Origin of the sequence: Streptomyces sp. NPDC007346, assembly GCF_040703535.1 — a bacterium.
Classification (GTDB): domain Bacteria; phylum Actinomycetota; class Actinomycetes; order Streptomycetales; family Streptomycetaceae; genus Streptomyces.
On the sequence record NZ_JBEYKR010000051.1, the window covers coordinates 1 to 43,953 of the forward strand.

At 72.0% G+C, this 43,953-nt stretch carries 42 protein-coding genes, 1 pseudogene and 2 riboswitches; of the genes and pseudogenes, 28 read left to right on the forward strand and 15 right to left on the reverse strand.

Features of this window, described 5'->3' with window-relative positions; all coding sequences use genetic code 11:
• Positions 1–181: 181 nt before the first annotated feature.
• Positions 182–1,435 carry an Ig-like domain-containing protein gene (locus AB0917_RS15850; RefSeq protein WP_366820111.1) on the forward strand — a complete coding sequence of 418 codons (1,254 nt, stop codon included), beginning with the start codon at positions 182–184 and terminating at the stop codon, positions 1,433–1,435.
• A 60-nt stretch (positions 1,436–1,495) separates the two neighbouring features.
• Here the strand turns inward: AB0917_RS15850 and AB0917_RS15855 are convergent, their stop codons facing one another.
• Positions 1,496–1,897 carry a hypothetical protein gene (locus AB0917_RS15855; RefSeq protein ID WP_366820112.1) on the reverse strand — a complete coding sequence of 134 codons (402 nt, stop codon included), beginning with the start codon at positions 1,895–1,897 and terminating at the stop codon, positions 1,496–1,498.
• Positions 1,898–2,084: 187 nt separating this feature from the next.
• Here AB0917_RS15855 and AB0917_RS15860 point away from each other — a divergent pair, with 187 nt between their 5' ends.
• From AB0917_RS15860 to AB0917_RS15885, 6 genes are all read left to right on the forward strand, one after another.
• On the forward strand, positions 2,085–2,705 hold the full coding sequence (locus tag AB0917_RS15860; RefSeq protein ID WP_084745487.1) for a heme-copper oxidase subunit III: 621 nt from the start codon (positions 2,085–2,087) through the stop codon (positions 2,703–2,705).
• 55 nt (positions 2,706–2,760) lie between these two features.
• Positions 2,761–3,570: a c-type cytochrome gene (locus tag AB0917_RS15865; RefSeq protein WP_366820113.1), complete on the forward strand. Its 810-nt coding sequence runs from the start codon at positions 2,761–2,763 to the stop codon at positions 3,568–3,570.
• A complete protein-coding gene (locus tag AB0917_RS15870) occupies positions 3,567–4,619 on the forward strand; it encodes a Rieske 2Fe-2S domain-containing protein (protein WP_366820114.1) in 1,053 nt (350 codons plus the stop codon). Before AB0917_RS15865 ends, AB0917_RS15870 begins: the two co-directional genes overlap by 4 nt.
• Complete coding sequence (locus AB0917_RS15875; RefSeq protein WP_366820115.1) at positions 4,616–6,262, forward strand: cytochrome bc complex cytochrome b subunit; 1,647 nt, start codon at positions 4,616–4,618, stop codon at positions 6,260–6,262. Before AB0917_RS15870 ends, AB0917_RS15875 begins: the two co-directional genes overlap by 4 nt.
• Before the next feature lie 123 nt (positions 6,263–6,385).
• Positions 6,386–7,450 carry an anthranilate phosphoribosyltransferase gene (gene trpD / locus AB0917_RS15880; RefSeq protein WP_366820116.1) on the forward strand — a complete coding sequence of 355 codons (1,065 nt, stop codon included), beginning with the start codon at positions 6,386–6,388 and terminating at the stop codon, positions 7,448–7,450.
• A gap of 86 nt (positions 7,451–7,536) precedes the next feature.
• Positions 7,537–7,654: riboswitch (SAM riboswitch) on the forward strand.
• Between the two features lie 208 nt (positions 7,655–7,862).
• The gene (locus tag AB0917_RS15885) at positions 7,863–9,242 is read left to right on the forward strand and encodes an aminotransferase class V-fold PLP-dependent enzyme (protein ID WP_366820117.1); all 1,380 of its coding nucleotides are present in this window, start codon (positions 7,863–7,865) and stop codon (positions 9,240–9,242) included.
• Between the two features lie 63 nt (positions 9,243–9,305).
• On the opposite strand, the gene AB0917_RS15890 is transcribed toward AB0917_RS15885, so the two are convergent.
• On the reverse strand, positions 9,306–9,587 hold the full coding sequence (locus AB0917_RS15890) for an Lrp/AsnC ligand binding domain-containing protein (RefSeq protein WP_073218007.1): 282 nt from the start codon (positions 9,585–9,587) through the stop codon (positions 9,306–9,308).
• Positions 9,584–10,367 (reverse strand): annotated as a pseudogene (locus AB0917_RS15895) (rhomboid family intramembrane serine protease). The gene AB0917_RS15890 and the pseudogene AB0917_RS15895 overlap by 4 nt, the downstream one beginning before the upstream one ends.
• A 193-nt stretch (positions 10,368–10,560) precedes the next feature.
• Here AB0917_RS15895 and AB0917_RS15900 point away from each other — a divergent pair.
• The 5 genes from AB0917_RS15900 (at position 10,561) to AB0917_RS15920 (ending at position 16,229) form a co-directional block, all read left to right on the forward strand.
• Complete coding sequence (locus AB0917_RS15900; protein WP_015608051.1) at positions 10,561–10,803, forward strand: hypothetical protein; 243 nt, start codon at positions 10,561–10,563, stop codon at positions 10,801–10,803.
• A 39-nt stretch (positions 10,804–10,842) separates the two neighbouring features.
• Positions 10,843–12,204, forward strand: a complete 1,362-nt coding sequence (locus AB0917_RS15905; protein ID WP_366820118.1) for an NYN domain-containing protein — start codon at positions 10,843–10,845, stop codon at positions 12,202–12,204.
• Between the two features lie 303 nt (positions 12,205–12,507).
• Positions 12,508–13,569, forward strand: a complete 1,062-nt coding sequence (locus tag AB0917_RS15910; RefSeq protein WP_366820119.1) for an NlpC/P60 family protein — start codon at positions 12,508–12,510, stop codon at positions 13,567–13,569.
• Positions 13,570–13,832: 263 nt separating this feature from the next.
• Entirely contained in the window at positions 13,833–14,879 is a 1,047-nt protein-coding gene (locus AB0917_RS15915; protein WP_366820121.1) for a C40 family peptidase, read from the forward strand.
• Between the two features lie 105 nt (positions 14,880–14,984).
• A complete protein-coding gene (locus tag AB0917_RS15920) occupies positions 14,985–16,229 on the forward strand; it encodes a hypothetical protein (RefSeq protein WP_366820122.1) in 1,245 nt (414 codons plus the stop codon).
• Here AB0917_RS15920 and AB0917_RS15925 read toward each other — a convergent pair.
• Positions 16,205–17,476, reverse strand: a complete 1,272-nt coding sequence (locus tag AB0917_RS15925; RefSeq protein ID WP_366820123.1) for a glycosyltransferase family 87 protein — start codon at positions 17,474–17,476, stop codon at positions 16,205–16,207. The two genes, AB0917_RS15920 and AB0917_RS15925, sit on opposite strands and share 25 nt — an antisense overlap.
• 99 nt (positions 17,477–17,575) lie before the next feature.
• On the opposite strand from AB0917_RS15925, the gene AB0917_RS15930 reads away from it, so the two are divergent.
• Positions 17,576–18,718 (forward strand): glycosyltransferase family 4 protein, encoded by a 1,143-nt coding sequence (locus AB0917_RS15930; RefSeq protein WP_366820124.1) that lies wholly within the window; start codon positions 17,576–17,578, stop codon positions 18,716–18,718.
• Positions 18,719–18,776: 58 nt separating this feature from the next.
• On the opposite strand, the gene AB0917_RS15935 is transcribed toward AB0917_RS15930, so the two are convergent.
• Entirely contained in the window at positions 18,777–20,573 is a 1,797-nt protein-coding gene (locus AB0917_RS15935) for an AMP-binding protein (protein WP_366820125.1), read from the reverse strand.
• Positions 20,574–20,854: 281 nt separating this feature from the next.
• On the opposite strand from AB0917_RS15935, the gene AB0917_RS15940 reads away from it, so the two are divergent.
• The 6 genes from AB0917_RS15940 to AB0917_RS15965 all read left to right on the forward strand — a co-directional run bounded on the left by AB0917_RS15940 (position 20,855) and on the right by AB0917_RS15965 (position 25,965).
• Positions 20,855–21,664 (forward strand): metallophosphoesterase, encoded by an 810-nt coding sequence (locus AB0917_RS15940; protein WP_366820126.1) that lies wholly within the window; start codon positions 20,855–20,857, stop codon positions 21,662–21,664.
• 109 nt (positions 21,665–21,773) lie between these two features.
• A complete protein-coding gene (locus tag AB0917_RS15945) occupies positions 21,774–22,223 on the forward strand; it encodes an SRPBCC family protein (RefSeq protein WP_366820127.1) in 450 nt (149 codons plus the stop codon).
• A gap of 5 nt (positions 22,224–22,228) precedes the next feature.
• Positions 22,229–23,422 carry an ArsA-related P-loop ATPase gene (locus AB0917_RS15950; protein WP_366820128.1) on the forward strand — a complete coding sequence of 398 codons (1,194 nt, stop codon included), beginning with the start codon at positions 22,229–22,231 and terminating at the stop codon, positions 23,420–23,422.
• A 135-nt stretch (positions 23,423–23,557) separates the two neighbouring features.
• The gene (locus tag AB0917_RS15955; RefSeq protein ID WP_366820129.1) at positions 23,558–24,070 is read left to right on the forward strand and encodes a DUF5304 domain-containing protein; all 513 of its coding nucleotides are present in this window, start codon (positions 23,558–23,560) and stop codon (positions 24,068–24,070) included.
• Positions 24,071–24,189: 119 nt separating this feature from the next.
• On the forward strand, positions 24,190–25,131 hold the full coding sequence (locus tag AB0917_RS15960; protein ID WP_366820130.1) for an ROK family glucokinase: 942 nt from the start codon (positions 24,190–24,192) through the stop codon (positions 25,129–25,131).
• Between the two features lie 81 nt (positions 25,132–25,212).
• A complete protein-coding gene (locus AB0917_RS15965; RefSeq protein ID WP_366820131.1) occupies positions 25,213–25,965 on the forward strand; it encodes an endonuclease/exonuclease/phosphatase family protein in 753 nt (250 codons plus the stop codon).
• Positions 25,966–25,968: 3 nt separating this feature from the next.
• On the opposite strand, the gene AB0917_RS15970 is transcribed toward AB0917_RS15965, so the two are convergent.
• Positions 25,969–26,694, reverse strand: coding sequence for a hypothetical protein (locus AB0917_RS15970; RefSeq protein ID WP_366820132.1), 726 nt, complete (start codon positions 26,692–26,694; stop codon positions 25,969–25,971).
• Positions 26,687–27,466 (reverse strand): alpha/beta fold hydrolase, encoded by a 780-nt coding sequence (locus AB0917_RS15975; RefSeq protein ID WP_366820133.1) that lies wholly within the window; start codon positions 27,464–27,466, stop codon positions 26,687–26,689. Before AB0917_RS15975 ends, AB0917_RS15970 begins: the two co-directional genes overlap by 8 nt.
• A 166-nt stretch (positions 27,467–27,632) precedes the next feature.
• Between AB0917_RS15975 and AB0917_RS15980 the strand changes: the two genes are divergently transcribed.
• From AB0917_RS15980 to AB0917_RS15995, 4 genes are all read left to right on the forward strand, one after another.
• Positions 27,633–28,403, forward strand: coding sequence for a lysophospholipid acyltransferase family protein (locus AB0917_RS15980; protein WP_366820134.1), 771 nt, complete (start codon positions 27,633–27,635; stop codon positions 28,401–28,403).
• 30 nt (positions 28,404–28,433) lie between these two features.
• Complete coding sequence (locus AB0917_RS15985) at positions 28,434–29,687, forward strand: DUF5931 domain-containing protein (protein WP_366820135.1); 1,254 nt, start codon at positions 28,434–28,436, stop codon at positions 29,685–29,687.
• Positions 29,684–30,406, forward strand: a complete 723-nt coding sequence (locus AB0917_RS15990; RefSeq protein ID WP_366820136.1) for a response regulator transcription factor — start codon at positions 29,684–29,686, stop codon at positions 30,404–30,406. The genes AB0917_RS15985 and AB0917_RS15990 overlap by 4 nt, the downstream gene beginning before the upstream one ends.
• Positions 30,407–30,498: 92 nt before the next feature.
• Positions 30,499–31,494 (forward strand): 2-hydroxyacid dehydrogenase, encoded by a 996-nt coding sequence (locus AB0917_RS15995; RefSeq protein ID WP_366820137.1) that lies wholly within the window; start codon positions 30,499–30,501, stop codon positions 31,492–31,494.
• Between the two features lie 10 nt (positions 31,495–31,504).
• On the opposite strand, the gene AB0917_RS16000 is transcribed toward AB0917_RS15995, so the two are convergent.
• Both AB0917_RS16000 and AB0917_RS16005 read right to left on the reverse strand, forming a co-directional pair.
• A complete protein-coding gene (locus AB0917_RS16000) occupies positions 31,505–33,403 on the reverse strand; it encodes an anthranilate synthase family protein (RefSeq protein ID WP_366820138.1) in 1,899 nt (632 codons plus the stop codon).
• A 127-nt stretch (positions 33,404–33,530) separates the two neighbouring features.
• Entirely contained in the window at positions 33,531–33,599 is a 69-nt protein-coding gene (locus AB0917_RS16005) for a trp operon leader peptide (RefSeq protein WP_366820150.1), read from the reverse strand.
• 102 nt (positions 33,600–33,701) lie between these two features.
• On the opposite strand from AB0917_RS16005, the gene AB0917_RS16010 reads away from it, so the two are divergent.
• Together AB0917_RS16010 and AB0917_RS16015 are read left to right on the forward strand one after the other, a co-directional pair.
• Positions 33,702–35,048 (forward strand): class II 3-deoxy-7-phosphoheptulonate synthase, encoded by a 1,347-nt coding sequence (locus AB0917_RS16010; protein ID WP_366820151.1) that lies wholly within the window; start codon positions 33,702–33,704, stop codon positions 35,046–35,048.
• 170 nt (positions 35,049–35,218) lie between these two features.
• Entirely contained in the window at positions 35,219–35,521 is a 303-nt protein-coding gene (locus tag AB0917_RS16015) for a (2Fe-2S)-binding protein (protein ID WP_366820139.1), read from the forward strand.
• Positions 35,522–35,542: 21 nt separating this feature from the next.
• Here the strand turns inward: AB0917_RS16015 and bfr are convergent, their stop codons facing one another.
• Entirely contained in the window at positions 35,543–36,022 is a 480-nt protein-coding gene (gene bfr, locus AB0917_RS16020; RefSeq protein WP_030117819.1) for a bacterioferritin, read from the reverse strand.
• A gap of 151 nt (positions 36,023–36,173) precedes the next feature.
• Between bfr and AB0917_RS16025 the strand changes: the two genes are divergently transcribed.
• Positions 36,174–36,806, forward strand: a complete 633-nt coding sequence (locus tag AB0917_RS16025) for a sulfite oxidase-like oxidoreductase (protein WP_366820140.1) — start codon at positions 36,174–36,176, stop codon at positions 36,804–36,806.
• A gap of 28 nt (positions 36,807–36,834) precedes the next feature.
• Here the strand turns inward: AB0917_RS16025 and AB0917_RS16030 are convergent, their stop codons facing one another.
• The 5 genes from AB0917_RS16030 to thiO form a co-directional block, all read right to left on the reverse strand.
• Complete coding sequence (locus AB0917_RS16030) at positions 36,835–37,749, reverse strand: deoxyribonuclease IV (protein ID WP_366820141.1); 915 nt, start codon at positions 37,747–37,749, stop codon at positions 36,835–36,837.
• Positions 37,750–37,775: 26 nt separating this feature from the next.
• On the reverse strand, positions 37,776–39,710 hold the full coding sequence (gene pknB, locus AB0917_RS16035) for a Stk1 family PASTA domain-containing Ser/Thr kinase (RefSeq protein ID WP_366820142.1): 1,935 nt from the start codon (positions 39,708–39,710) through the stop codon (positions 37,776–37,778).
• Between the two features lie 152 nt (positions 39,711–39,862).
• Positions 39,863–40,657 (reverse strand): thiazole synthase, encoded by a 795-nt coding sequence (locus tag AB0917_RS16040; protein ID WP_366820143.1) that lies wholly within the window; start codon positions 40,655–40,657, stop codon positions 39,863–39,865.
• A gap of 2 nt (positions 40,658–40,659) precedes the next feature.
• A complete protein-coding gene (gene thiS / locus AB0917_RS16045) occupies positions 40,660–40,881 on the reverse strand; it encodes a sulfur carrier protein ThiS (RefSeq protein ID WP_366820145.1) in 222 nt (73 codons plus the stop codon).
• Positions 40,878–42,059, reverse strand: coding sequence for a glycine oxidase ThiO (gene thiO, locus AB0917_RS16050; RefSeq protein WP_366820147.1), 1,182 nt, complete (start codon positions 42,057–42,059; stop codon positions 40,878–40,880). Before thiO ends, thiS begins: the two co-directional genes overlap by 4 nt.
• Positions 42,057–42,169, reverse strand: a riboswitch (TPP riboswitch). It overlaps the preceding gene by 3 nt.
• A 53-nt stretch (positions 42,170–42,222) precedes the next feature.
• Here thiO and AB0917_RS16055 point away from each other — a divergent pair.
• Together AB0917_RS16055 and AB0917_RS16060 are read left to right on the forward strand one after the other, a co-directional pair.
• Positions 42,223–42,564 (forward strand): hypothetical protein, encoded by a 342-nt coding sequence (locus AB0917_RS16055; protein WP_366820148.1) that lies wholly within the window; start codon positions 42,223–42,225, stop codon positions 42,562–42,564.
• 29 nt (positions 42,565–42,593) lie between these two features.
• Complete coding sequence (locus AB0917_RS16060) at positions 42,594–43,838, forward strand: FAD-dependent oxidoreductase (RefSeq protein WP_366820149.1); 1,245 nt, start codon at positions 42,594–42,596, stop codon at positions 43,836–43,838.
• The last annotated feature ends 115 nt before the right edge of the window (positions 43,839–43,953 follow it).

Sequence of the window (43,953 nt, forward strand, 5' to 3'; positions counted from 1 at the left end):
AACTGACCCGGCGCCCCCCCATTTCTACCCCTACCATCTCACACTCTTTCCCACCACGACGCTCTTCCGATCTCCCGCACCACCCCCCGTGGGGCCCGCGTCGCCCGGAGCGACGCGGGCCCCTCGCTCGTTTGCAGTCACACAACGCGCTGGATCGGATGAATCTTCTTACGTTGAGTTCATGAACCACACGCCGCGCATCCGCACCGTAGTGAGCTGCACTCTGCTGGTCGTGACCCTCGGCGCGGGTGCGACCGCCTGTGGCGAGCCTGACGGGCACCCGCTGTCGACGAAGCCGTACGACGCCGGGGACCAGGTCGCCTTCAACGGCCCCTCCAAGAACCGGAAGGCCGACCCCGACAAACCCCTGGAAGTCACGGTCAAGGGGGACGACAGCCGCATCACGGACGTCAGCGCCGTGGACACGGGCGGCCGCCACCTGGCGGGCGAGCTCTCCGCCGACGGCAGGCGGTGGCGCTCCACCGCCCCACTGGCGGCCGGCACCGGATACACCGTCAGGGTCTCCACCGAGAGCGCGGACGGCGCTCCCGGCGTCCGTACGCTCTCCTTCGACACCTCCTCGCCCAAGAGGCTGCTGAAGGTCGCCTTCGGCCCGCAGGCGGGCACCTACGGCGTCGGACAGCCCATCACGGCGGAACTCAGCGCTCCGGTCACCGACAAGGCGTCCAGGGCCACCGTCGAGCGCGCCCTGAAGGTCCGCTCCACCCCGGCCGTCACCGGCTCCTGGTACTGGGTCGACGACAAGAAGCTGCACTACCGGCCCCAGGAGTTCTGGCCCGCCAACGCCACCATCGAGGTCCGCTCCAACCTGACGGGCATCAAGGTGGCCGACGCCCTCTACGGGGCCGAGGCCAAGCCCCTGAAGATCACCACCGGCGACCGGATCGAGGCCATCACCGACGCCGGGGACCACACCATGACGGTCCTGCGCAACGGAGAAGTGATCAACACCATTCCGGTCACCACCGGCAAGCCCGGCTTCTCCACCCGCAACGGCGTCAAGGTGATCCTCGCCAAGGAGCAGTTCGTACGGATGCGCGGGGAGAGCATCGGCATCGCCGCCGGCTCCTCGGAGTCGTACGACCTGCCGGTCTACTGGGCCACCCGGGTGACCTGGAGTGGCGAGTACGTCCACGCCGCGCCCTGGTCCACCGGCTCCCAGGGCAACGCCAACGTCAGCCACGGCTGCACCGGGATGAGCACGAGCAACGCCCAGTGGTTCTTCGACACCGTGCGCCAGGGCGACATCGTCAAGGTCGTCGGCAGCGCGGGGGAGACCATGACCCCGTTCGGCAACGGGTTCGGCGACTGGAACCTCTCCTGGGAGAAGTGGCAGAAGGGCAGCGCCCTCGGCGAAGGGGTGCCGGACAGCCCGCAGACGCTCCGGGCCGCCCGGCTGCGCCCCCATGTCTGACACCACGCACAAGGGGCGCCCCGCCACGCGGGACGCCCCTCAGAGGGCCGCAGGGGCCTCTCAGGCCTCCACGGCGAGCCGGGCGCGCAGCAGTGCGGCCAGTGCGTCCGCGAACTCCACCGGGTCGACCGGCAGCGTCACGGCGGCCTCCGCGCGGCTCCAGGTGGCCAGCCACGCGTCCTGCGGGCGGCCGATCAGCAGGAGGACCGGGGGGCAGCGGAAGATCTCGTCCTTGATCTGCCGGCAGACGCCCATGCCGCCGATGGGAGCCGTCTCGCCGTCCAGGACGCAGACGTCGACCCCACCGCCCTCCAGCGCCGCCAGGACGGCCGGAAGGGTCGCGCACTCCAGGAACCGCACCGGTGGCACGTCGGCGGCGGGCCTGCGACCGGCTGCCAGCTTCACCTGCTCGCGGATGTTGGCGTCGTCGCTGTAGACCAGGACCGTGGCGGTCGCCTGCATTGTTCCTCCGTGACATCTGTGTCTTCGGGGCTCTCGGGGCATGAACCGATGGGCGGATCGTACTCCGACCGACCGGCCGTCAGCACCGGTAAGGACACCGATTCGATGGGCCGTTCGGGCAGGACACACGGGACTGACACACCGAACGGCACCCCCCGGAGTGAGGGCGGGATAAGCGACCGACATAATGTCGGTCGTGGCGACAGCAACGACAGTAGAAACCGGGCACGCGCACCCGTCGGTCAATCGACCGAACCTCACCAGCGTCGGAACCATCATCTGGTTGGCGTCCGAGCTGATGTTCTTCGCGGCCCTCTTCGCGATGTACTTCACCCTTCGATCGGTGATGGGACCCGAATACTGGAAGGAGATGGCCGGTCATCTGAACTTCCCGTTCGCGGCCTCGAACACCACGATCCTGGTGCTCTCCTCACTCACCTGCCAGCTCGGCGTCTTCGCCGCCGAGCGGGGCGATGTGAAGAAGCTCCGTACCTGGTTCATCGTGACGTTCGTGATGGGATCGATCTTCATCGGTGGCCAGGTCCTGGAGTACGTCGAGCTGGTCAAGGAGGCGGGGCTCTCCCTGTCGTCCGACCCGTACGGCTCGGTGTTCTACCTGACCACCGGCTTCCATGGTCTGCACGTGGTGGGCGGTCTCATCGCCTTCCTGCTGGTTCTCGGCAGGACGTACGCAGCCAAGAGGTTCACCCATGACCAGGCCACCGCAGCCATCGTCGTGTCCTACTACTGGCACTTCGTGGATGTGGTGTGGATCGGCCTGTTCGCAACGATCTACATGATCAAGTAACCGGGCTCGCACCCACCCACCATCGACGCAGAAGATCCTGACACCGGGGTAATCCGTGAAAAAGCTCTCCGCACGACGACGCCATCCGCTGGCGGCGGTCGTCGTACTACTCCTCGCGCTGGCGGCTACCGGGGGGCTGTACGCCGCGTTCGCGCCTGCGGGTAAGGCGCAGGCCGACGAAACCGCCCAGTCCCTCGCCATCGACGAGGGCAAGAAGCTCTACACCGTAGGCTGCGCCAGCTGCCACGGAACCGGCGGTCAGGGCACCACCGACGGGCCGTCCCTCGTGGGCGTGGGCTCCGCCGCCGTCGACTTCCAGGTCGGTACGGGCCGTATGCCCGCGCAGCAGCCGGGCGCCCAGGTACCGAAGAAGAAGGTCATCTACACCCAGGCGCAGATCGACCAGCTGGCGGCGTACGTCGCGTCGCTCGGCGCCGGTCCGATCACGCCGACCGACAAGCAGGTCGACCCGGCCGGCGCGAACATCGCCAAGGGTGGCGAACTGTTCCGCAACAACTGCGCCCAGTGCCACAACTTCACGGGCAAGGGCGGCGCGCTGACCAACGGCAAGTACGCCCCGGCCCTCGAAGGCGTGAGCCCGAAGCACATCTACGAGGCCATGCAGACCGGCCCGCAGAGCATGCCCTCCTTCCCCGACACGATCATGCCGGAGCAGGAGAAGAAGGACATCATCGCGTACATCCAGACCGTGAACGGTGATGAGACGGCAAGCCCCGGTGGCCTCTCCCTCGGCGGTCTGGGCCCGGTCAGTGAGGGCCTCTTCGCCTGGATCTTCGGACTCGGCGCGCTCGTCGCATCCGCCGTTTGGGTCGCGGCCCACACCGCTAAGGCCAAGAAGTCATGAGTAGCCAACAGATTCCAGAAGACAACCTGCCCGTAGTGCAGGAGACCGCGCACGGCGCGGTGGAGGGTACGGACGACCCGTTCGCCGACCCGGGGCTGCCGGCCCACAAGCCGCGCATCCAGGACCTCGACGAACGCGCCGCGAACCGCTCGGAGCGGGCCGTCGCGTTCATGTTCCTCCTCTCGATGCTGTCGACGGTGGGCTTCATCGCCTCGTACGTCATCTTCCCGGTGGACAAGATCGTCTACATCTGGCCCTTCGGCCATGTGAGTCCGCTCAACTTCTCCCTGGGACTGACGCTCGGCTTCGCGCTCTTCTTCATCGGCGCGGGCGCCGTCCACTGGGCGCGCACTCTGATGTCCGACGTCGAGGTCGCGGACGAGCGGCACCCGATCGAGGCGACCCCCGAGGTCAAGGCCAAGGTCCTCGCCGACTTCAAGGCCGGTGCCGAGGAGTCCGCGATCGGCCGCCGCAAGCTCATCCGCACGACCCTCTTCGGTGCGCTGGCCCTGGTGCCGCTCTCCGGCGTGGTGCTGCTGCGCGACCTCGGTCCGCTCCCGGAGAAGAAGCTCCGGACCACGATGTGGGCCAAGGGCAAGCTGCTCGTCAACATGAACACGGGCGAGCCGCTGCGTCCCGAGCACGTCCCCGTGGGGTCGCTGACCTTCGCCAAGCCCGAGGGGCTGGAGGAGGAGTCGCACGACTTCCTCTCGCAGATCGCCAAGGCCGCCCTGATGATCGTCCGCATCGAGCCGGACGACATCAAGGACAAGCGCCAGCGCGACTGGGCCCACGAGGGCATCGTGGCCTTCTCCAAGATCTGCACCCACGTCGGCTGCCCGATCAGCCTGTACGAGCAGCAGACACACCACGTGCTCTGCCCGTGCCACCAGTCCACCTTCGACCTCTCCGACGGCGCCCGCGTCATCTTCGGTCCGGCCGGCCACGCTCTCCCGCAGCTGCGGATCGGCGTGAACAGCGAGGGCAACCTCGAGGCGCTCGGTGACTTCGACGAGCCCGTCGGCCCTTCCTTCTGGGAGCGCGGATGAGTACTGCGACAACAACCCCGCCCGCCGACCAGGCGGGACAGCGCAAGGCACCCGCGGGCGAGCGGGTCGCCGACTGGGCGGACGGCCGGCTGGGCATCTACGGCCTGGCCAAGGCCAACATGCGCAAGATCTTCCCGGACCACTGGTCCTTCATGCTCGGTGAGGTCGCGCTCTACAGCTTCATCATCATCATCCTCACGGGTGTGTATCTGACGCTGTTCTTCCAGCCGAGCATGACCGAGGTCGTCTACCACGGCCCGTACGAGCCCATGCAGGGCATCCTGATGTCGGAGGCCTACGCCTCCACGCTGAAGATCAGCTTCGAGGTCCGCGGTGGTCTGCTCGTGCGGCAGATCCACCACTGGGGCGCGCTGATCTTCCTGGCGGCCATGTTCGTGCACATGATGCGCGTCTTCTTCACGGGCGCCTTCCGCAAGCCGCGCGAGGTCAACTGGCTGTTCGGGTTCCTGCTCTTCGTGCTGGGCATGTTCACCGGCTTCACCGGCTACTCCCTCCCGGACGACCTGCTCTCCGGTACGGGTGTCCGCTTCACCCAGGGCGCGATCCTGTCCGTGCCGATCGTCGGTACGTACATCTCGATGTTCCTGTTCGGCGGCGAGTTCCCCGGCCACGACTTCGTGGCCCGGTTCTACTCGATCCACATCCTGCTGCTGCCGGGCATCATGCTCGGGCTGCTGGTGGCCCACCTGATCCTGGTCTTCTACCACAAGCACACGCAGTTCGCGGGTCCGGGCAAGACGAACAAGAACGTCGTCGGCATGCCGCTGATGCCGGTCTACATGGCGAAGGCCGGAGGCTTCTTCTTCCTGGTCTTCGGCATCATCGCGATCATCTCGGCCATCGCCACGATCAACCCGATCTGGGCGCTGGGACCGTACCGCCCGGACCAGGTGTCCACCGGTGCACAGCCCGACTGGTACATGGGCTTCGCCGAGGGGCTGGTCCGTGTGATGCCGGGCTGGGAGATCGTCTTCTGGGGTCACACGCTCAACCTGGGCGTGTTCATCCCGCTGGTCCTCTTCGGCCTGGTGCTCTCGCTGCCGGCGGTCTATCCGTTCATCGAGTCGTGGATCACCGGCGACAAGCGCGAGCACCACATCCTGGACCGCCCGCGCAACGCCCCGACCCGTACGGGACTCGGCGTCGCCTGGATCACGGCGTACTTCATCGGCCTCGTCGGCGGTGGTAACGACCTGTGGGCCACGCACTTCCATCTGTCGATCAACGCCATCTCCTGGTTCGTCCGGATCTTCTTCTTCGTCGGACCGGTCATCGCGTTCATCGTCACGAAGCGGATCTGCCTCGGCCTCCAGCGCCGTGACAAGGAGAAGGTGCTGCACGGTCGCGAGAGCGGCATCATCAAGCGCCTGCCGCACGGTGAGTTCGTGGAGATCCACGAGCCGCTCTCGCAGGGGCAGCTGCACACGCTCACCGCGCACGAGCAGTACAAGCCGCTCGAACTGGGCCCCGAGGTCGACGAGAACGGCGTCAAGCGCAAGATCTCCCCTCTCCAGAAGGTGCGGGCCAAGCTCAGCAAGGGCTACTTCGGCGAGGACAACCAGATCGCCAAGCCCACCGCGGAGGAGTACAAGGAGATCAGCGACGGCCACGGCCACCACTGATCAGCTGAACTGATCGCCACAGCAGGAGCCCCGTCCATCCGATGGACGGGGCTCTTCGCTGTCCCGGTGGCTGGATAGGGTGGAGCCGTATCCCTACCGGCTGTGGACCCCCTGGAGCGGACCATGAACGTTGTGACCCCGAGCGGCGGCGACAGCGTGGCGGACCGTTCCTGGCCCGGCCTGCTGAACCCCCTGCTGCGTGGTGAGAACCTCTCCTCCGAGGAGACGGCCTGGGCGATGGACCGCATCATGAGCGGCGAGGCGACCGACGCGCAGATCGCCGGCTTCGCGGTCGCGCTGCGGGCCAAGGGCGAGACCGTGGAGGAGGTCACCGGGCTGGTGCGCGCGATGTACGCGCACGCCAACACCATCCACGTACCGGGCCGCACCGTCGACATCGTGGGCACCGGCGGCGACCTCGCCAAGACGGTCAACATCTCGACCATGTCCGCGATCGTCATCGCCGGGACCGGCGCGAAGGTCGTCAAGCACGGCAACCGGGCCGCCTCGTCGGCGAGCGGCTCCTCCGACGTGCTGGAGAAGCTCGGCGTCAACCTGGAGCTGACCCCGCAGCGGGTGGTGGAGGTCGCCGAGGCGGCGGGCATCACCTTCTGCTTCGCCGTGAAGTTCCACCCCGCCCTGCGGTACGCCGCCAAGGCCCGCCGAGAACTCGGGGCGCAGACCACGTTCAACATCCTGGGCCCCCTGACCAACCCGGCCCAGGTGCGCTCGCAGGCCATCGGGGTGGCCGACGCCAGGATGGCGCCCATCGTCGCGGGTGTGCTCGCCGAGCGGGGCAACTCGGCCCTCGTCTTCCGCGGGGACGACGGGCTCGACGAGCTGACGACCACCGCCACCTCGCGGGTCTGGGTGGTCCACGAGGGCACGGTGCGCGAGGAGCCCTTCGACCCGCGCGACGTCGGGCTGCCGATCGTCCCCGTCGAGGCCCTGCGCGGCGCCGACGCCTCGTACAACGCCGATGTGGCCCGCCGGCTGCTGGACGGCGAGGGCGGCGCGGTGCGCGAGGCGGTGCTGCTCAACTCGGCGGCGGCGCTGGTCGCGCTCGACCCGGGGCCCGGCACGCTGACCGAGCGGATCGCGGCGAAGATGCTCGTCGCGGCGGAGGCCGTCGACTCCGGTGCGGCCAAGGGGGCGCTGGAGCGGTGGGTGGCGGCGAGCAACGCCTGAACGTACCCGTGATGTGACGCAGGGCGCAGTCCGGATGACGGACTGCGCCCTTGCGTGTGTGCGTACGTATGGCAAGATGCTGCGCAGGTCATGAGTGACAGCGACTACGGCCCCGGCCCGCTGTCCGGCAACCCTCCGTCCGTGGCGGGGTGCCCCGGGTGAAGACCAGGCCGTAGGCAGCGAGGTCTGCGGCAAGCGCGGGCCCCTCGGCGTCCAGTGGACGCCAGCCCCCGGGGTCCTGGTCCCTAGGGAGCCTCTTGTGAGCAAGCGAATGCGTTAGGGCTCGTCCCCGGGCTTTCCGAGCCCCGGGCTGACCGCCCTTCTTCCGCGCACCCTCTTTTCCCACCCTTCCCCTGCGCTGCCGCGTATCCGCCGGCGCACGGATCTCGCCTGCCTCTTACGGGAGTTCGCCATGTCTGTCTCCACCGCTGCCATCGACCCGTCGGTCTGTGCCCCGCTGCCCGTTCTGGGGCAGGATGTCACCGTTCCGCTTGTCACCGGCGGTGAAGTCACCTACGCCGCACTCGACTACGCCGCCAGCGCCCCGGCCCTCCAGCGGGTCTGGGACGACGTCGCCGCGTACGCCCCGTACTACGGCAGCGTCCACCGCGGTGCCGGATACCTCTCGCAGCTCTCCACCGACCTCTTCGAGAACAGCCGCCGCACCGTCGCGGAGTTCCTCGGCTGCCGCGCGGACGACCAGGTGGTCTTCACCCGTTCGACGACCGACTCCCTCAACCTGCTGGCCGCCGCGATCCCGGCGGACTGCCGGGTCTTCGTCTACGAGACCGAGCACCACGCCTCCCTGCTGCCCTGGCGCGACGCCCAGGTCACCTACCTCGACGCGCCCCGCACCCCGGGCCAGGCGGTGGAGACCCTGGAGCGGGCGCTGGCCGACCGCGATCCCTACGGCCCCGCGCTGGTCTGCGTCACCGGCGCCTCCAACGTGACCGGTGAGCTGTGGCCGGTCCAGGAGCTGGCCGCCGCCGCCCACGCGCACGGCGCCCGGATCGTCCTGGACGCCGCCCAGCTCGCCCCGCACCACCCCGTGGACATCGCCGAACTGGACGTCGACTGGGTCGCGTTCTCCGGCCACAAGCTGTACGCGCCCTTCGGCTCCGGGGTCCTCGCCGGCCGCGCCGACTGGCTCCAGGCGGCCGAGCCCTACCTCGCCGGCGGCGGCGCCTCCCGCAAGGTGGCCCGGCGCGCGGACGGCGGCGTGGACGTCGACTGGCACACCACGGCCGCCCGCCACGAGGCCGGTTCGCCCAACGTCATCGGGGTCTACTCCATCGCCTCCGCCTGCAAGGCCCTGACCGAGGCGGGCTTCGACTCCCTGGTCGCCCGTGAGCAGGAGCTGGTGGGCCGGGTCCGCGCAGGGCTCGCAGAGGTCCCCGAGGTGAAGGTGCTCTCGCTCTTCGGCGACGACGCCCCCCGGGTCGGCGTCATCTCCTTCGTGGTGCGCGGCTGGAACAGCTCGCACTTCGCCGCCGCCCTCTCCGCGGAGTACGGCATCGGCGTCCGCGACGGCCTCTTCTGCGCCCACCCGCTGGTGCGCACCCTCCTGGGCAGCGACCCGCAGGACCCGGGCGAGTGCGGCGCGCCGGAGGGAGAGCCGGGCGAGCGGTCCCTCAACGCCATCCGGGTCAGCTTCGGAGCCGGTACGCCGGACGAGCACATCGAGCGGTTCCTGCGTGCGGTCACCGAGCTGGTCCGCGAGGGCGCCCGGTGGAAGTACCGCACCGAGGACGGCCGCTGCGTCCCGGACCGGGGCACGGCCGCCCAGGTCTGAGCCTCGGGAAACACCTCGGCCGGGGACGGGCGCGCTGCCCCTCCCCGGCCGAGAAGCCCGGTGTCACGCGTCGAGGCCGATGGCGAACGCCGCTTCCAGGTCGTGCTGGGAGTACGTGCGGAACGCCACGTGGGTGTCGGTGCCCTCGACGCCCGGGATCTTGCTGATCCGGCCGGGGATGATGTCGGCCAGGTCGTCGTGCCGGGCGACCCGGACCATGGCGATCAGGTCGTAGGTGCCGGTGACGGAGAAGACCTCGCTGACGCTGTCCAGCGCGGCGATGGCCTCGGCGATCTCCGGAATCCGGTCCACGCTGGTCTTGATGAGCACGATCGCGGTGATCACGGCTGGCTGTCTCCCTCGGTGGCCGTGGCTGGAACCCTCACTCTATGGCCTTCCCTCCGGATCGGGCCGGAAGGCCCCGGCCCTTCCCCGACAACGCCCCCAGGCGTAGAGGAACCCCGCCGCGAACCCCGCCACATGCGCCAGATACGCCACCCCCGGCCCGGCGTCCGCGGTCTGGGCTGCCGCCCACTGGAGCCCGAACCAGAAGACCAGCACGATCCAGGCGGGAAAGCGCAGCGGCAGGAAGAAGAGGAACGGGAACAGGCTGGTCACCCGGGTCTTCGGGAACAGGAAGAGGAAGGCGCCGAGCACCCCCGAGATCGCGCCCGAGGCGCCGACCAGCGTCTGCCCCGAGTCCGCGTGCACCGCCGCGTAACAGACCAGCGCCAGGTAGCCGCACCCCACGTAGAAGAGGGCGAACCGCACCCGGCCCATGCGCTCCTCGGCCATCGCCCCGAACACGTACAGGAAGAGCAGGTTGCCCAGCAGGTGCAGCCAACTGCCGTGCACGAACAGCGCGGTGAACGGCGTGAACAGGGCGCGGGCGGAGCCCTGCCACAGCTCGGCCGGGATCACCCCCCACCGCTCGAAGTACCCGGCCTGCGCGGCGAGCAGCGCGTCCTGGCTCCCGTACGAGGCGCCGAACCCGGCCAGGGGGCTGATCAGGAAGATGGCGCAGCACAGCGTGATCAGCCCGTACGTCACCGGCGCCCCGCCCGCCGCGCTGCCCCGGACCCTCCTGGTCGTGGCCCGCCAGTCGATCCGCCGCCCGTCGATCATGTACAGAGCATGACGTACCGGGGGGAACAGGGCGGAGCGCCTCGCCGTGCCGGTGCCTGTACGCGAGGCCGTAGGGTTACGCCAGGACTTCCGCAGTTCGACGGCGCACCGCGAGATCCTTGACGCAGGACAGGAAGCGACGCGACGGCACGCCCGGCGCGCGCTGTCGGAGACGACGAAAGAGGACGCAACGATGACGACGGTTCCCCTGCCGACCGACGGGACCCGCTGGCGCTGCACCCTGTGCGGCAATCTCACGCGCTTCGACGTGACGCGGTCCTCCAAGGTCGTGGAGTACGTCCATCTCGACCTGGCCGGTGAGTCCAGTGTCGAGGAGCGGGAGGTGGTCAGTGAGACCATCGAGTCGGTCCGCTGTCGTTGGTGCAACGCGGTGGACCAGATCGAACTGGTGGACAGGCCGGGTGCCGCCTCCTGAGGGAGCGCACCGACAGACATATCTATGGGGTGACGGACGGTGGATCAGCCGACCAGCGGCGCCGAACCGGCCGACGCGGCCGACGGCGGTGCAGAGGCGCTCGGCCGCCCGCTGCCCGAAGGCGTACGGCGGCGGGTCGTCGCCCTGGTCTCGGACGCCTTCGGCGGCCTGACCGTGGCCGAACTGCCCGCCCAGTTGCGGCAGTACGCCCGGTTCACCCCGAGCCGGCGGGCCAAGTTCGCCGGGAACGCGATGGCCGCCGCCCTGGAGGGCGACCTGCTCTTCCGGCAGCGCATCGGCGAGCGGCTGAGCCAGGCTCAGCCGGAGCTGGCCGGTGCGCTGGAGGCGGGGTCGCCGCCCGCGGCCGCCGACCCCGTCGATGTGGCCGCCGCCGCCTATGTGCTGCGCCCGGCGGGCTGGGTCAAGCTGGTCGAGGCGGCCGGCGAGGAGGTCCAGCGGGCCGACGCGGAGCGGGTGGACGAGGAGACCCGGCGCGAGCTGGCGCGGTTGCGCGAGGAGCTGGAGCGGGCGCGCGCCCACACCCGTAGCGAGACCGAGCGGCTGCGCGCCGAGCTGGACGCGGCCCGCAAGGAGTCCGAGTCGCTCCACCGCAAGCTGCGCTCCGCGCTGAGCGAGGTGAAGCGGGGGGAGGCCGCCCTGCGCCGCGGCACCGCCGAGACCGACGCCGTACGGGCGGAGGCCGCCGTGCAGCTCTCCGCCGCCGAGAGCGAGTCGCGGCGGCTCAAAGGGCGGCTGGGCGAGGCCGAGGCCGCCCTGGAGGCGAGCCGGCGGGCCGCCCGCGAGGGCCGCTCGGTGGAGGACATGCGGCTGCGGCTGCTCCTGGACACCGTGCTGGACGCGGCCTCGGGGCTCCGGCGCGAGCTGGCCCTGCCCCCGCTGACGGCCCGCCCGGCCGACAGCGTGGACGCGGTGGAGCCGGGCCGGATGTCGCCCAAGGACATTGCCGCCAGGGCGCTTTCCGAGACGGACCCGGCGCTGCTCGACCAGCTGCTGGCGCTGCCGCAGGCGCATCTCATCGTGGACGGCTACAACGTCACCAAGACCGGCTATCCCCAGATGCCGCTGGAGAAGCAGCGGTTGCGGCTGCTGGGCGGCCTCTCGGTGCTCGCCGCGCAGACCGGCGCCGAGATGACCTGTGTCTTCGACGGCGCCGAACTGGCCGCTCCGGTGCTGCTCGCGCCGCCGCGCGGGGTGCGGGTGCTGTTCAGCAAGGCGGGGGTCACCGCGGACGAGCTGATCCGTCAACTGGCCCGCGCGGAACCGCCGGGACGGCCCGTCGTGGTCGTCTCCACCGACCGCGAGGTGGCGGACGGGGTGGCCAAGGCCGGTGCCAGGCCCGTTGCGTCCGCTTTGCTTCTCAAGCGGCTTTCGCGCGTCTAAAGGTCGATGCGCCGCATGCGGGACGGATGTGTGGCTTGCCGCTTTTCCGGGAACGTACCGTCAAGTCGCCGCTACACGCGGTGGGGTGAGAGTAAAGAAGTGCCTGGTGTGACAAGAAAAATCCTGTGAGGATTTGAACTGATCACAAGATGGTCACTAGGGTCAGGCCTCGAACCTTCGCACGGTTGATCACCCATCCGGGGTGGCAGTGAAGGAACCGCCTAGTCCGTCATCTGCACGGAGCCGGGGATTCATTCCCCCACAAGCCCGGTAGGCGGCTCGAGGAAGAAGGAGCTCGCCTTCGTGGCGTCCCACCGTCGTCCCAAGCAGCCGAGCCGCACCCGCGTGACCGTGCTCACCGCGACCGCCGCTGCGGCCGTGGCCCTGACCTCCCAGGCCGCCCACGCCGACCCCAAGCCGACCACGAACGAGGTCAAGGCGAAGGTCGACAAGCTCTACCACGAGGCCGAGGCCGCCACCGAGAAGTACAACGGGGCCAAGGAGCAGCAGGACAAGCTCAAGAAGCAGGTCGACGCGCTGCAGGACAAGGTCGCCCGGGGTCAGGACGAGCTCAACGACCTGCGCGGCGAGCTGGGTTCCATCGCCACCGCGCAGTACCGCTCCGGCGGCATCGACCCCTCGATCGCCCTCTTCCTCGCCTCGGACCCGGACAGCTTCCTCGACCAGGCCTCCGCGCTCGACCAGCTGACGGTCAAGCAGACGGAGTCGCTGCAGAAGATCCAGGCCAAGCAGCGCACCCTCGCCCAGCAGCGCAAGGAGGCCCAGGACAAGCTCGGCGACCTCGCCGACGTCCGCAAGGCGCTCGGCGAGAACAAGAAGAAGTACCAGGGCAAGCTGGCCGACGCGCAGCGGCTGCTCAACAGCCTGACCGCCGCCGAGCGGGCGAAGGTCCAGGAGGAGGAGGCGGCCAAGGAGCGCGCCAGCCGCGCCACCAGCGAGCGGGTCCAGCTCAGCACCGGGAGCAGCACCCCCTCCCTCGGCAACGAGGCCCCCGCCTCCAACCGTGGCGCCGCCGCCCTCAGCGCCGCCGCCACCCAGCTCGGCAAGCCGTACGTCTCCGGCGGTTCGGGCCCCAACTCCTACGACTGCTCCGGGCTGACCCAGTGGGCCTTCGCCCAGGCCGGTGTCAACATCAGCCGGACCACGTACACCCAGCAGAACGACGGCGTGAAGATCGGCCGCAGCCAGCTGAGGCCGGGCGACATGGTCTTCTTCAACGGCCTGGCGCACGTCGGCTTCTACGCCGGCAACAACCAGGTCCTGCACGCCCCGAAGCCGGGCACCGTCGTCCGTTACGAGTCGATGGACTACATGGGCACCTTCCAGTTCGGCGTCCGCGTCTGACGCGGAGCACGCCGAGAACGACGCCCGAACGAGGGAATCGCCTCACCCCAAGCTGACGCCCTGCCCCGCCGGAGACCGAGGTCACCGGCGGGGCAGCGGTGTTCGACGCCGCTTCCGCCACCGGCGAGGTCTTTGGCCGCCCGGTAGTCGTCCGATTACTGTCTGGCTGCTGTGCGGCTCCCGCTCGTCGGTCCGCCCCTCCCGGGCGGCAGGGGCCGCGCGTTACGCGTCAACTGCGTCAGCGGAAGGGAGTGCGGCTTCCTGTGGTGTCCCATCGCCGTCCCACACAGTCCGGCCTCAATCGGAGCGTCCGCGTCACGGCCGTGTCGGCGGTCGCCGCCACCGCGGCCGTGACCCTGGCCGGAACCCCGGCCGGCGCCGACCCGAAGGACACCCGCGCGAGCGCCAAGGCGGCCGTCGACCGGCTCTACGGCGAGGCCGAGCAGGCCACCGAGCTCTACAACGAGGCCGGTGAGCGGGTGGAGCGGCTGCGCGGCGAGGCGGACCGGGCCCAGGACGCCACGGCCCGGGGCCAGGAAGCCGTCAACCGGATGCGCGACGCGCTCGGTGCGATGGCGGGCGCCCAGTACCGCACCGGCTCCATCGACCCGGCGCTCGCCCTGCTGCTCTCCTCCGACCCGGACACCTACCTGGAGCGGGCCGCGGCCCTCGACCGGGCCGGCGCCCGTCAGGCGCTGACCCTGGACAAGCTCCGGCACGCCCAGCGCGGTGTCGCGCAGACCCGCGCCGAGGCCACCCGCGCCCTCACCGAGCTGGAGCGCGACCGGGCCGTCGTCGCCCGCCACAAACGGACCGTCGAGGCCAAGCTCCGCCAGGCCCGGCAGCTGCTGAACTCCCTGCCGGCCGAGGACCGCGCCGCCTTCGACCGGGCCTCGCGCTCCGGCCCCGGCCGCGACGCCGCCCCCGACGCCGCGCCCGGCCTCCCGGGCACCGCCCCCGGCTCGGGCCGTGCGGTGTCCGCCGTGGCCGCCGTCCACCAGGCGCTCGGCAAGCCGTACGTGTGGGGCGCCAACGGGCCCTCCGGCTTCGACTGTTCGGGGCTCATGCAGTGGGCCTACGCCCAGGCCGGGGTGAGCCTGCCCCGTACCTCGCAGGCCCAGCGGTACGCGGGCCGCATGGTCCCCCTCTCCCAGGCCCGGCCCGGCGACCTGGTCGCCTACCGCGCCGACGCCAGCCACATCGCCATGTACGTGGGCAACGGCCAGGTCATCCACGCCCCCTACCCGGGCGCCCCGATCCGCTACGACCCCGTCGGCATGATGCCGGTCTCCTCGGTGACCCGGATCTGACCGCCGTCCGGATCCGGCCGCCTCACCCCGACCGCCCGCCCGGATCCGATCGCCCCGCCCGGAACTGACCGTACGATCGGCAGGGTGGCCGTGGAAGGACGTGGTGTGCGGGGCAGACGCCCCCGGCTCCCTCGGCGTGCGGCGGGCCCGGTGCTCGCCGCCCTGCTGACCGTCTCCGCCTGTGTGGCCCCGGCGGCCCGTCAGGACGCCGACACCTCCCTCACCGTCCGCGAGATCGACGCCGCCCTGGAGCGCCGCGCCGCCGCCGTCCTCGCCCGGGACCCGGCGGGCTACCTCGACGCCATCGCCCCCGACGCCGTGAAGCTGCGGGCCGCTCAGCGCACGGAACTGGCCAACCTCGCCGACGTCCCCCTGAAGTCGTGGACGTACGAGGTCAAGGCCATCACCGAGCAGGACGGCGACTGGGCCACCACCGAGGTGGAGCTGCGCTACCGGATCGACGGGTACGACACCGCGCCCGTCGCCACCCGCCGCACCCTGGAGCTGATGCGGGACGGCGAGCGGTGGTACGTCAGCGCCGACCGGCCCGCCGAGGGCGCCTCCGACCAGCTCTGGCACCAGGGGGAGGTGACGGTCGTCCGGGGCGCCCACAGCCTCGTCCTGGGCGTCGGACGGGCGCAGGAGGAGCTGCGCCAGGTCGCGGACACCGTGGACCTCGCCGTCCCGGCCGTGTCGGACGCCTGGCCGCACCCCTGGGCCCGCCGGGTGGTGGTGCTCGTCCCGGACTCGGTGGGGTCCATGGCGGGGCTGCTGGGCTCCCCGGAGACCAGCTACCGGGGGATCGCCGCCGTCACCACCGGCGAGGCCGGCGTGACCGGTGAGCGCCCGGCCCTGGCGGACCGGGTGATCGTCAACCCGCAGGCGTACGCCACCCTCGGCAGCTTCGGCCAGCGGGTCGTCCTGACCCATGAGACGACCCATGTCGCCACCCGGACCAGCACCTCCGCGGCCACCCCCGTCTGGCTCTCCGAGGGCTTCGCCGACTGGGCCGCCTACCGGGGGGAGGACCGCGCCCCCGACGTCATCGCCCCCGAGCTGACGGGCGCGGTCCGGGCTGGCGACCTCCCCGACGCGCTCCCCGACGACGAGGACTTCGGCTTCGACGGCGACCCCGCCGAGCTGGCGCGGGCCTACGAGAGCGCCTGGATGGCCTGCGAGCTCGTCGCGGAGCGGTGGGGCAAGGAGAAGCTGACCGCCTTCTACGCGGCGGTGGGCGCCCACCCCGGGCGGGAGGGGGCGGTGGAGCAGGCGATGGCGTCCGTGCTCGACACGGAGCCCGAGGAGTTCACCGCCGACTGGCGCGACTACCTGAGCGCCCGGCTCGGCTGATCCCCGAGGACCGGGGCCACCGCCTCCCCGGACCGCGCCCCGGGCACGGTCCGACGCCACAGCCGCCGCGCGGCGATCAGCGAGGCCGCCACCAGCAGCCCGTTCCGTACGAACAGGAGCGTCACGCCCCACGCCTCGCTCGCCACCACGTCGGCGAAGCCCACCGGGAACTCCAGCACCGTCACCCCGGTCGCGACCAGCACCAGCACGGCGGGCAGGACCATCCCGCAGCCCCGGAACACCAGGCACACCGCCGCGAGGCCGACCAGCCACACCATGTACTGCGGGCTGATCACCCGGCTCGTCGTGGTGAAGAGCAGCACCGCCGTGAACGCGGCCTGCGCCGGGGTGTGGGCGGCGAACGTACGGGCCCGCAGCCGCCACACCAGCAGCCAGCCCAGCGCCGCCACGGCGAGCCCCAGGGCCAGCGCGGAGACCAGCCCCACCTGCGGGCCGAGGAACTCCATCGAGCCGTAGTGCAGCTCCACCCGCCCCTCCCAGCCGGCGTGGCGCGCGAGGTGGAAGTACAGCGCCCCCAGCGACTCGATCTCCAGGCCCCGGTCCCGCTGGAAGGCCCAGAACGCGAACGCCCCCGGCATCCACAGCGCGAACCCCGCCCCGAGGCCGGCCGCCGTCAGCGCCGCCGCCGACCAGGCCGCCCGGGTCGGCCGCCCCCGCTCCACCCCCACCAGGACCAGCGCCGGCCACACCTTCAGCAGCGCCCCGAACGCGGCCAGCGCCCCCAGCACCCCCGGACGGCGCACCCCTGCCAGCAGCGCCGCCACCGCGACCGCCGTCACCATCAGGTCGTAGCGGGCGTACACGGTCGGCCCCAGCAGCGGCACCCCCACGACCCACACCCACGCCCCCGCCGCCCTCGTCGCCGGCCGCCGCCCCGCGGACAGCAGCAGCCCGAACACCAGCGCGTCGCAGAGCAGCACCAGCGCGTAGAAGGCGCTCGCGTACTCCCAGAAGGGCAGCAGGGCGGGGGAGAGGATCGCGAGGGCGGCGCCGGGCGGGTACTGCCAGGTGACGTCGTCCAGCGGGTACGTGCCGCTGAGCAGCGTCTCGTACCAGCCCCGGTAGATCACCGACACGTCCACCGTGACGTCCGGGCCCGGGACGGACAGCACGCCGAGAACGCCGAACACACAGAGCAGCAGCGCGGCCCGGGTCAGCGCCCAGGCCGCGCACGGCAGCAGTCCGTACGGCAGCAGCCGTACACCGGTGGGTGCTCGTCCCGTCATCGCCGCCCTCATCGTCTCCGGCCCGGTTCCGGCGGCCCATGATGCCGGGGGGCGAGGGCGCCGTCGGTGAAGCGCGGCCGTTGGGTACTGTCAGCCGCGATGGACAAGACCTTGATCGTGACCAACGACTTCCCGCCCCGCCCCGGTGGCATCCAGGCGTTCCTGCACAACATGGCGCTGCGCCTGGACCCCGACCGGGTCGTCGTCTACGCCTCCACCTGGAAGCGCGGCGAGGAGGGCGCGGCGGCCACCGCCGCCTTCGACGCCGAGCAGCCCTTCACGGTGGTCCGCGACCGTACGACGATGCTGCTGCCGACCCCGCGCGTCACCCGGCGGGCCACCGCCCTGCTGCGGACACACGGCTGCTCCTCCGTCTGGTTCGGCGCCGCCGCCCCGCTCGGCCTGATGGCGCCCGCGCTGCGCCGGGCGGGCGCCCGGCGGCTGGTGGCCACCACCCACGGCCACGAGGCGGGGTGGGCCCAGCTGCCCGCCTCCCGGCAGCTGCTGCGCCGGATCGGGGACGCCACGGACACGATCACCTATCTGGGGGAGTACACCCGCTCCCGGATCGCCACCGCCCTCACCCCGGACGCGGCCGCCCGCATGGTGCAGCTCCCGCCGGGCGTCGACGAGAAGACCTTCCACCCGGCCTCCGGCGGGGACCGGGTCCGCGCCCGCCTCGGCCTCTCCGACCGGCCCGTCGTCGTCTGTGTCTCGCGCCTCGTCCCGCGCAAGGGCCAGGACACGCTGATCCTGGCCATGCCCGCGATCCTGGCGCAGGTCCCGGACGCGGTGCTGCTGATCGTCGGCGGCGGCCCGTACGCCAAGGACCTGGAGCGGCTCGCGGCGGAGACCGGGGTGGAGGACTCGGTGCGGTTCACCGGGCCCGTGCCGTGGGCGGAGCTGCCCGCCCACTACGGGGCCGGGGACGTCTTCGCCATGCCGTGCCGGACCCGGCGCGGGGGGCTCGACGTGGAGGGGCTGGGGATCGTCTACCTGGAGGCGTCCGCGACCGGGCTGCCGGTGGTGGCCGGCGACTCGGGCGGGGCCCCGGACGCGGTGCTCGACGGCGAGACCGGGTGGGTGGTGCGCGGGGGCAGCGCCGAGGAGTCGGCGGACCGGATCGTGACGCTGCTCGGGGACGCGGAGCTGCGTCGGCGGATGGGGGAGCGGGGGCGGGCCTGGGTGGAGGAGAAGTGGCGCTGGGACCTGCTGGCGGAGAAGCTCAAGACGCTGCTGTGAACGCGTGAAGGGGCCCGCACCTGATGGAGGTGCGGGCCCCTTCGTACGCGTACACCGCTCAGCTGCGGTAGATCGACTCCACCTCGTCCGCGAAGTCCTTCGCCACCACGTTCCGCTTCAGCTTCAGCGACGGCGTGATGTGGCCCGCCTCCTCGGTGAACTGGGCCGGCAGGATACGGAACTTGCGTACGGACTCGGCCTTGGAGACCGCCGCGTTGCCGTCGTCCACCGCCCGCTGCACCTCGGCCAGCAGCTCCGCGTCCTCGCGCAGCGACAGGGCGGTCGAGCCGGCCGGCTTGCCGTGCTCCTCGGCCCAGCGGCCCAGGAACTCCTCGTCCAGGGTGACCAGCGCGCCCACGAACGGGCGGCCGTCGCCGACCACCATGCACTCGGCGACCAGGGCGTGGGCGCGGATGCGGTCCTCGATGACGGCCGGGGCGACGTTCTTGCCGCCCGCCGTCACGATGATCTCCTTCTTGCGGCCGGTGATCGCGAGGTAGCCGTCCTCGTCGAGCGTGCCGATGTCCCCGGTGTGGAACCAGCCGTCGGCCAGTGCCTCGGCGGACGCCGACTCGTTCTGCCAGTACCCGGTGAACAGGTGCTCGCCGTGGAGCAGCACCTCGCCGTCGTCCGCGATCCGGACGACCGAGCCGGGCAGCGGCTGGCCGACCGTACCGATCTTCTGCCGGTCCCACGGGTTGAACGCGGTCGCCGCACAGGTCTCGGTCAGCCCGTAGCCCTCCAGGACCGTGAAGCCGATGCCCCGGTAGAAGTGGCCCAGCCGCTCGCCCAGCGGGGCACCGCCGGAGATCGCGAACTCGCCCCGGCCGCCGAGGACCGCGCGCAGCTTGCCGAAGACCAGCTTGTCGAAGAGCTTGTGCTTGAGCCTCAGCCCCAGCGAGGGGCCCTGCGGGGTGCTCAGCGCCCGGCTGTAGGCGATGGCCGTGTCGGCGGCCCGGTCGAAGATCTTGCCCTTGCCGTCCGCCTGCGCCTTGGCGCGGGCCGCGTTGTAGACCTTCTCGAAGACCCGGGGCACACCGAGGATCAGCGTCGGCCGGAACGAGGCCAGTTCGTCGGTGAGGTTCTTGATGTCGGGGACGCAGCCGAGCTTGATCGGGGCCATCACCGAGGCCACCTCGACCAGCCGGCCGAAGACGTGCGCGGCGGGCAGGAAGAGCAGGACCGAGCACTCGCCCGTACGGAACAGCGGCTTCAGCCGCTCCACCACGTTGCCGCACTCCGCGAAGAAGCTGCGGTGGGTGAGGACACAGCCCTTGGGGCGGCCCGTGGTGCCGGAGGTGTAGACGATGGTCGCCGGGTCGTCCGCCTTGGCGCTGACCATCCGCAGGTCCATGGTCTCGTCGGTGACCTCGGCGCCCGCCTCGCCCAGGGCCTCCACCGCGCCCCGGTCGATCTGCCACACGTGCGTGAGGTCGGGCAGCGCCTCCCGTACGGAGGCCACCGCGGCCGCGTGCGCCTCGCTCTCCACGAGCACCGCCACCGCACCGGAGTCGCCGAGGATCCACTGCACCTGCTCGGGGGAGCTGGTCTCGTACACCGGCACGGTCACCGCGCCCGCGCTCCAGATCGCGAAGTCCAGCAGCACCCACTCGAAACGGGTGCGCGACATCAGGGCGACCCGGTCGCCGGGCTGCACGCCCGAGGCGATCAGACCCTTCGCGGCGGCTCTCACCTCGGCCAGGAACTGAGTGGCGCTGACGTCGGTCCAGGCACCGGCCACCTTGCGGCTCATCACCGCGACGTCGGGATGCTGAGCGGCGTTGCGGCGGATCAGATCCGTCAGATTGCCGTCCGTCGGGACCTCGTACAGGGCCGGAAGGCTGAACTCGCGCAAGACTGCTGCTCCTCATCGGGCTCCGGTGCCACGGCTCTGTGTGACGCCACCGGCTGCGGTCCAAGAATGGCGGGTGCTCAGTGGGGGTGAGCACGACTGGACTGCCCGGACGTTACCCACCGGTACCAGGTTCCCGATAGGGGGTTCCGGCCAGATGTCTTATGCATCACACAGGTAAATGGCCCTTTCGCGCACAGTAGTCCACCGCCGTGACGACGTGGAAGTATCCGCAGGTCCGGCCGGATCTACCCGAGCGGGTGCACGCGCTTTAGGGTGTCCGCATGCGAGGCAGCGAAGCGGGCGGGCCGGCGTCGGGCACACGGCGCTCCACCCGGATCCACGTGGTCAGCGATGTGCACGGCAACGCCGAGGCCCTGGCCCGCGCCGGGGAGGGGGCCGACGCGCTGATCTGCCTCGGTGACCTGGTGCTCTTCCTCGACTACGCCGACCACTCGCGCGGCATCTTCCCCGACCTCTTCGGCACGGAGAACGCGGACCGCATCGTCGCGCTGCGCACCGCCCGCCGCTACGAGGAGGCCCGCGCCTTCGGCCGCGAGCTGTGGAAGGGCCGCGACCGCAACGCCGAGATCCTCGAAGCGGTACGCAAGCAGTACGCCGAACTCTTCGCCGCCTTCCCCACCCCGACGTACGCCACCTACGGCAATGTCGACGTCCCCCGCCTGTGGCCCGAGTACGCCCGTCCCGGCATGACCGTGCTGGACGGTGAGCGGGTGGAGATCGGCGGCCGGGTCTTCGGCTTCGTCGGCGGCGGCCTCAGGACCCCGATGAACACCCCGTACGAGATCAGCGACGAGGAGTACGCCGCCAAGGTCGAGGCGCTCGGCCCGGTCGACGTGCTCTGCTCGCACATCCCGCCCGAGGTGCCCGAGCTGACGTACGACACCGTCGCCCGCCGCTTCGAACGCGGCAGCTCCGCCCTGCTGGAGGCCATCCGCACCACCCGCCCCCGGTACGCACTTTTCGGCCATGTTCACCAGCCGTTGGTCCGCCGGATGCGCATCGGTACCACCGAGTGCGTCAACGTCGGCCACTTCGCCTCCACCGGGACGCCCTGGGCGCTGACCTGGTGAGCGGAAGGGCCCGGGGCGTGGACCGGAGCGCGGCGGGCACGCGATAGCCTGCACGACGGCAGGCTTCTGCCGAACGCGACCGGTTACACCGCACTGGAGGGCCACGGCGATGGCTGAACACACCAGCTCGAGCATCTCGATCGAGGCGGCACCGGCCGACGTCATGGCGGTGATCGCCGACTTCGCCCGCTACCCGGAGTGGACCGGCGAGGTCAAGGAGGCCGAGGTCCTGGCCACCGACGACCAGGGCCGCGCCGAGCAGGTCCGCCTGGTCCTGGACGCCGGAGCCATCAAGGACGACCACGTCCTGAAGTACACCTGGCTCGGCGACAAGGAGGTCAGCTGGACCCTGGTCAAGTCCCAGATGCTGCGCTCCCTGGACGGCACGTACGCCCTCGCCCCGCTCGCCGGCGGAGTGCGCACCGAGGTCACCTACAAGCTCGCCGTCGACGTCAAGATCCCGCTCCTGGGCATGATCAAGCGCAAGGCCGAGAAGGTCATCATCGACCGCGCGCTCGCCGGTCTGAAGAAGCGCGTCGAGTCCATCCCGCAGGGCTGAGCACGATGCGTACGGTCCTGGTCACCGGCGCCGGCGGCGCAGGCCGTACCACCCTCGCCGCGGCGAGCGCCCTGGCCGCCGCCGCGGGCGGCAGCCGCACCCTCCTGGTCTCCGCCGAGTCCATACCCGGCTTCCCCTCCGGTACGGAGCCCACCCCGGTCACCGACCGTCTCGACCACGCCCGGATCGACTCCGGCGAGCACTTCCGCGCCGAACTCACCGAACTCCAGCAGCGCGCCTCCGGCGTCCTGGACATGGTCGGCGCCGGGCGGCTGGACGGCGAGGAGCTCACCGAACTCCCCGGCTCCCCGCAGCTCGCCCTCCTGCACACCCTGCACCGGGCCGCCGCCGGCGACTGGTCCACGCGCGGCTACGACACCCTCGTCGTCGACCTCCCGCCGCTCGGCCAGGCCCTCGCCCTGCTGGCCCTGCCCGAGCAGCTCCGCCGCTACCTGCGCCGCCTGCTGCCCGCCGAACGCCAGGCCGCCCGCGCCCTGCGCCCGGTCCTCGCCCAGCTCGCCGGGGTCCCGATGCCCGCGCAGTGGCTGTACGAGGCCGCCGCCCGCAAGGACGCCGAGCTGGCCGCCGTCCAGGCCCTGGTCGAGGACGGCTCCACCACCCTGCGCCTGGTCGCCGAACCCGGGCCCGCCGCCGAGGACGCCCTGCGCACCGCCCGCACCGGCCTCGCCCTGTACGGGCTCCGCGCCGACCTGCTGGTCGCCTCAAGGGTCCTGCCCCGCCACTCGCCCGACCCCTGGTTCGCCGCGCTCGCCGCCCAGCAGGAGAAGTGCCTGGGCCACTGGCACGAGGAGTGGGAGCCGGACGTCCCGGTCCACGAGGCCGCCCACCTGGGCCGCGACCCCCGGTCCGCCGACGACCTGGCCGCGCTCGCCGTCCCCGCGCCGGACGAGCGGGGGCCCGGCCGGGTGGACGACCCCTGGTGGATCGAGGAGGAGCCGGGCGAGGAAGGCCTCCCGGACGTCCTGGCCTGGTGCCTGCCGCTGCCCGGGGCGACCAAGGAGGACCTGCGCCTGGTCCGCCGGGGCGAGGAACTGCTCCTGACCGTGGGCCCGTTCCACCGGATCGTGCGGGTCGCCTCCGCCCTGCGCCGCTGCACCGTCTCGGGCGCGGCCCTGACCGACGGCGTCCTGCGGGTCCGCTTCACACCCGATCCGGCGCTCTGGCCGCGTACTTCCTGAACGGGCGCCCGAGCCGGCCGGGTACGCCCCGCTTCCTGAACGGGCCGCGGCCATTCGGGTAACGTCGGTAGTACGAGTCACGAGTCCCGCCGGCCGGCCGCCGGCGGCCGGCACCCCGCGTCGCAGGAGTCCGCCATGAGTGAAGCCACCGATCGTCCCGTCGACGGCGACGCGTGGGCCGACGCCTGCGCCGAGGACCTCGCGGCGGAGAAGGCCCGCCGCCGGGCCCAGTACGGCCCGCAGCCCGGCTCCGCCGCCGAGGAGCTGCGCAGGCTGGTCGACGCGGTCGCCGACAAGGTCTCCTCGCTCCAGTCGCCGCTGCTCGGCATGGCCGCCCAGGGCGCGGTCCAGCAGGCCATCCGGCAGGCCAGGTCCGCCGTCGAACCGGTCATCGAGCGCAACCCGCAGGTCTTCGACCACCTCGCCGCCGCGGGCAGCGAGCTGCTGGCCGCCTACCGCTCGGCGGTGGAGGGCCAGGAGAGCCGCTGGACCCGCACCGCGGCCGACCCCTCGGAGAAGGCCGCCCCCTCGAAGCCCTCGGACCCCTCGGAGAAGACCGCCGGGAAGGCCGCCGACGACCCGTCCGACCCCCGCGACGAAGGCCGCGACGACGGCCCCTCCGGCACCGAGCGCATCGACCTGGACTGACCGGCCCGGCGGCCGGCGGCGCGCTCCACAACGGCCGGGACCGACCGGTCCCGGCCAGGCCCGGTCCCGCCCTCGGGTACGGTTGGCCCTAGCGGGGCTCGACCGAAACTGAGGGATTCATGGGACTCACCATCGGCGTCGATATCGGCGGCACGAAGATCGCGGCTGGAGTGGTCGACGAAGAGGGCCGGATCCTCTCGACGTTCAAGGTGGCGACGCCCCCGACGACCGAAGGCATCGTCGACGCGATCTGCGCGGCGGTCGGCGGGGCGAGCGAAGGACGCGACGTGGAGGCCGTCGGCATCGGCGCCGCCGGTTACGTCGACGACAAGCGCGCCACCGTACTCTTCGCGCCCAACATCAACTGGCGCCACGAACCGCTCAAGGACAAGGTCGAACAACGCGTCGGCCTGCCCGTCGTGGTGGAGAACGACGCCAACGCGGCCGCCTGGGGCGAGTACCGCTTCGGCGCCGGGCAGGGCCACGACGACGTCATCTGCATCACGCTCGGCACCGGCCTCGGCGGCGGCATCATCATCGGCAACAAGCTGCGCCGCGGACGCTTCGGCGTGGCCGCCGAGTTCGGCCACATCCGGGTCGTCCCGGACGGTCTGCTCTGCGGCTGCGGCAGCCAGGGCTGCTGGGAGCAGTACGCCTCCGGCCGCGCCCTCGTCCGGTACGCGAAGCAGCGTGCCAACGCCACCCCCGAGAACGCCACCGTGCTGCTCGGCCTCGGCGACGGCACGGTGGAGGGCATCGAGGGCAAGCACATCAGCGAGGCCGCCCGCCAGGGCGACCCGGTCGCGATCGACTCGTTCCGCGAGCTGGCGCGCTGGGCCGGCGCCGGACTGGCCGACCTCGCCTCGCTGTTCGACCCGTCCGCGTTCATCGTCGGCGGCGGCGTCTCGGACGAGGGCGAGCTGGTCCTCGGCCCGATCCGCAAGTCGTTCCGGCGGTGGCTGATCGGCGGCGAGTGGCGTCCGCACGCCCAGGTGCTCGCCGCCCAACTCGGCGGCAAGGCAGGGCTCGTGGGCGCTGCCGACCTGGCCCGCCAGGGCTGAGTCAGCCGTACGGTACGACGCATCGGACGCCCGTCGCCGCCCTCCGGGGCAGCGGCGGGCGTCCGCCGTATCGTGGCCCGCATGGTCCTGACGCCCCTGCCCGACTCCCGTACCGAGCCGGACGGTTCAGCCGTGATCCGGGTGCTGAGCTACAACGTCCGCTCGATGCACGACGACACCGCGGCCCTGGCCCGGGTCATCCGCGCCTGCGCGCCCGACCTCGTCCTCGTCCAGGAGGCGCCGCGCTTCTTCCGCTGGCGCAAGGCGGCCGCGAGGCTGGCCAGGAGCAGCGGCCTCGTGGTCCTCGGCGGGGGAGCCACCGCCGCCGGACCGCTGCTGCTCTGCTCGCTGCGGGCGGCCGTCGAGCGCACCGAGGACGTCCTGCTGCCGCGCACCCCGGGCCTGCACCGCAGGGGCTTCGCCACCGCCGTCGTACGGATCGGCGGGGTCCGGCTCGGCGTGCTGAGCTGCCATCTGAGCCTCCAGCGCGAGGAACGCCTCGCCCAGGCGGACCTGCTGCTGGACCGGCTCGCCTCCCTGGGCGTGGAGCACGCCGTGGCGGGCGGCGACCTCAACGACGTACCGACCGGAGAGGCCTTCCAGCGCCTGGCCGGGCAGCTTCAGGACTGCCGGGCCCTCGCCCCGTGGGGCGGCGAGCACACCTTCACCCCCGACGACCCGCGCAAACGCATCGACGCCGTCTTCGCGACCCCGGGCATCGAGGTGCTCGGCTGCGGTGTGCCCACCGGGCTCCCCGGAGTGAGCGACACGGACCTGAGGGCGGCCACGGACCATCTGCCGGTCCTGGCCGCCCTCGGAGTCCCTGCCGGGTGACGGTCACACCACCGCGCCGCGCCCCGGGTCGCCGTAGGTGTCGTCATCGTCGTCGGACGGCATCCGGGCCACCAGGGTGGCGAAGCCGCCCAGGAAGCCGCCGATGCACAGCGTGGTGAGCCACCACGTCATCTCCCACTGGAACAGCACCGCCAGCAGCATCAGGACCGGCCCGCCGATCACCGCGAGCCAGGCGAACTTCGCCGTGCTGTCGGCCTCGGGCAGCGGCGGCGGCTCCGGGGGCACGAAGTGGCCCTCCTCGCCGTCGTCCGGCACGTCGATACCGTCGTCCTTGGGCTCGGCCAGCTCGTAGTCGCGCGGACCGGCGACACCGGGCGCGAAGACGATCGAGCTGCCCAGCGGCTTCTTCTCCGGCGGCTTCGGGGGAGCCTTCCCCGACCCCTTGTCCGCCGGGTCCCCGGCGCGGCCGCTGTCCGGCCCCACCACGTTGCGCTGGTCGTCCTCCAGCAGGGCGAGGTCCTCGACCGACTTGAACGGCTTGGCCCCCGGCGGGTCCGGCGGCTCCTCCCCGTACCCCGCGACGATCGCGGCCCAGGCCGCGTCCTCGTCGATCGCCGGCTCCTCCGCCTTCTTCTCCGCTCCCGTGCCTTCCGGTCCCGCCCCCTCGGCGCCCACCGGCTTCTTCCCCTCCGGGACGGCCGCGCTCTCCGTGGGGCGCGGTTCGCGCTCCTCGTCGCTGCCTGTGCGTTCCGCGTCGTACTCAGCCACCGGACGTGCTCCCCTTCATCCCGACGCTCGGTGCGAGACGGCCGATGAACCGGTAGCTCTCATCGAAGATCCGCTCCGCATCATGGTCCAACGTCGCCACGTGGTAGCTCTGTTCCAACAGGATCTCCGAAACGTCCGTGGAGGAGATCCGGCTCAGGATCCGCGCGCTGTCCGCGGGCGGGACGACATGGTCCTGCGGGCTGTGCAGCAGCACCACCGGCTGGGTCACCTGCGGCAGCTCGCCGTCGACCAGCCGGAAGAACTTCCGCAGCGAGTGGGCGGCGTGCAGCGGCACCTTGGTGTACCCCACCTCGTGCGAGCCCGGGAGCGCGATGTCGTCGGCCACGCCCTTCGTCGTACGCACCAGATGGCGGGCGACGGGCAGCGCGTACGCCGAGAGGCCGTGCACCTTGTTGGCCGGGTTGACCAGCACCAGACCGCTGATCGCGTCCCCGTGCCTGGCCGCGAGCCGCAGGCTCAGCGCGCCGCCCATGGAGAGGCCGAAGACGAAGACCTGCTGGCACTTCTCGCGCAGCACCCGCAGCTCGCGGTCCACCTCCGCGTACCAGTCCTGCCAGCCGGTGACCGCCATGTCCTCCCAGCGGGTGCCGTGGCCGGGCAGCAGCGGCAGCGAGACGGTCAGCCCGCGCTCGGCGAGGTGATCGGCCCACGGGCGCAGCGACTGCGGCGAGCCGGTGAAGCCATGACAGAGGAGGACGCCGACCTCTCCGCCCTCGTGGCGGAACGGCTCGGCTCCAGGGAGGACCGGCACCAAGGTCTCCTGTTCGTGAGGTGAGGCGGGGGCGGGGCGCGCACCGGGGGCGTGCTTGACGGATGACTTCACCGTACGCGACCGGACCGACACCGACCAGGGCCGTCACGGCCTCACCGAGGCCCCGGGTTAAGGTCTGACCGACAGCACACAGGAGGCACCACAGGTGATCTACGGCGCAATGAAGTTCTCCATCGGCGGCTCCCTGAAGCTCGCCTTCCGGCCCTGGGTGGAGGGTCTGGAGAACATCCCCGAGCGGGGGCCGGCGATCCTCGCGAGCAACCACCTCTCCTTCTCCGACTCGTTCTTCCTCCCCGCTGTCCTGGACCGCAAGGTCACGTTCATCGCCAAGGCCGAGTACTTCACGGCCCCCGGGGTGAAGGGCAAGCTCACCGCCGCCTTCTTCAAGGGCGTCGGCCAGCTCCCCGTGGACCGCTCCGGGGCCCGCGGCGCCGGTGAGGCCGCCATCAAGGCGGGGATCCAGGTCGTCGAGAGCGGCGGCCTGTTCGGCATCTACCCCGAGGGCACGCGCTCGCCCGACGGCCGCCTCTACCGGGGCAAGCCCGGCGGCCTGGCCCGGGTGGCCCTGGCCACCGGAGCCCCCGTCATCCCGGTCGCGATGATCGACACCGAGAAGATCCAGCCGCCCGGCCAGGTGATGCCCAAGCTGATGCGCCCCGGCATCAGGATCGGCAAGCCGCTGGACTTCAGCCGCTACCAGGGCATGGACGGCGACCGCTTCATCCTGCGCTCGGTGACCGACGAGGTCATGTACGAGATCATGAAGCTCTCCGGCCAGGAGTACGTGGACATCTACGCCACCGCCGCCAAGCGCCAGATCGCCGACGAGGCGAAGGCGAAGGCGGAGGAGGCCAAGCGCGACCGGAAGCAGGCACCGGCGGGCGACGGGAACGGAACGGAACGGTCCGGCGCGTAGAGGCGTCGTACACCGTCGGGGGGTGGGTCCATGGCCAAGCGTGAGCGGGTCGTACGGATGTCGGTCGAGCAGCCGCTGTGGCGTGCGCTGACGGGCTACCGCGTCCTGACGATGGTCTACGCGGTGCTGCTCGCGGCCTTCGGCAAGGACCACCTCGGCCGGGAGCCCTTCGAGCGGCCCTGGGTGGCCGTCGTCTACCTGGCGTTCCTCGCCGTGTGGACGCTCGCCACCCTGCCCAAGGTCCGCTCGGCGGCGAGCTGCACCAAACGCTTCCTCGGCGCGGACCTCGTCGTCGCGCTGACCGGCATCCTGCTCACCCCGCTCGCCGACGTCCACTCCCAGACCTTCGACGGCCCGACGCTGCCCTCGATCTGGACGGCCGGTTCCGTCCTCGCCTTCGCCATCAAGGGCGGCTGGCGGTGGGCGGCCTTCGCCTCCACCTTCGTGGCCGCCGCCAACATCGTCCAGCGCGGCGAACCCAGCCGGGACACCTTCCACAACGTCCTGCTGGTCTGGGTCGCCTCCATCGCCATCGGGTACGTCGTCGAGGTCGCCCGCGCCAGTGAACGCACCCTGGCCCGCGCCCTGGAGATCGAGGCCGCCACCCGCGAACGCGAGCGCCTGGCCCGCGACATCCACGACAGCGTCCTCCAGGTCCTCGCCATGGTCCAGCGCCGGGGCACCGCGATCGGCGGTGAGGCGGCCGAGCTGGGCCGGATGGCGGGGGAGCAGGAGATCGCCCTGCGCACCCTGGTCTCCAGCGGCCTGGTCCCGCCGACCCGGGCCTCCGAGGACGCCGCCGAGGGCGCGGTCGTCCGCACGGTCGACGTGGACGAGGAGGACCCCGGCGACGACGGGGCCACCTGCGACCTGCGCACCCTGCTCGCCCCGCACGCCGGCTCCCGTACCAGCTTCGCGGAGCCCGGGGCCCCGGTCCTCCTGCCCGTGGCGGCCGCCCGTGAGCTGGCCGCCGCCGTCGGTGCCGCCCTGGACAATGTGCGGGTGCACGCCGGAGCGCGGGCCCAGGCGTGGATCCTGGTCGAGGACGAGCCCGGCGAGGTGATCGTCACCGTCCGGGACGACGGCCCCGGCATCCCGGAGGGGCGCCTGGTCCAGGCGGAGGGGGAGGGGCGGATGGGGGTCGCGCTCTCCATCCGCGGCCGGCTGCGCGACCTCGGCGGCACGGCCGAGGTGATCTCGGTGCCGGGACAGGGCACCGAGGTCGAGTTGAAGGTTCCGAAAGCACCGAAGGTTTCCCGGGGGAAGGCAGGATCGGCCCGATGAGCACCCAGAACGCAGGACCGCAGGACACACCGCGGCAGGACGGAGCGAAGGCCGCCGACCGGCCCATCAAGGTCATGGTCGTCGACGACCACCCCATGTGGCGCGACGCCGTCGCCCGCGACCTGGCCGAGTCCGGCTTCGACGTCGTCGCGACCGCCGGGGACGGCCCGCAGGCGGTCCGCCGGGCCAGGGCGACCACCCCGGACGTCCTGGTCCTCGACCTGAACCTGCCCGGCATGCCCGGCGTCCAGGTCTGCAAGGAGCTGCTCCCCTCCCACCCCGGACTGCGCGTCCTGGTCCTCTCCGCCAGCGGCGAGCACGCCGACGTCCTGGAGGCGGTGAAGTCCGGCGCCACCGGCTACCTGCTCAAGTCCGCCTCCACCCAGGAGCTGACCGACGCCGTCCGCTCCACCGCCGACGGCGACCCGGTCTTCACCCCGGGCCTGGCGGGCCTGGTCCTCGGCGAGTACCGCAGGCTCGCCTCCGACCTCGTACCCGTGGCGTCGAACGAGCCCAAGGCCCCGCAGCTCACCGACCGGGAGACCGAGGTGCTCCGGCTGGTCGCCAAGGGGCTCTCGTACAAGCAGATCGCCGAACGCCTGGTCATCTCGCACCGCACCGTCCAGAACCACGTGCAGAACACCCTGGGCAAGCTCCAGCTGCACAACCGGGTGGAGCTCGTGCGGTACGCGATCGAGCGCGGCCTCGACGACGTCTGAGCGGGCCGTCCGGACCGGCGGGTTCGGGGGCGGGGCCGTATATTCGCGGTGTCCGGTCCTGTCCCTGTCCTGCGCACAGCTCGGGAGAACCCGTGGAAATCCTGGCCTTCGGAGTGCAGTCCGACGAGAAACCCCTGATCGAGAAGGCCTTCGCCGGGTTGCACGAGGTCCGCTGCCTGGACGTCTTCCTGAACCGGGACACCGCCCCCATCGCGGCGGGGTACGAGATCATCTCCACCAGCGTCAACGCCGACCTCGGCCCCCAGGTGCTCCAGACCCTGGCCGCGGGCGGCACGCAGATGATCGCCCAGCGCTCCACCGGCTTCAACAACATCGACCTGGACGTCGCCGAGCGGCTCGCCCTGCGCGTCGCCCGGGTCTCGTACTACTCGCCGTACTCGGTCGCCGAATTCGCCTGGACCCTGGCCATGGCGGTCAACCGGCGCGTCATCCGGGCCGCGGGCCGCACCCGCGACTTCGACTTCCGCCTCGACGGACTGCTCGGCCGCGACATGCACGGGCGGACCGTCGGCGTGGTCGGCACCGGCAAGATCGGTGAGGCGTTCACCCGGATCGCCCACGGCTTCGGGATGAAGCTGCTCGGCTGGGACGTCGCGGAGAACCCCGCCTGCGCCGAGCTCGGCATGGAGTACGTGGACAAGGAGCGGCTCTTCGCCGAGGCCGACCTGATCAGCCTCCACGTCCCGCTGCTGCCCGCCACCCACCACATCATCAACGAGGCCGCCCTCAGGTCGATGAAGGACGACGCGATCCTCGTCAACTCCAGCCGCGGCGGCCTCATCGACACCGCCGCCCTGGTCACCGAGTTGCGCGCCGGGCGGTTCCTCGGCGTCGGACTCGACGTGTACGAGGCGGAGGCCGGGCTGTTCTTCCTGGACAAGTCCCTGGAGGGCGTCGACGACGACACCCTGGCCCGGCTCGTCACCTTCCCCAACGTCATCGTCACCTCGCACCAGGCGTACTACACCGAGGACGCGGTGGGCCAGATCATCGACGCGACGGTGGGCAACGTCGCCGACTACCTGGCCCGCCGCCCCAGCGAGAACGTGCTCGTGCCGAGGGCGTGAACCCCCGGGTTCAGCTCAGCACCGGCAGCCCCGCCAGCAGCTCCGTCACGATCGCGGCCCCCCGCAGGGTCAGCACCGACTCCGGGTGGAACTGCACCGAGGCGAAGCCGGGCCCGCGCAGCGCGTGCAGCTCACCGCTCTCCTCGTCCCGGCTCACCTCGATCCCGTGCGCGGCCAGCTCGGCGGCGGCCGAAGAGTCGCACCGCCCGGTGAAGCTGTTGTAGAAGCCCACCGTCTCCGGCCGGCCGAACAGCTCGATCCGGGTCTGCGCCCCCTGGTACGGCACCGCCTTGCGCACGATCTCCAGCCCCAGCTCCGCCGCGATCAGCTCGTGCCCGAGGCAGACCCCCAGCAGCCCGGACCGGTGCTCGCGCACCAGCTCGGCGGTCAGCTCCCGCAGCAGCCGCATTTTGGGGTCCGCGAGATCGCCCGGATCGCCGGGGCCGGGCCCCAGCACGATGGGCCCCCGGTGCGCCCGGACCACCTCACGCAGCCCCGGCTCGTCGAACCGGCGCACCGAGACATCGAGCCCCGAGGAGCGCAGCAGGTGGGCCAGCATCGCGGTGAACGTGTCCTCGCCGTCCACCACCAGCGCGTGCCCGGCCAGCTCCTGGGTGCGCTCCTGCATCCGCAGCCAGAACGGGGCGAGCCCGCCGCGCCGCTCGTCCAGCGCCGCCCGCACCCGGGGGTCGGAGGCCAGCCGCGCACGGCCCGCCTCCGCCTCGGGCCGCCCCGGCCGCACCCCCAGCGCCGCCAGCACCCCGGCCGCCTTGGCGTGCGTCTCGGCGACCTCGCTCTCCGGGTCCGAGTGGCGTACGAGGGTGGCGCCGACGGGCACCGCGAGGCTTCCGTCCGGGGCGATGTCGGCGGTCCGGATCAGGATCGGCGAGTCCAGCGTCTGCGCCCCGTTGGCGTCCCGGCCCAGCAGGGCCAGCGCCCCCGCGTAGTAGCCGCGCCCGCCCCTCTCGTACCGCTCGATGACCCGGCAGGCGTTCTGCACCGGGGAGCCGGTGACGGTGGCCGCGAACATGGTCTCGCGCAGCACCTCCCGTACGTCCAGCGAGGACCGGCCGCGCAGCTCGTACTCGGTGTGGGCGAGGTGGGCCATCTCCTTGAGCCGGGGCCCGACGACCACCCCGCCCCGGTCGCCCACCGTGCACATCATCTTCAGCTCCTCGTCGACCACCATGGACAGCTCCTCGCTCTCCTTGCGGTCCCCGAGGAACGCCAGCAGGCTTGTCGCGGTGGGCCCCTCGGCCGGGTAGCGGTAGGTCCCGCTGATCGGGTTCATCACGACGGTCCCGCCGGACATCCGTACGTGCACCTCCGGGCTCGCCCCGACCAGTGTCCGGTCCCCGGTGTGCACCACGAACGTCCAGTACGCGCCCCGCTCGCCCGCCAGCAGCCGCCGGAACAGCGCCAGCGCGTCGGCCCGCCCGAACCCCGGGATCTCGCCCCGGAACGTCCGCCGGATCACGAAGTTCGCGCCCTCGCCCTGCCCGATCTCGTCCCGGATCACCCGCCGGACGATCTCCGCGTACTCCCCGTCCGCCACGTCGAAGCCGCGGTCCTCCACCGCCACGTCATGGGCGGGCAGCGCGGCCAGCACCCGCGCAAGCTCCAGCTCGTACGTCTCGTCGGCGACCAGGACGCTCAGCGGGGTCCCGTCGTCGCGCACGTCGAAGCCGCGCTCGGCGATCTGCCGGAACGGCACCAGGGCCAGCGCCGGCCGCTCGCCCACCGGCAGCTCGGCCAGCCGCTCCACCTCCCGCACCTGACCGATCAGCACCTCCACGTGATCGTGGTCACGGCCGGGCGTACGCCGGCGCAGCAGGGCGAAGGGCGGGGCGTCGTCGGCCAGCAGCCGGCGGACGAGATCGGGTGCGGTGCGGGGTGCGGTGCGGGTCATGGGAACGGGTTCCTTCCGGACGGTTCGTACAGGGGCTTCGTACGGGACTCGCGGGAGAGGAACGGCTCCGAAACGCAGAGAAGGCCGCCCCTCGGGCGGCCTTCGCGAAGTGTGTCAGCGCGATGAGTCAGCGGGCCGCCGGATGAGCGGTCCACCACCAGTTCTGGATCGAGGTCCGGATCTGCTGCGTCGACATGCCGCGACCCTAGCGGACGTTCCAGGCATCGGAGCGGGTGTCTCAACTGTTGAGCGCCCGAATGGACGCCTGCCGCGACCCCGTAATGTTGTCCACGTGACCGTGAACGCCAATACCTCCGTCGCCGGTGGCAACACCTGGCGAGACCTTCCCGCGGCGCAGCAGCCCGAGTACCCCGACTCCGAGGCCCTGCGCGATGTACTCGCGGACCTCGCGTCGTATCCGCCGCTCGTCTTCGCGGGCGAGTGCGACCAGCTGCGCGCCCGTCTGGGAGCCGTCGCCAAGGGCGAGGCGTTCCTGCTGCAGGGCGGCGACTGCGCCGAGGCCTTCGACGCCGTGTCCGCCGAGCACATCCGGGCCAAGCTGAAGACGCTGCTCCAGATGAGCGCCGTCCTGACCTACGCGGCCTCGGTGCCCGTGGTCAAGGTCGGCCGGATCGCGGGCCAGTACAGCAAGCCGCGCTCCAAGTCGACCGAGACCCGCGACGGCGTGACCCTGCCGACGTACCGCGGCGACTCGGTGAACGGCTTCGCCTTCACCGAGGAGGCCCGGATCCCGGACCCGGCGCGGCTGAAGCAGATGTACCACGCGTCCTCCTCCACGCTGAACCTGGTCCGCGCCTTCACCACCGGTGGCTACGCGGACCTGCGCCAGGTGCACGCCTGGAACCAGGACTTCGTGAAGTCGTCCCCCGCCGGCCAGCGCTACGAGGTCCTGGCCCGCGAGATCGACAACGCGCTGAACTTCATGAAGGCGTGCGGCACCGACCCGGCCGAGTTCAAGGCGGTCGAGTTCTACGCCTCGCACGAGGCGCTGCTGCTGGACTACGAGACGGCGCTCACCCGCACCGACTCGCGCACCGGCGAGCTGTACGACACCTCCGGCCACATGGTATGGATCGGTGAGCGCACCCGGCAGATGGACGGCGCGCACATCGAGTTCGCCTCGAAGGTCCGCAACCCGATCGGCATCAAGCTCGGCCCGACGACCACCGTCGACGAGGCGCTCGGCTACGTCGACCGCCTGGACCCCGAGCGCGAGCCCGGCCGGCTGACCTTCATCGTCCGCATGGGCGCCGACAAGGTCCGCGACAAGCTGCCCGAGCTGGTCGAGAAGGTCACCGCCTCCGGCGCCACCGTGGCGTGGGTGACCGACCCGATGCACGGCAACACCTTCGAGGCCGCCTCCGGCCACAAGACGCGCCGCTTCGACGACGTCCTGGACGAGGTCAAGGGCTTCTTCGAGGTCCACAAGGGCCTCGGCACCCACCCGGGCGGCATCCACGTGGAGCTGACCGGCGACGACGTCACCGAGTGCGTGGGCGGCGGCCACGAGATCTTCGTGGACGACCTGCACCAGCGCTACGAGACGGCCTGCGACCCGCGGCTCAACCGCAGCCAGTCCCTCGACCTGGCCTTCCTGGTCGCCGAGATGTACCGCGACCAGTAGCCGGGAGGCGATTCCCGGCAGGCGCACCGATGGGGCACGGATCCATGTGATCCGTGCCCCATCACCCGTTCCGGGACTTCTGCGCGCCTTGAGTGCCAGGTAAGGTTAGGTTAGCCTCACCGACGAAGACGGGGACGGCACCGGGACCGGCCCGCAGGGAGGTGAAACGCATGTTCGTCTGCTCCTGCTTCGGCGTCACCGAGGCGCAGGTCAAGAAGCATGCGGACGCCGGGGCCTGCACCCCGCGCCAGATCGCCTCCGCCTGCAAGGCCGGCACGGACTGCGGCGGCTGTGTCCGCCGGATCCAGGCCCTGCTGGGGCGTGACCGCCCGCGCCGCGACCTCGTGGTCCCGCAGCGGGAGCCCGTGGCGGCGTCCGTCGTCCACCCGGTCACCGCGCCGGTCGTGGCCCCGGCCGCAGCGGCGGTGGCCCTGTCCGCGATCCCGGACGTCCGGCTCTCCGACGCCGCCTGACCGCGTCTCCCGTGGCCCGGCTCAGCTCTCCGGCTGCTCGATCAGCTGCGCGATGTAGAGCGGCTCGCCGAGCTTCTCCACCAGCTCCAGCTGGGTGTCGAGGTAGTCGATGTGGTGCTCCTCGTCCTCCAGGATGGACTCGAAGATGTTGGCCGAGGTGATGTCCCCCTTGGCGCGCATCACCTCGATACCGCGCTTGAGGCGGTCGATCGCCTCCACCTCGACCTGGCGGTCCGCCTGGAACATCTCGGTGACCGTCTGGCCCACCCGGACGTGGAAGAGCCGCTGGTAGTTGGGCAGCCCGTCCAGGAACAGGATCCGGTCCGTGAGGATCTCGGCGTGCTTCATCTCGTCGAAGGACTCGGCCCGGGTGTACTTGGCGAGCTTGGTCCAGCCGAAGTTCTCCTGCATCTTCGCATGCAGGAAGTATTGGTTGATAGCGGTCAGTTCGGCGGTCAGCTGTTCATTGAGGAACTCAAGGACCTCGGGGTCGCCCTGCATCGCTGAGGCTCCTTCCAGGCGTGATCGACAAGGTGGCCGCATCCTCGCACTGCGCCCACCGGCCGTCCAGTAAGTGCACGCTTAGTACGAGTTGACCCATCAGGGTCTGCCCTGGTCATGACCACCCCTGCCTGTCTGTCACCATGGAGGCATGGGTCAGCCGGAAAGCCGGGAACACCGCGCAGCAGAGCAGTCCGAGCTTCCGCCGGGACAGCGACTGCAACGCGGGTGGCCGGTCACCCACTACGGGCCCGTTCCCAAGTTCAAGCCCGAGCGCTGGGAGTTCCGGGTCTTCGGGGCCACCGCCGACGGCGACAAGCACTGCTGGAACCACCAGGACTTCTCGGCGCTGCCGTTCTCCTCCGTCGTCGCCGACCTGCACTGCGTGACGAAGTTCAGCATGATCGGCGCCGAATGGGGCGGAGTCCTCGCCCGTACGGTGCTCGACCTGGCACCGCCCGCGCCCGACGTCACCCATGTGATGGTCTGGGCCGAGTACGGCTTCTCCTCGAACCTGCGCCTGGCCGACTTCGCCTCCGAGCGCACGCTCTTCGCCACCCACAAGGACGGCGAGCTGCTCACCGCCGAGCACGGCTTCCCGCTGCGTCTCGTCGTCCCCCATCTGTACGCCTGGAAGGGCCCGAAATGGGTCCGCGGCGTGGAGTACATGACGGCCGACCGGCGCGGGTTCTGGGAGGAGCGGGGCTACCACAACATCGGTGACCCCTGGAGCGAGCAGCGCTACTCCTACCAGGAGGAGCCCGGGGACGGCCCCGAGCTCTAGAGGGGAGCCCGGGGACGACCCCCGAGCTCTAGAGGGCTTCAGCGGGCCCCGGAGGGCTCTGGAGGCTCCCGCGCAGCTCCTTGAGCCGGGCCACGTCCGCCGCGTGCCCCTCCTTGCCGCCGGGCGTCTCGATGACCAGCGGCACACCCTCGGTCGCCGGGTGCGCGAACAGCTCCCGGAAGGGCTCGGCGCCGATGTGACCCGCGCCGATGTTCTCGTGCCGGTCCTTGTGGGCGCCCACGACGTCCTTGGAGTCGTTGGCGTGGATCAGCTTCAGCCGGCCCTCACCGACCGTCTCCACCAGCAGGTCGAGCGTCCGCCGCATCCCCGAGGGGCCGGCCAGGTCGTGCCCCGCCGCGTAGATGTGGCAGGTGTCCAGGCAGATGCCCAGCCTGGGGTGGGAGTCCAGCGCCTCGAAGTAGGGCCCGAAGTCCCACGTACGGGAGCAGAGCGAGGAGCCCTGGCCCGCGGTGGACTCCAGCAGCAGATACGGGTCGTCGTCGTGGGTCAGCTCGTCCAGCAGCGGCCGCATGTGCTCGCGCACCTGGGCCAGCGCCTCGGAGCGGGGCCGCCCGCCCGTCGCCGAGCCGGTGTGCACCACCACGCCCAGCGCACCGATCTCCCGGGCCCGCCGCAGCGAGTGGCGCAGGGAGTCCACCGACTTCTCGACCGTCGCCTCGGTGTGCGAGCCGAAGTTGATCAGATACGGGGCGTGGACGTACGCCGGTATCGACGCCGCCGCGCACTCCGAGCGGAACAGCTCGTCCTGGGCCCGGTTCCCGGCGGGCGTCGCCCAGCCGCGCGGGTTGGCGACGAAGACCTGCACGGCCTCGGCCGCCAGCTCCCGGGCGTAGGAGAGACCGACCTTGGCGAGACCGCCGGCCACCGGGACGTGTCCGCCCACGGGGTTGCGCGGGCGGCCCGCGGCTACAGAGTCACGCATATGGCTTCCGGCTTCCGCATGTGGTCCTAGAACCCCTTGGTCCTGATGGTGATGGTGGAGCCCTCGGGGGCCTGCTCGCCGCCCTCCACGGACTGGCTCGCGATCGTCTTGCTGAAGGAGAGGAACGGCCGGTCGACCTTCACCTCGAAGCCCGCTTCCTCCAGGGTGCTCCTGGCCTCGTCGACGTCCCGGCCGGTGACGTCGGGGACGTCCAGCATCCGGGGGCCCTTGGAGACGGTCAGCTCGATCGTGTCGCCCTCCGCCGCCTCGGCGCCCGCGCCCGGGGACTGCTGGGCGATGTCCCCCTCGGCCTCGGAGGAGTGGACCCGGCCGGGCAGCACCTCCACCTTCAGCCCCTCCTCCGCCAGCTCCGCGGTGGCGTCCTGGACCGAGAGGCCGGTGACGTCCGGGACGTCGATGGGGCTGCCCTTGCTGACGACCAGGGCCACGGCCGTGTCGGGGTTGCGGTCGGTGCCCGCGCGGGGTTCCGTACGGACCACCTCGCCACGCGCCACGTCCTCGCTGAACTCCCTGGTCACCATGCCGGGGAGCAGGCCCACCTTCTTCAGGGAAAGCCGGGCGTCCGCGAGGGAGGAGCCCGCCACATCGGGCACCCGGACGATCTCCGGGCCGCGCGAGACGACGAGCTTCACCGAGCCGTTGCCCCGGATCCGGTCGCCGGACGCGGGGGCGCTGCCGACCACCGAGCCCCGCTCGACGGTGTCGCTGAAGACCCGCTCCACGCCCTTCAGCTCGAGCCCGGCGTCCGCGAGCCGCTGCTCCGCCACCTTCTGGCTCTGGCCGAGCAGCGAGGGGACCTGGGTGAACTGGCCCGAGTTGATGTACCAGACGCCCGCACCGACGCCGAGCGTCAGCAGGACGGCGGTGATGATCGTGATCAGCTTGCGGTGCGGTCCGCCGAACGGGCCGCGCAGGCTGCCGAGGCGCCGGGGCGCGGGCACGGGGGGCGGCACCTCCAGCCGGCTGGTGCGGTGCACGCCGCCCCCGTCCGCGCCGCCGTCCGCCGGAAGGGCCCGCGGGATCACGCTCGTACGGTCCTGTGCGCCGTCGTGCGTGTCCGACAGCGCCTGCGGCGGTACGGCGTCCAGCTCGGCCTCGGTCAGCGCGGCGCGGGCCTCACGGGCCTCGGCCAGCAGCAGCACCGCGTCGTGCGGGCGCACCTCGGGACTGCGGGCGGTCGCGCTCGCCACCAGACTGTCCAGCGCGGCCGGGAGCCCCGGCACGACGGCGGAGGGGGCCGGGACGTCGGTGTTGAGGTGCTGGTAGATGACCTGGGCGGGGTTCTCACCGGTGTGCGGCTTGGAGCCCGTCAGCATCTCGTACAGCACGACCCCGCAGGCGTACACGTCACTGCGGGTGTCGGCGCTGCCGTGCTCGATCTGCTCGGGCGCCAGATACGACACCGTCCCCAGCAGCGAGCCGGTGGTGTCGGTGGCCGTCCCGACCGCCCTGACCAGGCCGAAGTCGGCGACCTTGACCCGGCCGTCGTCCCCTATCAGGACGTTCTCCGGCTTCATGTCGCGGTGCACGAACCCCGCCCGGTGCGCGGCACCGAGCGCGGCGAGGACCGGCTCCAGGATGTCCAGGGCCGCCCGGGGCTGGAGAGCGCCGCGCTCGCGCAGCACGTCGCGCAGGGTGCAGCCCGCCACGTACTCCATCGCGAGGTAGACGTACGCGCCCTCGGCGCCCTGGTCGAAGACCGCGACGACGTTGGGGTGGGCCAGCCGGGCCACCGACTTGGCCTCGCGGATGAAGCGCTCGACGAAGGCGGCGTCGGTGGCGAGCGCCGGGTGCATCACCTTGAGGGCGAGCACCCGGTCCAGGCGGGTGTCCACGGCCCGGTAGACCGTGGCCATCCCGCCGACGGCGATGCGCGCCTCAATGCGATACCGGCCGTCGAGCAGCTGCCCGACGAGAGGGTCCTGGAGGGTCGTGTCCACCCCGAGAGTCTACGAGCCGCCACCGACACGCCGGACGGGCCGGGCACTCCCGGGGCCGTTCCATGACCGATCCGTGACAGGAACACGTCCGGGATCGTGTGCCCTGGTGGTGAGCGCCTGTGCGTGCCCCGGTGGTGGGCGCGTACAGCTGCTCAGAACGCCGGACGCTCCGGGTCGAGCACCGCCCGCCCGTCCACCGGCGAGGACGCCTCGGCGAAGTGGCGGCGCGGGATGCGGCCCGCCCGGTACGCCAGGCGCCCGCCGTCCACCGCGTGCCGCATCGCGGCGGCCATCAGCTCCGGCTCCTGGGCCCGGGTCACCGCCGAGGCGAGCATCACGGCCGCGCACCCCAGCTCCATCGCCAGCGCCGCGTCCGACGCGGTCCCGGCCCCCGCGTCCAGGATCACCGGCACCCCGGCCCGCTCCACGATCAGCTCGAAGTTGTGCGGGTTGCGGATGCCGAGCCCGGAGCCGATGGGGGAGCCCAGCGGCATGATCGCCGCGCACCCCACGTCCTCCAGTTTCCGGGCCAGGACCGGGTCGTCGTTGGTGTACGGCAGCACGGTGAACCCGTCGTCGACCAGGATCTCGGCCGCGTCCAGCAGCTCGATCGGGTCGGGCAGCAGGGTCCGCTCGTCGGCGATCACCTCCAGCTTGATCCAGTCGGTGCCGAGCGCCTCCCGGGCCAGCCGCGCGGTCAGCACCGCCTCGCCCGCGGTGAAGCAGCCCGCCGTGTTCGGCAGCACCTGGATGGAGAGCCGCTCCAGCACGGAGAGGACCGAGCCCTGCACGGTCGGGTCGAGCCGGCGCATCGCGACGGTGGTCAGCTCGGTCCCGGAGGCGATCAGGGACCGCTCCAGCACCTCCAGGCTCGGCGCCCCGCCGGTCCCCATGATCAGCCGGGAGCCGAAGGTGCCGGGTCCCAGGGTGAAGACGTCGTCGGACACGGTCAGCCTCCCTGGACGGCGGTCAGGACCTCGACGCGGTCGCCCTCGCCGAGCGTGGTGGCCGCCCACTGTCCGCGCGGCACGACGCACTCGTTGACGGCGGCGGCGACCCCGGAGGGCGCGGTGGTCAGGGCGGCGACGAGGCGGTCCAGGGCGGTACCCGCGTCGAGGGTGCGCGGCTCCCCGTTGACCGATACGGATACGGGCGGGTTCGGCGTGCTCATACGGGCTGCTCCTGGAGTACGGGGGCGGCGGACGTGAACCGGCCCGGGGCGAAGGGGCGGGCCACCTCGGGCAGCTCGCCGGTGGTCAGCGCCTGGGCCATCGCGTCGCCGGTGATGGGCGTCAGCAGGACGCCGTTGCGGTGGTGGCCGGTGGCGAGGAGGAGACCGGGCAGGGCGGTCGCCCCGAGCAGCGGGGCGTTGTCGGGGGAGGCGGGGCGCAGACCCGCCAGGGTCTCGACGAGCGGCAGCTCGGTGATGCCGGGCACCAGTTCGTGGGCGTCGCGCAGCAGCTCGTACACCCCGCCGGCGGTGACCGTGGTGTCCCAGCCCATCTCCTCGCTGGTGGCACCGATGACCAGCTCGCCGTTCTCGCGCGGTACGAGGTAGAGGTGGCCGCCCCGGACCACGGCGCGCACGGTCCGGCTGAGGAAGGGGGCGTACGACCGGGGCACGGTCAGCCGCAGGACCTGGCCCTTGACCGGGCGGACCGGCGGCACGACCTCCCGCGGCAGCCCCGCGAGCCGCCCGCTGAGGCTGCCCGCCGCCAGGACGACCTGGTCGGCCTCCACCTCCGTACCGTCCCCGAGCACCGCGCCCGCCGCTCGCCCCCCGGTGACGGTGAGCCGCTCGGCGGACGCCCCGCGGAACACCACGCCCGCCCGCTCGCAGGCGGCCAGCAGCGCGGCGGCGAGCCGGCGCGGGTCCACCTGGTGGTCGCCGTCGACCCGCAGCCCGCCCCGTACGCCCGGCGCCAGCATCGGCTCCAGCCGGCGGCACTCGCGGCCGCTCAGCCAGACCGACTCCAGGCCCGAACGCTCCTGGAGGGCGTGCAGCTCCCGCAGATGGGCGCGGTCGTCGGAGTCCAGCGCGACGGCCAGCGTGCCGCAGGTACGGAAGCCGGTCTCCCGGCCGCTCGCCGCCTCCAGCTCCGCGACGAACTCCGGATAGCGGGCGGCGGAGGCGAGGTTGAGGCCGAGCAGCATCTCCTCGCCGTAGTGCAGTTCGGTGACGGCGGCCAGCATGCCCGCCGCGACCTGGGCGGCGCCGCCGCCCGGCCCGGGATCGGCCACGGTGACGGTCAGCCCGTGCTGGGCCGCCCGCCACGCGGTGACCAGGCCGATGATGCCGCCCCCGATGACGAGGACATCGGATCCGGAGGTCTTCCCCGAGACGCGCATGGGTGTCCAGCCCCTCCCTTCGCCGGCATGACCCGGATCAGGTTCGTACGGTCGGAGGCGCTCCAGCCTCCCTCTCAGCCCGGTGCCTCCGGGCTCCCGCGAGTGTTCTACCTTGGCCAGGGTAAACCCACTCACCCATGGCACAGTCAGGGGAGCAGCCACTGTGGCCCGTTCGCTCGACGGACTCGTCCTCTCGCCCGTCGCCGACCAGGCCCCGGGCCAGGTCGGCACCCGTACCCGCTTCACGTACCACGAGCGGGCCGGCCGGATCTGGGCCGAATACGCGGGCGGTGACGTGGTCCGCGGCCACCTCGTCGGCACCCGCGACGGGGACGCGCTCGACTTCCGCTACGTCCAGCTCAAGCAGGACGGAACGACCTCTTCCGGACACTGCCTCTCCACCGTCAGCGAACGCGCGGACGGCCGGGTGCGGCTGGAGGAGCGCTGGGAGTGGGAGTCCCAGGAGGGCAGCGGGACGAGCGTGGTGGAGGAAGTCGCCGTCTGACGTCGCGTCAGCTGCATAGACTGGTACACGTGAGCGAGCAGACGGAAGACCACGCGGAGCGGCGGCCGACCCGGAGCGTCGTGGTCGTCGGAGCGGGCATGGCGGGCGTGCAGAGCGCCGTCGCCCTGCGGGAAGCCGGTTTCACCGGCCCCGTGACGCTGATCGGCGCCGAGCCCCACCAGCCCTACGACCGGCCGCCGCTGTCCAAGGCGGTGCTGCTGGGCGAGGCCGAGGACTCCGCCTTCGACATCGACTTCGAGGCGCTGGACATCACGCTCCGCCTCGGCCTGGACGTCACCGCCCTGCGCGCCGCCGACCACGTCCTGGACACGGCCGAGGGCCCCGTCCCCTACGACGTCCTGGTCCTGGCGACCGGCGCGGAGCCCATCGCCCTGCCCGGCACCGAGGGCGCCCCCGGCGTCCACCTGCTGCGCACCCTGGACGACGCCGCCCGGCTGCGGCCCGTCCTGGAGCGGCGGCAGGACGTGGTCGTCGTCGGGGCGGGGTGGATCGGCGCCGAGTTCGCCACCGCCGCCCGCGCCGCCGGGTGCGCGGTCACCGTCGTCGAGGCCGCCGCCCGTCCGCTGGCCGGCACGCTGCCGGCCGAGGTCGCCGCCCCGATGGCCGACTGGTACGCGCGGAGCGGCGCCGAACTCCTCACCGACGCCCGGGTCGAGCGCGTCGAGCAGGGCGCCGTGATCCTCGCGGACGGCCGGGAACTGCCCGCCGGGGCCGTCGTCGTCGGCATCGGCGCGCGCCCCGCCACCGGCTGGCTCGCCGGCTCCGGGATCGAACGTGGCCCGGACGGCTCGGTCACCGCCGACAGCGCGCTGCGCACCTCCCTGCCCGATGTGTACGCCGTCGGGGACTGCGCCTCCTTCCCCTCCGCCCGCTACGGCGAACGCCTGCTGGTCCACCACTGGGACAACGCCCTCCAGGGCCCGCGCACCGCCGCCGCCGCGATCCTCGCCGCCGAGCGCGGTGAGCCGCTCCCGGTCCACGACCCGGTCCCGTACTTCTGGTCCGAGCAGTTCGGCCGCTTCGTGCAGTACGCCGGCCACCACGCCCACGCCGACACCCTCCTGTGGCGCGGCGACGGCTCGGAGGCCGCCTGGTCGGTCTGCTGGCTGCGCGCCGGGGCCCTGGTCGCCGTCCTCGCGGTGGGCCGCCCGCGCGACCTCGCCCAGGGCCGCAGGCTCATCGAGTCCGGGGCCGTCCTCGCCCCCGACCGGGTCGCCGACCCCGCCGTACCCCTGAAGTCCACCGCCCTGTGAGGGACCGGGCCGACCGGGGGGGGGGGGGCCCCGCCGCCCCCCGGGCGGGGGGCCCGGGACCGGGGGGGAGGGCGGGGTTGGACGCGTGTGGGGGTTGACCAGATTTTGGCAAGGA

What these genes read in the sequence shown, in the direction of transcription:
- AB0917_RS15860 (WP_084745487.1), top strand. Translation starts at nt 2,085, where the DNA reads ATGTCGGTCGTGGCGACAGCAACGACAGTAGAAACCGGGCACGCGCAC.
- AB0917_RS15855 (WP_366820112.1), bottom strand. Translation starts at nt 1,897, where the DNA reads ATGCAGGCGACCGCCACGGTCCTGGTCTACAGCGACGACGCCAACATC.
- AB0917_RS16000 (WP_366820138.1), bottom strand. Translation starts at nt 33,403, where the DNA reads ATGACCCGCACCGCACCCCGCACCGCACCCGATCTCGTCCGCCGGCTG.
- AB0917_RS15870 (WP_366820114.1), top strand. Translation starts at nt 3,567, where the DNA reads ATGAGTAGCCAACAGATTCCAGAAGACAACCTGCCCGTAGTGCAGGAG.
- bfr (WP_030117819.1), bottom strand. Translation starts at nt 36,022, where the DNA reads ATGCAGGGCGACCCCGAGGTCCTTGAGTTCCTCAATGAACAGCTGACC.
- thiO (WP_366820147.1), bottom strand. Translation starts at nt 42,059, where the DNA reads ATGCGCGTCTCGGGGAAGACCTCCGGATCCGATGTCCTCGTCATCGGG.
- AB0917_RS15950 (WP_366820128.1), top strand. Translation starts at nt 22,229, where the DNA reads ATGCGTACGGTCCTGGTCACCGGCGCCGGCGGCGCAGGCCGTACCACC.
- AB0917_RS15885 (WP_366820117.1), top strand. Translation starts at nt 7,863, where the DNA reads ATGTCTGTCTCCACCGCTGCCATCGACCCGTCGGTCTGTGCCCCGCTG.
- AB0917_RS15900 (WP_015608051.1), top strand. Translation starts at nt 10,561, where the DNA reads ATGACGACGGTTCCCCTGCCGACCGACGGGACCCGCTGGCGCTGCACC.
- AB0917_RS15990 (WP_366820136.1), top strand. Translation starts at nt 29,684, where the DNA reads ATGAGCACCCAGAACGCAGGACCGCAGGACACACCGCGGCAGGACGGA.
- AB0917_RS16030 (WP_366820141.1), bottom strand. Translation starts at nt 37,749, where the DNA reads ATGCGTGACTCTGTAGCCGCGGGCCGCCCGCGCAACCCCGTGGGCGGA.
- AB0917_RS15985 (WP_366820135.1), top strand. Translation starts at nt 28,434, where the DNA reads ATGGCCAAGCGTGAGCGGGTCGTACGGATGTCGGTCGAGCAGCCGCTG.
- thiS (WP_366820145.1), bottom strand. Translation starts at nt 40,881, where the DNA reads ATGAGCACGCCGAACCCGCCCGTATCCGTATCGGTCAACGGGGAGCCG.
- AB0917_RS15940 (WP_366820126.1), top strand. Translation starts at nt 20,855, where the DNA reads ATGCGAGGCAGCGAAGCGGGCGGGCCGGCGTCGGGCACACGGCGCTCC.
- AB0917_RS15850 (WP_366820111.1), top strand. Translation starts at nt 182, where the DNA reads ATGAACCACACGCCGCGCATCCGCACCGTAGTGAGCTGCACTCTGCTG.
- AB0917_RS15960 (WP_366820130.1), top strand. Translation starts at nt 24,190, where the DNA reads ATGGGACTCACCATCGGCGTCGATATCGGCGGCACGAAGATCGCGGCT.
- AB0917_RS16025 (WP_366820140.1), top strand. Translation starts at nt 36,174, where the DNA reads ATGGGTCAGCCGGAAAGCCGGGAACACCGCGCAGCAGAGCAGTCCGAG.
- AB0917_RS15875 (WP_366820115.1), top strand. Translation starts at nt 4,616, where the DNA reads ATGAGTACTGCGACAACAACCCCGCCCGCCGACCAGGCGGGACAGCGC.
- AB0917_RS15965 (WP_366820131.1), top strand. Translation starts at nt 25,213, where the DNA reads ATGGTCCTGACGCCCCTGCCCGACTCCCGTACCGAGCCGGACGGTTCA.
- AB0917_RS15955 (WP_366820129.1), top strand. Translation starts at nt 23,558, where the DNA reads ATGAGTGAAGCCACCGATCGTCCCGTCGACGGCGACGCGTGGGCCGAC.
- trpD (WP_366820116.1), top strand. Translation starts at nt 6,386, where the DNA reads ATGAACGTTGTGACCCCGAGCGGCGGCGACAGCGTGGCGGACCGTTCC.
- AB0917_RS15945 (WP_366820127.1), top strand. Translation starts at nt 21,774, where the DNA reads ATGGCTGAACACACCAGCTCGAGCATCTCGATCGAGGCGGCACCGGCC.
- AB0917_RS16015 (WP_366820139.1), top strand. Translation starts at nt 35,219, where the DNA reads ATGTTCGTCTGCTCCTGCTTCGGCGTCACCGAGGCGCAGGTCAAGAAG.
- AB0917_RS15930 (WP_366820124.1), top strand. Translation starts at nt 17,576, where the DNA reads ATGGACAAGACCTTGATCGTGACCAACGACTTCCCGCCCCGCCCCGGT.
- AB0917_RS15925 (WP_366820123.1), bottom strand. Translation starts at nt 17,476, where the DNA reads ATGACGGGACGAGCACCCACCGGTGTACGGCTGCTGCCGTACGGACTG.